47 protein-coding genes and 3 pseudogenes (1 of these 50 running past the window's edge) are annotated in these 57,671 nt (G+C 63.9%); 23 read left to right on the forward strand and 27 right to left on the reverse strand.

All coding sequences use genetic code 11. From position 1 onward, the window contains the following. Positions 1-346, reverse strand: a pseudogene (locus tag ACVWZM_RS00005) (transcriptional regulator); the annotation flags it as partial. Positions 347-567: 221 nt separating this feature from the next. Here ACVWZM_RS00005 and ACVWZM_RS00010 point away from each other — a divergent pair. The 4 genes from ACVWZM_RS00010 to ACVWZM_RS00025 all read left to right on the forward strand — a co-directional run bounded on the left by ACVWZM_RS00010 (position 568) and on the right by ACVWZM_RS00025 (position 9,889). After that, a complete protein-coding gene (locus ACVWZM_RS00010) occupies positions 568-3,222 on the forward strand; it encodes a PD-(D/E)XK nuclease family protein (RefSeq protein ID WP_456851326.1) in 2,655 nt (884 codons plus the stop codon). Beyond that, positions 3,222-6,659, forward strand: a complete 3,438-nt coding sequence (locus tag ACVWZM_RS00015) for a UvrD-helicase domain-containing protein (RefSeq protein ID WP_456856582.1) — start codon at positions 3,222-3,224, stop codon at positions 6,657-6,659. The genes ACVWZM_RS00010 and ACVWZM_RS00015 overlap by 1 nt, the downstream gene beginning before the upstream one ends. After that, on the forward strand, positions 6,652-9,339 hold the full coding sequence (locus ACVWZM_RS00020; RefSeq protein ID WP_456851328.1) for an ATP-binding domain-containing protein: 2,688 nt from the start codon (positions 6,652-6,654) through the stop codon (positions 9,337-9,339). The genes ACVWZM_RS00015 and ACVWZM_RS00020 overlap by 8 nt, the downstream gene beginning before the upstream one ends. Before the next feature lie 256 nt (positions 9,340-9,595). Continuing rightward, entirely contained in the window at positions 9,596-9,889 is a 294-nt protein-coding gene (locus ACVWZM_RS00025) for a helix-turn-helix transcriptional regulator (protein WP_456851330.1), read from the forward strand. Here ACVWZM_RS00025 and ACVWZM_RS00030 read toward each other — a convergent pair whose 3' ends face one another. The 4 genes from ACVWZM_RS00030 to ACVWZM_RS00045 are packed head-to-tail and all read right to left on the reverse strand — an operon-like array spanning position 9,890 to position 12,693. Continuing rightward, positions 9,890-11,227 (reverse strand): hypothetical protein, encoded by a 1,338-nt coding sequence (locus ACVWZM_RS00030; RefSeq protein WP_456851332.1) that lies wholly within the window; start codon positions 11,225-11,227, stop codon positions 9,890-9,892. Beyond that, positions 11,218-11,739: a hypothetical protein gene (locus ACVWZM_RS00035; protein WP_456851334.1), complete on the reverse strand. Its 522-nt coding sequence runs from the start codon at positions 11,737-11,739 to the stop codon at positions 11,218-11,220. The genes ACVWZM_RS00030 and ACVWZM_RS00035 overlap by 10 nt, the downstream gene beginning before the upstream one ends. Next, positions 11,687-12,163, reverse strand: coding sequence for a DUF7665 family protein (locus ACVWZM_RS00040; protein WP_456851336.1), 477 nt, complete (start codon positions 12,161-12,163; stop codon positions 11,687-11,689). The genes ACVWZM_RS00035 and ACVWZM_RS00040 overlap by 53 nt, the downstream gene beginning before the upstream one ends. Next, positions 12,160-12,693 carry a hypothetical protein gene (locus tag ACVWZM_RS00045; RefSeq protein ID WP_456851338.1) on the reverse strand — a complete coding sequence of 178 codons (534 nt, stop codon included), beginning with the start codon at positions 12,691-12,693 and terminating at the stop codon, positions 12,160-12,162. Before ACVWZM_RS00045 ends, ACVWZM_RS00040 begins: the two co-directional genes overlap by 4 nt. 181 nt (positions 12,694-12,874) lie before the next feature. On the opposite strand from ACVWZM_RS00045, the gene ACVWZM_RS00050 reads away from it, so the two are divergent. Genes ACVWZM_RS00050 through ACVWZM_RS00060 form a run of 3 tightly spaced genes read left to right on the forward strand, consistent with a single transcriptional unit; the run spans position 12,875 to position 15,173 of the window. Next, positions 12,875-13,234 carry a helix-turn-helix domain-containing protein gene (locus ACVWZM_RS00050; protein WP_456851340.1) on the forward strand — a complete coding sequence of 120 codons (360 nt, stop codon included), beginning with the start codon at positions 12,875-12,877 and terminating at the stop codon, positions 13,232-13,234. Beyond that, a complete protein-coding gene (locus ACVWZM_RS00055; protein ID WP_456851342.1) occupies positions 13,231-13,761 on the forward strand; it encodes an ImmA/IrrE family metallo-endopeptidase in 531 nt (176 codons plus the stop codon). The genes ACVWZM_RS00050 and ACVWZM_RS00055 overlap by 4 nt, the downstream gene beginning before the upstream one ends. Continuing rightward, positions 13,758-15,173, forward strand: a complete 1,416-nt coding sequence (locus ACVWZM_RS00060) for an exonuclease domain-containing protein (protein ID WP_456851344.1) — start codon at positions 13,758-13,760, stop codon at positions 15,171-15,173. The genes ACVWZM_RS00055 and ACVWZM_RS00060 overlap by 4 nt, the downstream gene beginning before the upstream one ends. Before the next feature lie 68 nt (positions 15,174-15,241). Here the strand turns inward: ACVWZM_RS00060 and ACVWZM_RS00065 are convergent, their stop codons facing one another. The 5 genes from ACVWZM_RS00065 to guaA form a co-directional block, all read right to left on the reverse strand. Further along, positions 15,242-16,906, reverse strand: a complete 1,665-nt coding sequence (locus ACVWZM_RS00065) for a DEAD/DEAH box helicase (RefSeq protein WP_456851346.1) — start codon at positions 16,904-16,906, stop codon at positions 15,242-15,244. Further along, a complete protein-coding gene (locus ACVWZM_RS00070) occupies positions 16,890-17,318 on the reverse strand; it encodes a hypothetical protein (protein WP_456851348.1) in 429 nt (142 codons plus the stop codon). Before ACVWZM_RS00070 ends, ACVWZM_RS00065 begins: the two co-directional genes overlap by 17 nt. Continuing rightward, entirely contained in the window at positions 17,315-17,935 is a 621-nt protein-coding gene (locus ACVWZM_RS00075; RefSeq protein WP_456851350.1) for a hypothetical protein, read from the reverse strand. The genes ACVWZM_RS00070 and ACVWZM_RS00075 overlap by 4 nt, the downstream gene beginning before the upstream one ends. A gap of 281 nt (positions 17,936-18,216) precedes the next feature. Continuing rightward, positions 18,217-19,473 (reverse strand): tyrosine-type recombinase/integrase, encoded by a 1,257-nt coding sequence (locus ACVWZM_RS00080; RefSeq protein WP_456851352.1) that lies wholly within the window; start codon positions 19,471-19,473, stop codon positions 18,217-18,219. A gap of 316 nt (positions 19,474-19,789) precedes the next feature. Continuing rightward, the gene (gene guaA / locus ACVWZM_RS00085) at positions 19,790-21,400 is read right to left on the reverse strand and encodes a glutamine-hydrolyzing GMP synthase (protein ID WP_456851354.1); all 1,611 of its coding nucleotides are present in this window, start codon (positions 21,398-21,400) and stop codon (positions 19,790-19,792) included. A 137-nt stretch (positions 21,401-21,537) separates the two neighbouring features. Between guaA and ACVWZM_RS00090 the strand changes: the two genes are divergently transcribed. Then, positions 21,538-21,909, forward strand: a complete 372-nt coding sequence (locus ACVWZM_RS00090) for a nuclear transport factor 2 family protein (RefSeq protein WP_057019785.1) — start codon at positions 21,538-21,540, stop codon at positions 21,907-21,909. A 144-nt stretch (positions 21,910-22,053) separates the two neighbouring features. Then, positions 22,054-22,386 (forward strand): DHCW motif cupin fold protein, encoded by a 333-nt coding sequence (locus ACVWZM_RS00095; protein WP_456851356.1) that lies wholly within the window; start codon positions 22,054-22,056, stop codon positions 22,384-22,386. 198 nt (positions 22,387-22,584) lie between these two features. On the opposite strand, the gene ACVWZM_RS00100 is transcribed toward ACVWZM_RS00095, so the two are convergent. Next, positions 22,585-23,034: a winged helix-turn-helix transcriptional regulator gene (locus ACVWZM_RS00100; protein WP_456851358.1), complete on the reverse strand. Its 450-nt coding sequence runs from the start codon at positions 23,032-23,034 to the stop codon at positions 22,585-22,587. 116 nt (positions 23,035-23,150) lie between these two features. Here ACVWZM_RS00100 and ACVWZM_RS00105 point away from each other — a divergent pair. Next, positions 23,151-24,423: pseudogene (locus tag ACVWZM_RS00105) on the forward strand (MFS transporter). Between the two features lie 119 nt (positions 24,424-24,542). Here ACVWZM_RS00105 and ACVWZM_RS00110 read toward each other — a convergent pair. After that, on the reverse strand, positions 24,543-25,841 hold the full coding sequence (locus ACVWZM_RS00110) for an RsmB/NOP family class I SAM-dependent RNA methyltransferase (protein ID WP_456851360.1): 1,299 nt from the start codon (positions 25,839-25,841) through the stop codon (positions 24,543-24,545). Between the two features lie 22 nt (positions 25,842-25,863). Next, positions 25,864-26,286, reverse strand: a complete 423-nt coding sequence (locus ACVWZM_RS00115) for an MAPEG family protein (protein WP_057019781.1) — start codon at positions 26,284-26,286, stop codon at positions 25,864-25,866. 382 nt (positions 26,287-26,668) lie between these two features. Between ACVWZM_RS00115 and ACVWZM_RS00120 the strand changes: the two genes are divergently transcribed. Further along, complete coding sequence (locus ACVWZM_RS00120) at positions 26,669-27,505, forward strand: metallophosphoesterase family protein (RefSeq protein ID WP_456851362.1); 837 nt, start codon at positions 26,669-26,671, stop codon at positions 27,503-27,505. 6 nt (positions 27,506-27,511) lie between these two features. Here ACVWZM_RS00120 and ACVWZM_RS00125 read toward each other — a convergent pair whose 3' ends face one another. Both ACVWZM_RS00125 and ACVWZM_RS00130 read right to left on the reverse strand, forming a co-directional pair. Further along, a complete protein-coding gene (locus tag ACVWZM_RS00125) occupies positions 27,512-27,859 on the reverse strand; it encodes a hypothetical protein (protein WP_456851364.1) in 348 nt (115 codons plus the stop codon). 53 nt (positions 27,860-27,912) lie between these two features. Then, positions 27,913-28,935 (reverse strand): NADP-dependent oxidoreductase, encoded by a 1,023-nt coding sequence (locus ACVWZM_RS00130; protein WP_456851368.1) that lies wholly within the window; start codon positions 28,933-28,935, stop codon positions 27,913-27,915. Positions 28,936-29,638: 703 nt separating this feature from the next. On the opposite strand from ACVWZM_RS00130, the gene ACVWZM_RS00135 reads away from it, so the two are divergent. The 6 genes from ACVWZM_RS00135 (at position 29,639) to ACVWZM_RS00160 (ending at position 36,798) form a co-directional block, all read left to right on the forward strand. Beyond that, positions 29,639-31,609 carry an AMP-binding protein gene (locus tag ACVWZM_RS00135; protein WP_456780834.1) on the forward strand — a complete coding sequence of 657 codons (1,971 nt, stop codon included), beginning with the start codon at positions 29,639-29,641 and terminating at the stop codon, positions 31,607-31,609. Continuing rightward, positions 31,606-32,391 carry an ABC transporter ATP-binding protein gene (locus ACVWZM_RS00140; RefSeq protein WP_456827446.1) on the forward strand — a complete coding sequence of 262 codons (786 nt, stop codon included), beginning with the start codon at positions 31,606-31,608 and terminating at the stop codon, positions 32,389-32,391. The genes ACVWZM_RS00135 and ACVWZM_RS00140 overlap by 4 nt, the downstream gene beginning before the upstream one ends. 9 nt (positions 32,392-32,400) lie before the next feature. Next, entirely contained in the window at positions 32,401-33,330 is a 930-nt protein-coding gene (locus tag ACVWZM_RS00145) for a branched-chain amino acid ABC transporter permease (protein ID WP_080667122.1), read from the forward strand. Between the two features lie 15 nt (positions 33,331-33,345). Continuing rightward, positions 33,346-34,473: a branched-chain amino acid ABC transporter permease gene (locus ACVWZM_RS00150; RefSeq protein WP_456851370.1), complete on the forward strand. Its 1,128-nt coding sequence runs from the start codon at positions 33,346-33,348 to the stop codon at positions 34,471-34,473. 82 nt (positions 34,474-34,555) lie between these two features. Next, a complete protein-coding gene (locus ACVWZM_RS00155) occupies positions 34,556-35,881 on the forward strand; it encodes an ABC transporter substrate-binding protein (RefSeq protein WP_057019777.1) in 1,326 nt (441 codons plus the stop codon). A gap of 74 nt (positions 35,882-35,955) precedes the next feature. After that, on the forward strand, positions 35,956-36,798 hold the full coding sequence (locus tag ACVWZM_RS00160) for an ABC transporter ATP-binding protein (RefSeq protein WP_456851373.1): 843 nt from the start codon (positions 35,956-35,958) through the stop codon (positions 36,796-36,798). Between the two features lie 76 nt (positions 36,799-36,874). Here ACVWZM_RS00160 and guaB read toward each other — a convergent pair whose 3' ends face one another. Both guaB and ACVWZM_RS00170 read right to left on the reverse strand, forming a co-directional pair. Next, on the reverse strand, positions 36,875-38,365 hold the full coding sequence (gene guaB, locus ACVWZM_RS00165; protein ID WP_028344677.1) for an IMP dehydrogenase: 1,491 nt from the start codon (positions 38,363-38,365) through the stop codon (positions 36,875-36,877). A gap of 183 nt (positions 38,366-38,548) precedes the next feature. After that, on the reverse strand, positions 38,549-38,800 hold the full coding sequence (locus tag ACVWZM_RS00170) for a hypothetical protein (protein ID WP_018271177.1): 252 nt from the start codon (positions 38,798-38,800) through the stop codon (positions 38,549-38,551). 139 nt (positions 38,801-38,939) lie between these two features. Between ACVWZM_RS00170 and ACVWZM_RS00175 the strand changes: the two genes are divergently transcribed. Further along, a complete protein-coding gene (locus ACVWZM_RS00175) occupies positions 38,940-40,427 on the forward strand; it encodes a DHA2 family efflux MFS transporter permease subunit (protein WP_225641306.1) in 1,488 nt (495 codons plus the stop codon). A gap of 533 nt (positions 40,428-40,960) precedes the next feature. Here the strand turns inward: ACVWZM_RS00175 and ACVWZM_RS00180 are convergent. Together ACVWZM_RS00180 and ACVWZM_RS00185 are read right to left on the reverse strand one after the other, a co-directional pair. Further along, a complete protein-coding gene (locus tag ACVWZM_RS00180) occupies positions 40,961-41,662 on the reverse strand; it encodes an RlmE family RNA methyltransferase (RefSeq protein WP_057019775.1) in 702 nt (233 codons plus the stop codon). 166 nt (positions 41,663-41,828) lie between these two features. Further along, positions 41,829-42,873 (reverse strand): annotated as a pseudogene (locus ACVWZM_RS00185) (Ppx/GppA phosphatase family protein). 217 nt (positions 42,874-43,090) lie between these two features. On the opposite strand from ACVWZM_RS00185, the gene ACVWZM_RS00190 reads away from it, so the two are divergent. Continuing rightward, positions 43,091-45,463, forward strand: a complete 2,373-nt coding sequence (locus ACVWZM_RS00190) for a xanthine dehydrogenase family protein molybdopterin-binding subunit (RefSeq protein ID WP_456851375.1) — start codon at positions 43,091-43,093, stop codon at positions 45,461-45,463. 166 nt (positions 45,464-45,629) lie between these two features. On the opposite strand, the gene ACVWZM_RS00195 is transcribed toward ACVWZM_RS00190, so the two are convergent. Beyond that, complete coding sequence (locus tag ACVWZM_RS00195) at positions 45,630-46,433, reverse strand: hypothetical protein (protein WP_456851377.1); 804 nt, start codon at positions 46,431-46,433, stop codon at positions 45,630-45,632. Between the two features lie 135 nt (positions 46,434-46,568). Between ACVWZM_RS00195 and ACVWZM_RS00200 the strand changes: the two genes are divergently transcribed. From ACVWZM_RS00200 to ACVWZM_RS00210, 3 genes are all read left to right on the forward strand, one after another. After that, positions 46,569-47,069 carry a YaiI/YqxD family protein gene (locus tag ACVWZM_RS00200; protein ID WP_229191200.1) on the forward strand — a complete coding sequence of 167 codons (501 nt, stop codon included), beginning with the start codon at positions 46,569-46,571 and terminating at the stop codon, positions 47,067-47,069. A gap of 4 nt (positions 47,070-47,073) precedes the next feature. Further along, the gene (locus tag ACVWZM_RS00205) at positions 47,074-48,891 is read left to right on the forward strand and encodes an ABC-F family ATP-binding cassette domain-containing protein (protein WP_456851379.1); all 1,818 of its coding nucleotides are present in this window, start codon (positions 47,074-47,076) and stop codon (positions 48,889-48,891) included. Between the two features lie 127 nt (positions 48,892-49,018). Then, positions 49,019-50,098, forward strand: coding sequence for a D-TA family PLP-dependent enzyme (locus ACVWZM_RS00210; RefSeq protein ID WP_076826591.1), 1,080 nt, complete (start codon positions 49,019-49,021; stop codon positions 50,096-50,098). 15 nt (positions 50,099-50,113) lie between these two features. On the opposite strand, the gene ACVWZM_RS00215 is transcribed toward ACVWZM_RS00210, so the two are convergent. Continuing rightward, entirely contained in the window at positions 50,114-51,016 is a 903-nt protein-coding gene (locus ACVWZM_RS00215) for a LysR family transcriptional regulator (protein ID WP_229191197.1), read from the reverse strand. Positions 51,017-51,109: 93 nt separating this feature from the next. On the opposite strand from ACVWZM_RS00215, the gene ACVWZM_RS00220 reads away from it, so the two are divergent. Beyond that, on the forward strand, positions 51,110-52,327 hold the full coding sequence (locus ACVWZM_RS00220) for an MFS transporter (RefSeq protein ID WP_456851381.1): 1,218 nt from the start codon (positions 51,110-51,112) through the stop codon (positions 52,325-52,327). A 98-nt stretch (positions 52,328-52,425) separates the two neighbouring features. Here ACVWZM_RS00220 and ACVWZM_RS00225 read toward each other — a convergent pair whose 3' ends face one another. The 6 genes from ACVWZM_RS00225 to mmsB all read right to left on the reverse strand — a co-directional run. Further along, positions 52,426-53,646 carry an NAD(P)/FAD-dependent oxidoreductase gene (locus ACVWZM_RS00225; protein WP_456851383.1) on the reverse strand — a complete coding sequence of 407 codons (1,221 nt, stop codon included), beginning with the start codon at positions 53,644-53,646 and terminating at the stop codon, positions 52,426-52,428. Between the two features lie 2 nt (positions 53,647-53,648). After that, complete coding sequence (locus ACVWZM_RS00230; protein WP_456851385.1) at positions 53,649-54,566, reverse strand: SDR family NAD(P)-dependent oxidoreductase; 918 nt, start codon at positions 54,564-54,566, stop codon at positions 53,649-53,651. 258 nt (positions 54,567-54,824) lie between these two features. After that, on the reverse strand, positions 54,825-54,971 hold the full coding sequence (locus tag ACVWZM_RS00235) for a hypothetical protein (RefSeq protein ID WP_229191194.1): 147 nt from the start codon (positions 54,969-54,971) through the stop codon (positions 54,825-54,827). A 192-nt stretch (positions 54,972-55,163) separates the two neighbouring features. Then, positions 55,164-55,643 (reverse strand): MaoC family dehydratase, encoded by a 480-nt coding sequence (locus tag ACVWZM_RS00240; RefSeq protein WP_016846543.1) that lies wholly within the window; start codon positions 55,641-55,643, stop codon positions 55,164-55,166. 13 nt (positions 55,644-55,656) lie between these two features. Further along, positions 55,657-57,381: an AMP-binding protein gene (locus ACVWZM_RS00245; RefSeq protein ID WP_456851387.1), complete on the reverse strand. Its 1,725-nt coding sequence runs from the start codon at positions 57,379-57,381 to the stop codon at positions 55,657-55,659. A gap of 130 nt (positions 57,382-57,511) precedes the next feature. Further along, positions 57,512-57,671, reverse strand: partial view of a 3-hydroxyisobutyrate dehydrogenase gene (mmsB, locus tag ACVWZM_RS00250; RefSeq protein WP_456827439.1) — the final stretch only. The gene runs 728 nt beyond the window's last position; only the last 160 of its 888 coding nucleotides appear in the window; its start codon lies off the right edge, out of view; the stop codon is at positions 57,512-57,514.

The raw sequence follows: 57,671 nt of genomic DNA on the forward strand, positions 1-57,671 counted from the left end.
GTGCGACATCAGCGCTGGGAAGCGCCGCAATCCATGAATCGTGCGCGGGCACAGCGCCTTCGGCGACCGAGCGAAGCTGCGCGAGATAGACGTAAGGGTCCGGCTCAAGGAAGCGCAGAACGAATTGCTCGGCGGCGACGTAACGCTTAGCGCGGGTGTCATACTCCATGTTTCCGGGCGCCCGCTCCTGATAGAGCGTCAGGTCCTTCGACGCCTGCGGAACCGATACGCCGAAGACCTCCACGAGGTCGGCGCGGTTGATCGAGCCCTCCCAGAACAGCCGGAACTCGATGAATTCGAGCCGGCGCCCCACCCCCCATTTCAACGCCGTAGCGGCCTCTGCCATTGTTTCCGCCTCGCGCAAATGAGAATAAAAAGTATATGGACACGCAACCTCAGTCCGTATAATTATTATTCCCATTAGGGGCGCGCGTCAACGGGTGAACGCTCGCGAATTGGGGGGCACGGCATGCAGGGGTGCGGCTCGAAAAGCGAATTCAGCGGACGGCGATCGCCGCCGCTGGCTCGGCGTTCCAGCAATCAGCCGCGCCTGGAAGGAGAGCGGCCTTGATCATCGTGAGTCGATCCACCATGGTCGTTCACGGCCGCCTCGCCATGCAAGAGAGCCGGCTGGCTGCGAGCCGTGACAGTCGTCACGGCCTCCATATCATGTCCTTCGAGCAGGCGGCCGTCCGGCTGGCCGGCGGCTTCGCCCGGCCCATCGACGACGAGAGCCTGCGCACGGCCATTCAGGCGGCCCTGCCCACGACACAGATGGGCGAGTTGGAGAGCATTAAGGTCCTTCCCGGCATGATCGATGCGGCGGCCGACACGCTCCACAAGGCCTGGCGCGCGGGCATCGACCTCGCTGCGCGAGCGGCCGACCATCCGCGTCTCGGCGCCATCGCACGCCTGGAGGCGGCCGTCCTCGACCAGCTTCCGTCCGGCATGATGCGCCCCCTCGACATCGTCGCCGCCGCGACCGCCCGCATTGGTCATGCGCCGGCCGTCCTCGGTCCGATGGAGATCGCCGGCCTCACCGAACTCTCACCCTGCTGGCGGCCGCTGCTCAAGGCTCTCACCGCCCATATCCCCGTGCAATGGACGGCCGGCCCGAGGAGCGTTCCCGCGTGGTTGGACGGCACGGGCGTCACGGTCGCGCGCGCACCGGCGAAAACGCCGGGGATCAGCGCCGTAAGCGCGGCGACGGCCTATCACGAGGCCATCGAGGCGATGCGCTGGGCGCGAAGCCTGCTCGCCTCGGGCGTGTCGCCCGCGCAAATCGCCATCGCGACCGCATCGCCCGCCGACTATGACGATCATTTCCTGGCCCTGCGCGCCGACGCTAATATCGACCTGCACTTCGTCCACGGCGTCCGAACCGTCACCACCCGCGAGGGCCAGGCGGCCGCGGCGCTGGCCGATATCGTGGTTCGCGGTCTGTCGCAGTCGCGGCTGCGCCGTCTGGCGGCGCTGTGCCGGGACACAGGTCCCTTCAAGACCCTGCCCGAAGGCTGGTTGCGCGTTCTGCCGACCGATGCGCCGCTCTCGACGCTGGGCGCCTGGAGCCGCCTGCTCGCGCGGTTGACGCCGGAAGACTGGCCCGACGGCACGGACCATGCTCCGGCGCTGCGCACAGCGGTCGAGATTCTGGCGAAAGGACCGGACGCCGCCAGCGAGATCGGAGAAGCTTTCCTCAAGGGCCGAGCGCTCGCAATCTGGCGAAAGGCGCTTCTCGCCGGCCCCGCTGCCTCGATCGACGCGACGCTGGAAACGCTGAAGCAGGACGACGGACTGGAGGCTTGCGTCTGCGTCGCCTGGATGCCGGCCAGCGCCCTCGCAGCGTCGCCCCGCCGCTTTGTGCGGCTCCTCGGGCTCAATTCCTCGCGCTGGCCGCGCGGGATTGCCGAGGACCGGCTGATCCCGGACCATATCATCCCGACCCCGGTGCTCGATCCGCTGCCGGTAAACCTCGCTGATCGCCGCGACTTCGAGACGATCCTCGCAACGACGGCCGACAACGTCGTTCTCTCGCGCGCCCGGCGCGACAGCGACGGGCGTCTCCTGGGACGCAGCCCCCTGCTCGCCGGACATGGCGACGAAACCTACCTCCGCCGCAACGCGACACCGGGGCATGCCTTCAGCGAGACCGACCGCCTCACGGCCCGGCCCCACGAGTTCGCGGCCGATCCGCAAGCGGTCGGCGCGCAAGGCTGCTGGCGCGACTGGCGGCAGACGGAGATCACTCCACATGACGGGCTCGTGCGGGCGGATCATCCGCTCGTTCTTGCGATCCTCAGCCGCACCCAGTCGGCCAGCTCGCTTCGCCGCCTGCTGCGCAATCCGCTCAGCTTCGTGTGGGTCTATGCGTTCGGATGGCGTGAACCGCAAAGCAGCGCCGAACCGCTCGTGCTCGACGCGCTCGGGATCGGCGATCTCGTCCACATGGTTCTGGATCGCGCCTTGCGCGACCTCGAAACCGGAGGCGGACTTGCATCCGCCGACACGGAGACCGTCGAAGCGGCAGTAGCCCGGGCCGCGCAAGCGGTTGCCGCCGATTGGGAAAGCGAGCGGCCAGTTCCGCCCGCTGTCATCTGGGGACGCACCCTCGACGACGCCCGCGTGATGGCGGGCCGCGCCCTGTCCTATGGCGATGACCTTCTGCCGGGCGCACGCTCCTATGGAGAGGTGCCCTTCGGTGGCTCGGAGCCGAAATCTGAAGCCGAAGCCCCATGGGATGCGAGCACGCCGGTTACGATCCCCGACACTGGCTTCAACATCGCTGGCTATATCGACCGGCTCGACATCTCGGGCGACGGCAAGCGCGCGCTCGTCCGCGACTACAAGACCGGCCGCCCGCCGCGGGGCGACATCCGCCTGAACGGCGGACGCGAGCTTCAGCGCTGTCTCTATGCCTTCGCGGTGAAGGCGCTCCTCGGCGACGATGTCGCCATCAGCGCCTCGCTGCTCTACCCCCGCGAGCCCATCGATCTTCAGCTCGACGATCCCGAGGCCGTGCTCGCGGAGATCACGGGCTATCTCCGTGCGGCAAGGTCGAGTCTGGCCAGCGGCGCAGCTCTGCCTGGCCCGGACACCGGCGGCGATTATGACGACCTCGCCTTCGCGCTGCCGGCCAATGCCAGCGCCACCTATTGCAAACGCAAGATGCCCGCCGCGACGGAGCGGCTGGGCGAAGTCGCTCAGGTCTGGGAGGCGGAATGATGAGCAGCGTGTCCAAGATGCTGAAGGATGACGGCGCACGCCGCGATGCGATCAGCCTTCATGACCGCTCGATCCTGGTCGAGGCTGGCGCGGGTTCGGGCAAGACCGCCGTCATGGCCGGCCGCATCGCCGCCATGCTCGCCGAAGGCGTCTCGCCGCGTTCCATCGCCGCCGTCACCTTCACCGAGCTTGCCGCGAGCGAGCTGTTATCGCGTGTCCGCGAATTCGTCGCCGACCTCTCGGCCGGCAAGATCGCGACCGAACTGCGCGTGGCGCTGCCCAATGGGCTGTCCCAGACCCATCGCGACAATCTCGCCGCCGCAAGCGCCGCGATCGACGAGATCACCTGTTCGACCATCCACGGCTTCTGCCAGCGCCTGATCAAGCCCTATCCGGCGGAGGCCGACATCGATCCCGGCGCCGGCGTCATGGATCGCAACCAGGCCGATCTCACCTTCCTCGAAATTGTGGACGGCTGGCTGCGCGAGCGCCTGTCCGGCGGCCAGGGCAGCGTCCTTGCCGAGATGGTGCTGCACAGCCCCGGGGAAACCGTGGCGCTCATCCACAAGATCGCCGAGAATCTGCGCCGCCGGCGCACGCTCGCGGCCCCGCTCGTTTCCCCGCTTAGCGGCCATCTGACGGCGTTTCGGCAGGCCACCGCGGATTTTGCGAGCTTCATGAACGGCACGGCGGCGGCCGAGCCGGAGACGGTGGCGATCGTCGAGCGGCTGGCCGAGATGGCAACCGCCTTGGCAAACGGTCCCGATCCCGCCACGCCCACGGGGCTCGTCCAGCTCCTGACCTCGCGTCCTCACCCGGACCTTTGCACCAAGGCCGGCGCCTTCGCCTCCTATCGCAAGAAGGGCAAATGGGCCGCCGCGGCAAAGCAGGCCGGCCTCTCCAAGGCCGATGGCGACCGGCTGAACGTCGCGGCCGATGCCCACTACACCGCCTGCTGCGACGCCTGGGTTTCGCTTGTTCAGGCCGCGGCCGGCCAGGCCCTTGGGGCGCTGATCGAAGAAGGGTGCCCGATCCTGCAACGCTATCGCGACCACAAGCGCGCGAGCGCCCAACTCGACTTCGACGATCTGATTTTCGCCGCGCGCGATCTGCTGCGCGACCATGACGACGTCCGCCGCGCGCTCGGCCAGCGTTTCGCCCATGTCCTCGTCGACGAGTTCCAGGACACCGATCCCCTGCAAACCGAGATCTTCTGGCGCCTGTGCGGCGAGCCGGTCGATGGTGATGACGACTGGACCGGGTTCCGCATCCGGCCGGGCGCGCTCTTCCTCGTCGGCGATCCCAAACAGGCGATCTATCGCTTCCGTGGCGCTGATGTCGGCGCCTACGTTCAGGCGCGCGACGCCTTCCGCGCCCAGGACCCCGGCAGCCTTCTGTCGATCTCCACGAATTTCCGCTCCTGCGCCTCGATCCTCACCTTCGTCAACGAGCGCTTCGAGGCGGTACTTTCGGCCGATGGGCAGCCGGGCTTCACCGCCCTCGATCCGTTCCATGACGACCGCGGCGGCCTGTCCGTGGCGGCCCTCGACATCGCCGTGGCCGATGAAAACGGCAAGGCCAGCGCCGAGCAGCAGCGCGACGCCGAGGCCGATGCCATCGCCGATCTGTGCGCACGGCTGATCGAAAGCCATCCCATCATCGACCGGCGTAGCGGAGCGGAACGCCCTTGCCAGCCGGGCGACATCGCCTTGCTGGCGCCGACCGGTGCGGAGCTGTGGCGCTATGAGGAAGCCTTGGAGCGCCGGGGCATCCCCGTGGCGACCCAGGCCGGCAAGGGGCTGTTCCGTCGCCAGGAAATACAGGACCTGATCGCGCTGACGCGCGTCCTCGCCGATCGCCGCGACACACTGGCGCTCGGCGCGCTGCTCCGCGGGCCTCAGGTCGGTCTCGCCGAAGAAGAGCTGCTGGACATCGTCTGGGGGCTTCCGCGCTCGGAGGAAGAGCCGGCTCGGATTCCGCGTCTGGATCTCAGCATCGACCCCGCTGTCATCGCGCACCCGCTCGCACGCGAGGTCATCGAGCGGCTGCAATCGCTTTCCCGGCGCGGCAACAGCACGACCCCACACGAGCTGCTCTCGCAGGCCGTGGACGTGATGCGCGTTCGCCCGATTCTCCTCGAGCGCCATCGTGGCCAGGCCGAGCGCGCGCTCGCCAATGTCGATCTCTATCTTAGCCTGTCGACTGGCTACGCCGTGCGCGGCCTGCGCGCCTTTGCCGAGGCGATGACGGCGGCGTGGTCGGACGAGGCACGCGCCGTCGAGGGCCGGCCCGACGCCCAAGAGGAAGCCGTCGCGCTCTTCACCATGCACGCGGCCAAAGGACTGGAATGGCCGATCGTCATTCCGGTCAACACCATGACCGGCGTCATGGCGCCCGAAAGCGCGGTCATCGACCGCCAGACGGAAACCTTTTATTGCCCGGTCCTGGGCGTCCCGCCCGAGGGCTACGAGGCCGCGCGCGAGGCGGAAAAAGACGAGCTGGACCGCGAACGCATCCGGCTCTGGTATGTCGCCGCCACTCGCGCACGTGAACTCCTCGTCCTGCCCCGGCTCGACACGACGCCGGCGAAATCCGCCTGGATCGGTCTCGTCGACCTGTCGCTCGCCGAGCTTCCCGCCCTGGACGTCTCCCACCTGCCTGCCGGCATCACCACCGCAGGCGCGGGAGCGGCCAACGCCCAGACGCGCGCGAGCTTCGCAGCGGAAGCCGAAACCATCGCCGCCGGGCAGACGCGGCTGACCTGGCTCGCGCCCAGCCGCGACGAGAATGCCGCCGGGACCGTACTCCAGGAAGAAGAGGCCACGATCTGGACCGGATCGGCCGACGACCAGCCTCCCGAGCTGGAAACCGCCGGCCTGGTGCAGGGCGGACGCGAACGCGGGCTGATCCTGCACAAGCTCATGGAAGAGGTGCTAACCGGCGAAACCCAAGAGGCTGAGGCGGCCATTGCCGAACGGGCTGCCATCCTCATCCGCGCCCTCGGCCGGTCTCCGGTCGCCGACCCGGCGACGGGATTGTCGGCCCAGGAGCTGGCGTCCTGTGTCGCCCGGACCTTGGCCCTGCCTGACATCGTGGCCTTGCGGCCGGGTCTTCTGGCCGAGTGTCCCGTCTATGCCGCGCAGGCGGCCGACGGCCTGGAAACCGCAACGGCCGGGATCGCGGATGCCCTGACCTTGACGGCCGAGGGCCGTCCCGCCGTCGTCGTGGACTGGAAGAGCGACGTGGCGCCGGCCCCTGAAACGCTCGATCACTATCGCGCGCAGGTTCGGGCCTATCTCGGCATGACCGACGCCGAGCGAGGGTTGATCGTGCTGATGACCTCCGGCGCCGTCATCCCCGTGCAGTCTATGGACGTGCCTGTATTTCCAATGCCATCACAAGATAGAGTTTCCGACGGGGATGGGTGCAATGGCTAGATTGGAAGACGATCAAAGACATATTGAGGCTATCGCACGGGAAAGCCTCGAAACCTTCGCGACAATTTCTGACGCTGCCAAGAGTCATCTCGCGTCCGCTGCCGGGAGCGACGTCTCTCTCCAAATCGCTGATAACAGCTGGACATCCCCTGAGCCTGACAGAAACAGACGTCGCATCGATCAAGAAAACACCGAAGGCCACCGGCTTCTTGCGCTCGAACCCGCGATCGCCCGCGTCGCAGTCGTTGATGAGGACGGAATTGCAACGGCATACTTTATTTGTCGCGCGGCGCCCGTTTCCATCACGGATAAGCGGATTAAGCTGGCAAGCTATCGTTCGCCCATGGGCAGGTTGGCCGCACTTCCGGTCGGTGCCGATCACACGGTTCGCCTCAACGGTCGCCCCGTTTCGGTTGAGGTTTTGGAATATGCGCGATTTCAGCCAAAGACGGTCGACGGGGAATGGGACTCGCGTAACTCGATTGTCCAAGGCGACACCTATGGCCCCGTCACGGTCGAGTCACTTCGACGGCTGCTCGAACGAGTTGAGCCGGATGTTGACGCGACCTTGCTGGATAGTCTTTTGGACGAGGAGAGCCAGGCAGAGAACATCCGCGAAGGGCTGCGCCGCAGCGTCATCACCAAGATGGATCTCCGCGATCAGCCCATTCTGGACCAATACCAAGACGATATCTTCCGTCTGCCGTTGAACAGCCGTCTGTTGATCCTCGGGGCGCCAGGCACTGGAAAAACGACCACGTTGATACGCCGCTTGGGCCAGAAACTCGACATAGCATTCCTCGACGAGGACGAGCAGCGGGCTGTTGGCGCGGCATCACGCGACGGTCACGCCAACCATGCTCGTGATTGGATCATGTTCACCCCGACGGAATTGCTGAAGCTCTATGTGAAAGAGGCATTCAATCGTGAAGGTATCCCAGCGCCGGATGACCGCATAAGCACTTGGGCCGACTTACGCGAAGATCTCGCGCGCAACGAGTTCTCCATCCTTCGATCTGCAGCCAACAACAGTTCATTCGTATTAAAGGATGCTGCGCGCACGCTCAAAGCCGAGGCGGAAAACGATGCGATTGGCTGGTTCGCCGACTTCGACCAATGGCAAAAGACCGCCTATTGGGACGAGATGCGAGCCTCGGCTCAGAGCTTGAGCGACCATGCTGCGCCCGATGTGGCACGCGTGGGCGCGAGACTTCTCACGGCCATGGGCGCGAATGGAACGGACGCGCCAAGCATATTCGTCGCCTTGCTGCCGATCGCTGACGACATTCGTGCGATGGTGGAGAGTCGAAAGGAGGCTACCGACGCGGCGATCCGTGGCGCACTGAATTTGCAGGTCAACAAGGATCGGCGTTTTCTTGACGCGTTCGGAAGCTTTGTTGAAGGGCTGTCCGACCTTGCCGATGATGTGGAGGAGCAGGACGCCGAGGACGAAGATGAAGCGGGTCCACCGCGCGTGGGCAGAGCTGCCGCTATGAACCACTACATGCGGGTGATGCGCTCGCTGGCCCGCGCTCGGGCTCGTAAGCGAAACGTAGTTAAGACCAGTCGAACCGGCCGCATTCTCGACTGGCTCGGCGATCGGACGCTGCCCGACGCCGATCTGCAGGCAACCGGCGAGAGCCTGCTCGTCCAGACTGCGCTGAGGTGGTTTCTGAATCCCGTACGCCGATATGTGGACGGCACCCCCCAACGCTACCGCCGGTTTCGCCGCAGCCGGCAAGCTGAAGGTGTTTGGTACCAGCTGGAAGGCTTCCCCCCTACGGACATCCATCCCCTGGAGGTCGATATTCTGCTTCTTGCAATGATACGAAGCACGGACGACTTGGTGAGGCGGGCGCGGCGCCTTAGTGACGCAGGCGACCCGGCTCAATCGATTTTGGAACGGTTGGAGAATGTGTACCGGACACAAGTGCTTGTCGATGAAGCGACCGACTTCTCACCCATCCAGCTTTCCTGCATGGCAACGCTGGCGCGACCTGGCACGCGTTCATTCTTCGCCTGCGGCGATTTCAACCAACGTGTGACAAGTTGGGGCACACGTTCGATCGAGCAAATGAGGTGGGTGCTTCCCGACATCGAGCCTCGTACCATCACTGTAGCTTATCGGCAAAGCCGCCGGCTACACGAGCTCGCTCGACAGCTGGTCAGTCTTAGCGGTGACGGCGCGGCTGAAGTCGTGCTTCCGGACTATGCAGAGAACGAAGGTGTCGCGCCGGTTCTCGCATTCAACATGAGCGATATATCGGAGACAGCGCGCTGGCTGGCTCAGCGCATTCTTGAGATTGAGGCATTTGTTCAAGCACTGCCGTCCATCGCTGTCCTTGTAAATAGTGAAGTCGATGTTCGACCTGTCGCAGCCGCGCTGGCTGACGCGCTAATCGAGCGCAATATTCGTGTGATTCCTTGCCCCGACGGCCAAGTCCGTGGTCGTGAAAGCGCTGTGCGCGTGTTCAACGTCCAACACATCAAGGGCTTGGAATTTGAGGCGGTGTTTTTTCTCGGTATTGACAAGCTCGCCGAAGAGCAGCCCGATCTGTTCGATAAGTACCTTTATGTCGGCACAACGCGTGCCGCCACCTATCTCGGCATCACATGCGAGCAATCGCTTCCAAGCCAGTTGGAACCCTTGCGAGAGAAGTTTGCGGAGATGTGGCGATAGCCGCTTGGAGATGCCGAACGGTTGAAGACCCGCGCCATGAAGTTGCGGGTAATTGGCAGTGAATGATACGCCACGTTCGGGCAGGACCATTTGGCAAACCCCGAAGGCGAACCTCGTACCATCAGATATCAACCGGATGCTCTGTCCGATTTACACGTTAGAATACGACATAGCTCTACGCCAACCAACTCGAGCTTGTTTTCCGCTTTATCTATCGCTTTTTATCGTTTCAGGCAGACAGGCGATGGACGTTCAAATGAAGCAGCAAGCCGAAACTATTGTGAAGCGAACCATCAGGCGGCATCAGCTCCGGGAATTGGTCCCTCTCGCCGACACCACGATCTATGACATGGAGCAGCGCGGCGAATTTCCCCAGCGCTTTTATCTCACGTCCCGCTGCGTGGTCTGGGATCTTTCCGAGGTCGAGGCCTGGCTGGAAGAGCGGCGCCGCGCTTCACGCGCCAAGGCCGTGAAGCGCGCGCCCATTCCCGACGTCCAGCTCCGCAAGACGCGCCCCATCAAGTCATATATGACTAGTTATACGCTTTAGTCACGGAGTGGACTTCGCCGACGGTGGCCTCCCCGCATGCCGTGCGCCGCGCGCTTCGATTTTGACCAGAGGACCTGTTCTGGGCCGCGGCTCCGAAAGCCGTCGCACCTCGTTCGTCCTGCAAGGACAGCCCGAGGCGATGGCTATGAGACGCGAGACGGCGACCGTCGCGGCGACAGCACTGACATAGGGAGCCGCAACGCTCGCACCTGCAACTTCGGCCGTACCACAACGCCCGACCTCTGCTTCGAGGCGCTGGTAGGCATCATTGTCGGGGATCTGGTCTGCCCCCTGCTCGTCCGTCTGTCCTTCAAAGTGCTTGCGGATCGGCCGAGCGCTATCGAATATCGTGACCCGATATCGATCGAAGTCGGATGCCCTGCGGCCAAGCCCAGCGTCGACAATGCAATCGAAGCCGGTATTGCCCATGATCTTCCGCGCTTCGATCTTGTCCACCCCGCAGAGTGCGACGCGAGGATCAACATCCTCAAGCCGATCACCTTCAAGCAGATGGCGATCCGTGCGCCGCACATCGAATTTCTTTGCGGTCGCCCACTCCTCTGCAATCTTGGTCTTGAGGGCTCCGTAAGCTTCATCCCGGACCAAGACCGACGTGGCCCAGTTTTCCTCGGTCACTTTGTCGCGATCCTGGAGCATGATCGAAACGTTTGCGGGATCCGCATAAGGCAGTGACGCGAGGGCCCAGAGGAAAGCCTGACCCAGGTTTCCGAGTCCGACCAACCAGATTGCGCCGGGCAGGAATATCTCCTCGAAGCGGGGCGCCTCTTCGCCCGGCGCGACCGGCCATAGATCGAGCTCCGACGAAAAGTCGATTTGGCGACCGCATCCGGCCTGAAAGGCTGCGCCGACTGCAAGCGCCCCGGCGGCGACGCCCGACAGAGGATTTTCGCCATCGTCAGAATGGGGCTCACCAGGCCGAGCGATCCCTGCGCGCCAGCCTTGCCACCAGACCGAAACCGCAGACTCCGCGACGGCATCCGGCGCCGTGCCGATCAAGATCTGCTGTGACGGTGCGTCTTCGAAGTGGCTCGCGCCAACTTCCAGAGCGGCTTCCCCAAGTCTGGCGGCGGCAAGAGGAAGAGCCGAGTTCAGCGCAAGATCAGTGGCTCCCGCCACGCGGACGCCGCCGACGAACGTTCGACTGCCGACCGACACGGCGGTGAGGACGGCGGCATGCGCCGCCGGAGACGTTGCGTCCGGACCGACTACGATCTCCAAAGTCAGAGCACGAAGGCGGGTTTGGGCCTCATCGAAAGTTATGCCTTCTCTGTCGACGAGGATCCTGGACAACCGGGCGATTTGACGGTCTAGCGCCACGGCCACCACCCGACGTGAAAAGGCGAAGGACGTTCGCGACTACGGTCGCGCCATTGGCGCGCGCCCAGATATTCGTAGACGCCGATTCCGCCGGGCATGGTTGCCCGGGCCGCGAAGTCGGGCAGGATAACGGCGATGTGGCCGATTTCCGCGATGACCGGGTTTGCCTTGTCGGACGGGCTCTGTCCAAAGCCTCGAGGATGCACATGCACGTCGGCGACAACTTCACGCCCCGTCTTGCGGCAATAGGTCCAAAGATCTCCCAGTCGTCGCCCGTCGATATAGACAATGCCGGTGTCGAGAGCATGCGGATCGATGTCGTCGTAATAAACGAACTCGTCGATGCGACGAACTTTGCCTTTGGAGCCTAACAGGAATGCTCCGCTCTCTCGTTTTCCAAAAGTGCGACGACGCAGCTCGGCGACACCCGCCCGCCAGACCGCCTTCTCGCACAGGATTTCAGGCTGAGTTCCGAAGACGCTGCGCGCGAGCGTTGCTATTAAGGATGCCATGGAGGTCCTCGAAGATGAAAATCAGATGCCGGTCCGGGCGCCATGCGAGATGCGGAAAGTTGCCCGCATTGTTGCCGTGCGGCCCGGTCTGCCTGTCCCAGGGGCGATAGACGGTATCGGATCCCCATTGCTGGAAGGTCTTTTGAACCCGCGGACCGCCCTTGGGCCGTCGCTCGACGGCCAGCGGGCCGTTGCCGGCGTGATCCCAGATGCGGACCTGCGGCGCCTGAGCAGGATAGTTCGACAGCTCGGCCCGGAAGCCGTACTCGCTGACCGTGCCATCCGGCTCGATCGCAGAAATCGCGAAGTCCAGAATCGGGAAGTTGAAGGCGATGATGCGCCAACGACCCGCGTCGCAACCGCTGAGGAAATCTTGCTCCCCAAGATCGGCAGAGACGCGCGCTAAGCAGGGATCGGCGATCATGCGCCGCTCCCGTTGGCGATGTCGCCGCGGACGAGATCAAGGGCAAGCTCGCCGTGCTTCCCGGCCAGGTGGCCGATGTGTTCGTTGCCCGGCAATTCTTCCTTTTCATCGTGGCGCGTGAGCTCGAACTCGCTCGCCATGCTCGCATCCACCCCGAACGCCTTCAGCGCCCAGGTGAGCACGTCTTCGACGGTTGCGTTCCGGCGGAACGACTGAGTCTTGTGCTTGGCTTGATAGTAGACGGTGACCGCGACCTCGCCGACGTGATGAACGTGGTGATGACGCTTGTGCGGGTAATCGACCTCGACCACGACGACCGCGGTCAGGGGCTCGGCACAATCGTCACGAATCAAGATCAGCTCCTCGACGGCACAGCCGCGCTCGGCCGAGATGATCTCCAGAATCTTCGTCACGCTACTGCCGAATTCAATCTCGACGACGCGCTCTTCCCGGTATCCGGTCTTCACCGGGATCTTGATCATCGACGGCAGAGCGGCTGCTGCATCATTTTCAACAACAATCTCAGTCATTTGACTGATCTCCATGTCTTTCTGGATCGGCGAAGCAGTGGAGACCATCCCCACCCCGACCATACCCTCAACATGGAGATCGCCCCCGGAAATGTCAATACCACACACTTATGTTCTCATTAATGTTTGCTATATACACAAACAATGTCAGCTTGACGCACACCGGCGAGATGAGCAGTTTATGAGCATGTCAGACATGGAATTTTACCGCCGCCTCGGGCGCGCGGTGGCAAAACGGCGCGATGAGCTTGGGCTGACCCAGGGTGAGATCGCGGAAAAGCTCGGGCTTTCGCGAGCGTCGCTCGCTAATCTCGAGAGCGGACGTCAGCGCATCATGGTCCACCAGTTGTTCGCGCTCGTGAACGCCCTCAAGCTCAAATCAATCCTAGATTTGGTCCCTGAGACCTGGGTGCCCGCAGAACCGCTGCCGGAAATCAAAATGACCGGTGGAGCGGCGTTAAGTCCGCAAGAGCATTCGGCGGTGGCTAGCCTCATTGCGTCGGCAATTGCTGAAGACCGGCTAAAGAAGCGCGCGCCATGACACGGCGGGCCGACAAGAAGAAGGCGCGAGACGCGGCCAGGAAGCTACTAGAACAGTACCGCGTACGGGCGACGCCCGTGCCGATCGAAAGAATCGCAAAGTCGCTTGGGGTGCGTCTCGAATATGCGCCTCTCGATGGCGAACTTTCAGGTCTCGCCTATGTTCGCGATGGCGTGCCGATCATTGGGGTGAACACCCTGCACGCTCCAGCCCGCCAACGTTTCACGCTTGCCCACGAACTGGCCCATATCCAGCTTCACCGGGTCGAGCTCGAAGGCGCGGTTCACGTCGATCGCGGATCGCTGCGCCGGGACGCGTTGGCCTCAGCCGGCACTGACCCGACCGAAATCGAGGCAAACACTTTTGCCGCCGAGTTGCTTATGCCGGCCGATTTGTTGATGGCGGCGCTTGGCGGGCATTCCGTTGATCTGGAAGACGATGAAGCCGTCGCTTCACTCGCCAAGCGCTTCAAGGTTAGCGAAGCGGCCATGCGCTATCGATTGAGTTCGCTGGGGGAATCCGGGTGAGCTTCGTGCTCTATGACGTCGAGACGACCGGATTGGCGAAGCGATTTGACCAGATCGTGCACTTCGCCGCGGTCCGTACTGACCAGGAATTGAGGATTATTGACCGACTCCAGATCCGCTGCAGGCTGATGCCCCATATCATTCCGTCGCCGGAAGCCATGCATGTGACTGGACTGCGGATTGACCAGCTCACGGATCCCGCCCTCCCCTCGCACTTGGAGATGGTGTCGACAATTCGCCGCACACTTGAATCGTGGTGCCCGGCGCTTTTCCTCGGCTTCAATTCCCTCTCCTTCGACGAGGAGTTCCTTCGTCACGCCTTTTATCAATGTTTATACGATGCCTATCTCACCAACACGCAGGGCAGCGCGCGAGCGGATGTCCTCAGCCTCTGTCGGATGACGGCTGCGTTGAGGCCTGACGTTTTCAAGCCCGCGATAGATTCCACAGGGCGCGAGATATTTAAGCTCAAGCCGCTCGCCGAGGCCAATGCCATCGCGACGCCGCTGGCTCACGAGGCGATGGCCGACGTTCTCACCATGCACTCGATTTGTGCGCTTATCCGCTCCCGCGCGCCGGAGATATGGTCCCAATTCCTGCGGTTCAGTCGAAAGTCCAGCGTCGAATCCTTCATTACCGAGGAAGACGCGTTCTTGTTCTCGGAAATGGTAGGAAACCGGCATCGTGCCCGTATTGTGATGCGCATTGGGCAACACACCAAACAAGCGATCCGGCATTATTGCCTCGATTTGAACGCTGACATCGAGCGATTGCCCGCGTTGTCCCAGGACGAACTGATTGAGCTTTGCAAAAGCGCTGATCGGCCGATCGTCACCATCCGGACCAATGCCGCGCCGACGCTGTGGGCACTCTATGACGCCACACCTGAACACCTCGCCCCGTTTGACGAGGCGGAGGTGCTTGAGCGGGTGGCTCGGCTTCGCGACGACAGAGATTTTTTGGCGCGGCTTTGCCGAGCTGCACAAGCCGCCGAGCCAGAGTATCCTGCTTCGCCACACGTCGAAGACCAGCTCTATGAGCGAGGGTTCCCGCCAACCGAAGATAAGATACTCATGACGCGGTTTCATGCCGCACCATGGGAAGAAAAAGCCGTGCTGGCCCGACAATTCAGGGACGAACGCTACCGCCGTCTCGCAATGCGGCTCCTCTACATCGAGCAGCCAGGATTGTTGAAAACCGACCTGCGACTGGCATCGGAGCGTGAGTTGCGCAACCGTCTTATGGCTGCCGCCGATGCAGGTACACGCTGGCGCTCTATCCCGAACGCGCTGCGCGAGGCTCAGATCTTGGTCGCAGAGAAGCTGGCTCCCGACGACCTCGTGAGACAACTAAATTACATCTCCTATTTGAATAGACGTGCGGACGCGTTGGCTTTGCCGCCCGCCGGATAGCTGCCGACCGAGCCTGCCGTTTCCGCTTGCAAGCCCTTAAGCGCGTCTGCACCTTCCAACATGCGCGTCTAGAGGTCGGCCGCCATCGAGCAGGTCACCCTTCGGTTTTCAGCCACAAGGGCATTTGCGACCTGATGCAGGACCGAGGCTTCCCTGTTGCCATAACAGAGAACATAAATGTCTTTTGGCGTCGATACGGTTGAGCGGATGCGCGACATCTCCTGCCACATCGTCACCGGGTCTGATTTCGGAGAATAAAACACGGCGTAGTTGGCGAACGGGAGATCGAGACCTCGTCCTCCTGTGGTCCGGGTCATGAGAAGCACACCATTTGCACTCTTGCGAAATTTGTCGATCGCCAGTTTTCGTTCGTTGTCGGTTTTCTCTCCCGATAGTTCGAACAATGGAAGACGTGCCGCCGCCAGGATCGGTTTCAACCCTTCCATCAAAGTGATCGTTCGCAAGAACACCACGCCACGCTCTTTTGCTTTTGCACGCTTGGTCACGATCGCTAGGAGCGCATCCGTCTTCCGGCCGCGCAAGAAATGAAAATGATCGTCCTCGCGGTCGTCGCGCAGACTCGGAACATCCTGCAGAAACACCACCTCATTACGAGCGTTCTTTACCTTGCAGTCGCCGAAGTCAGCGCCCAGACCTTTTGTAAGGTCTTCAAGAATGTGTTGCGGCATCATCATCAATTTAGTGATGCCACAGAACGCATGGCGCACTGGACCTGTGATGAGGACGGAGCGCATTGCACCGGCTCCCGAACGAAGCTGTACCGACCGATTCAGTGCGCCTACGCACAATTGCGGCGCGCGGCGCTCGACGTCTCTGTAGTCGATCGGACCAATCGTCTCCTCAAGACGAAGGTGAGCCTTGCCTTTTGAGACATCGACGGCGTCAAGCAGAACGACAACATTGGGAGCATGCACCTGAAACATCTGGATCGGCTTGAACGGAATGACTGGCGCATAGCTTTCTTCTGGAACCGCGATCGCTACTGGGTTGAGGAGCTTACCGATCAAAGCCGACCGACGCTGGGCCTTCGTCAAGACACGACATTTTGGCGGGTACGATGCTAGTCCGAGTGTTGCCGATTTGATGATGTATCGCGCGGTCTGCGGAAGCTGCCGTGCCAACCGCTGCCAGAGCTCTGCATATCGCGCAGCGCTCTCCCGGTCCGTCTCGTCGACGACAACGAACTGGTCGAATTCGTCGACAATGACGAGATCAAAAGACGCGATCAGATCATCGGCGACGCCGCGCGCCAAGGCTCCGGCAAGGATTCCGGGTGTTGAGACAAGAAAATCACCCCGCAGAATGGATCGCCGCAACGCACCGGGATCACCGGATTGTTCGTCTGTTAGCCGCTCCACGGTCAGGGCGGTCGCAATCCAGCGCGCGACATCGAAGTGCTGAACGACCAGCGTGCGCGACGGCACGATCAGCAATATGCGGCTGGTGGGGCGCAATTTTTTCCAGAACGCCGCCACAAGGCAAGCAATCAGAGTTTTGCCAGTTCCGGTCGGAAGCTCAATTCCGGCATTCTGGCTTTCAAGGGCGATTTCGACCGCGCGGATCGCCGCATCGACCTGGTAGCGTCGTAACGTGTACGCCCGCTCGCGCGCAACATCATTGGCGAACAACGCCTCGGCAATCGTCCAGAATGCCGGGGTCGATTTTGACGCCGTCGATCGTGAATGTTTTGTGGGTTTACGGCTTTTGCGCAAGCGTCGCCCGAATACCTTTGGCAATAAACCAGCCGTTGCAGGTCAACCAGAGCGACACTCCGATGAAGAACAGCAGAAACACCCACAGGGCGACATGGACATTCGGGTATAGTGGGTCGGAAGCCGCGGCCTCGATCATGGCGAGACCGTCGATGAGGACGAAAACGACAAATGCGAGAACCAGTCCATTGATGACGTAGGTTTGGACGTTGGCGAGCTTTTCCAGCTCGATCTTGCACTCGACGATGGCCTTCTGCTGGTTGTCGTTACCTTGCGCCTTGTTGAGCTTTACCTTTTGCGCGAGAGCGACAAGGTCACGGAGCCATTGGCTCAACTGAATATTGAAAAAGCTGCCGACAAGGCCCGCAAGCGTCAACATCAGACCAACGGTAGCCAATGGATTTGCATTCATGTGCCATCTCCGGATGCGAGTGCCTCAAGGATCGAAAGGAGCGTTTCAGCCGGCACAGCAAGCCATCGAGAATTCCCGAAACTCGGCTTTGCCTTTGGCGGTTTGGGCCGTTCGCGCTCGGCGACGAAGGCAGCCAATCGATCGTAGACGACGCGCATCTCGTCTGCTGCACCTGGTGAGAGGCTGACGTCGAATTCGGTGACATGGCCCTGGCCTTCTTTCTTGGCTTCTTCGGCACGGGCTTTGTAACGTTCAAGCTGTACTTTCAATTCCTCACGCGCCGCTTGGCGCCATTGAGACGCTCGCCGAGTGCGCAACAGGCGGGCCAGGTATCCAGAGCGCGGCAGATTGAGGCCGAAGCGCTCATAGATGCGCGTTGCGTCGGGCTGCTCGTCGACGAAGATCCCATCATAGAACCGCGAGAGCCAATATTCGGTCTGCTGACTCTGAGTCTCAAAGCGCTTGTCGCCGACGATCCATTCGAGCAGCAACGTCGTCGCGAGCGATTCAAGGTTGCTCTTGAGGTTTTTCTTGGCGGCCGGCGAAGCATCGGTGGCGAGAAGTGCTAGTGCCCGCTCCAGCAGTGCTTTGCGGGCCTCGTCCTCCGGCTTTGCCATTTCCCATTCCCCCCGGTGCAGCGCCGAGCTCCGAGCAGGAGAATCGCACTGTCACTCCTATACATAGCGCGAATACAAAAACACAACCACTAACGCCCCATCTCCGCATCGCCAGCACCACCATCGGCCAAGGACTTAGGCTCGCGATTTTCGAGTGGTGTGACGAAGTCATGACATGGTGCATCCTGCAGCGTCACCGCGGGTCTCGCGTGCCGGCACGCGCGCCAAAACCGTGAAACGTGCGCCGATACCTGACGTTCAGCTTCGTAAGACGCGCCCCATCAAACATCCTGCTCGGGTGTAAGTAGGTCCATCGTCGGCGGATATAGGGTCGGTTTGTATTTCTGTCCGGTGGTCCAAGCGTCCACCAGGTTGGACCATTCCTGCATCATATGCCGGCGCTGATGCTCGTATTCGGCCTTGTTGTAGACACCCCGCGAGGAGCGCCCGTCCTCATGCGCCAGGCACTTTTCGATCCAGTCACTGTTGAATCCCAGCTCATTCAACAGGGTTGAGCCGGTTCGCCGAAGATCGTGAACCGTAAACGGCTCCAACGGCAGCCCCTCCTTCTTGGCCCGCTCCGCCACCGCCGTCGTGATCCGATTGAACGTCGCTCGCGACATAGGGGCGTCGGCATCATAACGCGACGGAAGAACGTATCTCGAGTTACCCGCGCAGGTCTTAAGAGCGACGAAAATGTCGAGCATCTGCTGCGACAGATAGACGTTGTGGGCTTTCGAGCGCTTCATGCGCTCCTTGGGAATCGACCAGACAGCGTTCTCGAAATCGACTTCATCCCAAACCGCATCCTGAAGCTCACTCTTACGGACCATTGTCAGCAGGAAAAGCTTCATGCCCAGCCGGATTGTCGGCAAGGTGGGAACATGCTCAAGCTGACCGAACATGATCCTGATTTCCGACGGTGACAGCGACCGGTCGCGCGGAGCGAAATGGGCGATCGATGCCGGGCCAACGTCGTCGGCAGGGTTATGGACTTTCTCGCCATGCAGGATGGCGAAGCCGTAAATCTGTTTGACGATGTCACGGACATGGATTGCCACCGCCGGAGCGCCGCGCTCCTTTACCTTCGCACAAAGCGCTCGCAGATCTTCAGTCATGATCTCAGTTAGAAGCCGCTTGCGAAACTTGGGCAGGATGTCCCGCTCATAGATGGAACGCCTCATGGCCTTGGTGCTGTCGGCCATGCGGCCTTCTTGAAACCAGCGTTCGCCAAACTCGCCGAAGCTCTTGGCTTCTTTGATCTTCCGTTTTGCGCTTTGCTTCTCAATCGCAGGAGAGCGTCCCTCCTGGACCGCCTTTTTGGCCTCGATGAGCTTCTCGCGTGCTCGCGCAAGGGAAATGCCGGTCGGCCCATATCTGCCGATGATTACCGTCTCGCGACGCCCATTCAGACGGTAGTCGTAGCGGAAGGTCATTGTGCCAGACGGCATGACGAGCAGGTACATCCCGTCGCGGTCCGTCACCTTGTATTTTTTATCCTTTGATTTCAATACCTTGATGGCTGCGTCGGTCAGCACTTTTGCCTCCTGAATCACGTTAAACGAGGAGGAAAACCACCAAAAAGTCCGTCAGCCAATTCCGAGCTAAAGCATGAAAAGTTATTCTTTATTTTCAATGGCATAGGCTCAAAAAAAGTCCGTCAGCGGCTTCCTTTCCGCTGACGGTACTTTCAAGGTGTCCCTTGTGCAAGTTTCAGGAACCCGCCAAAAAGTCCGTCAATATCGAGGCTTTCCCCGCGATAGGCGGCGATAGATGACGAAGCTTTTATTATGTCATTTCAATGCGTTGTGGAGATCTCTGGCGTATTAGGGGCAGCGTTCGGATAGGCCAAAATTATTCCCACTCAATCGTCCCCGGCGGCTTGCTGGTCACGTCGTACACCACCCGGTTCACGCCTTTCACCTCGTTGATGATGCGCGTCGCGGTCTCGCCCAGGAACTTCATGTCGAACTGGTAGAAGTCGGCGGTCATGCCGTCGGTCGAGGTGACGGCGCGGAGGCCGACGACGTATTCGTAAGTTCTGCCATCGCCCATCACGCCGACGGTCTTGACCGGCAGCAGCACGGCGAAGGCCTGCCAGATCGCATCGTAGAGGCCGTGCCTGCGGATCTGGTCGATATAGACCGCGTCCGCGTTGCGCAGGATGTCGAGCTTTTCCCTGGTGATGTCGCCGGGGCAGCGGATGGCGAGGCCGGGGCCCGGGAACGGGTGGCGGCCGACGAAGACTTCGGGCAGGCCGAGCTCACGGCCGAGCACGCGCACCTCGTCCTTGAACAATTCGCGCAGCGGCTCGACCAGCTTCATGTTCATGCGAGCCGGAAGGCCGCCGACATTGTGGTGCGACTTGATGGTGACAGACGGGCCACCGGTGAACGACACGCTCTCGATCACGTCGGGATAGAGCGTGCCCTGCGCCAGAAATTCGGCGCCGCCGATCTTCTTGGCTTCCGCCTCGAACACGTCGATGAACAGACGCCCGATGGTCTTGCGCTTCACCTCGGGGTCGGTGACGCCCTCGAGCTCGCCGAGAAACTCCTTCGACGCGTCCACATGGACCAGCGGGATGTTGTAGTGGTTGCGGAACAGGTCGACGACGGTCTTGGCCTCGTCGAGCCGCAGCAGGCCGTGATCGACGAACACGCAGGTGAGCTGGTCGCCGATCGCCTCGTGGATCAAGACCGCCGCGACCGCGGAATCGACGCCGCCGGAGAGGCCGCAGATCACCTTGCCCTTGCCCACCTGGGCGCGGATCTTCTCGATCGCCTCCTCGCGGAACGCCCGCATGGTCCAGTCGCCGGTGAGCCCTGCGACCTTGCGCACGAAGTTGCGCAACAGCTTGGCGCCGTCGGGCGTGTGCACCACCTCAGGATGGAACATCAGGCCGTAATATTTGCGCGTCTCGTCCTGGATGATCGCGAACGGTGCATTCGGCGAGGTGCCGGCCACTGAGAAGCCGGGCGGCATTTTCGTGATGCGGTCGCCATGGCTCATCCACACCTGGTGCTTCTCGCCGTGGCCCCAGATGCCGTCGAACAGCCGGCTGTCGGTCTTCACCTCGACATCGGCGCGGCCGAACTCGCGGTGGTGCCCGCCCTCGACCTCGCCGCCGAGCTGGGCCGCGAGCGTCATCTGGCCGTAGCAGATGCCGAGCACGGGGACGCCCGACTCGAAGATCAGCTGCGGCGCGCGTGGCGAGCCGGTCTCGTGAACGGACTCCGGACCGCCGGAGAGGATCACCGCCTTCGGCTTCATCTCCTTGAAGGCGGCCTCCGCCTTCTGGAACGGCACGATCTCGGAATAGACGCCCATCTCGCGGACGCGGCGGGCGATCAGTTGCGTCACCTGGCTGCCGAAATCGACAATCAGAATCTTGTCATGCGCCGAGGCCACGGAGGGCGTCGACGGTGCTTGAACCGTGTCTTGGGCTGTGTGCTGGGCTGTCATGGCAAGCAGATACGCGACGGCGCCCGCCCCCGCAACCGCGCTCGGAGGGGCGCCCACATTCTTCTTTGGGCATGGACAAATCGATATAGGTCAATATTATTGACCTAATTTGGCCATAAGCCACATGGAGGAAACCAATGCCGGATTTTCACGACCCGCCCCGCCTTGCCGCGCTCGGCCGCGACTGGATCGCCGCCTGGAACGCGCGCGACCTCGAGCGTGTGCTGGCGATGTATGCCGAGGATGCCGAGATGACCTCGGACCGGATCCCGCCGCTCGGCTTCGGCGCGTCAGGCACCGTGCACGGCAAGGCGAGCTTGCGGGCCTATTGGAGCGCGGCGCTGGCGAAATTGCCCGAGCTGCATTTCGAGCTGATCGACCTCTATGTATCGCCGGACAGCGTCGTCGTGTTCTACCAGAACGAACGCGGCAAGAAGATCTGCGAGTATCTGCGGCTGGATGCCGAGGGGAAGATCCGGCAAGGCTCGGCGAACCATCTGGTGGGGTGAGGCTGCTTCTCAGCCGTCATTGCGAGCGAAGCGAAGCAATCCATTTTGTCCGCATATGCGGAACGATGGATTGCTTCGTCGCTTCGCTCCTCGCAATGACAGTAGAGGACTCCTGGGTTGAACAGAACGTCAGGAACCACGCGCATGAAAATCCCGACCCTGCCCTTCACCGTCACCGACTGGAACAAGCTCGAGCCTTCAGTGCATCCCGGCGAGACCGGACAGGCGCTGTGGCGCACGCTCAACATCGGCGAGCTGCGGGTCCGGATGGTCGAATATTCGCCCGGCTATCTCGCCGATCACTGGTGCGATCGCGGCCATGTGCTCTACGTCGTCGCGGGCGAGCTCGACACCGAGCTGCGCGACGGCCGCAGATTCACGCTGAAATCAGGCATGAGCTACCAGGTCTCCGACTTCGGCGACGCTGCGCACCGCTCGTCGACCAAGACAGGTGCGACGCTGTTTATTGTGGATTGATCACACGTCATCCGTCACCCCCGCGCAAAGGCTTCGCCTTTGTCGCTGGAGGAGCGCGTAGCGCGTCTCGAAGGGCGACGGCCCGGCTCCATCCCCGTCATTGGGAGCGTAGCGAAGCAATCCATCGCGCCGCTTGCCGAAACATGGATTGCTTCGTCGCTTCCCTCCTCGCAATGAGGGAGAGAGTCCGCCCTTCGCTCACCGCCGCCGCGCCACCTTCCTCACCTTCGTGTCCGCCCAGCCAAGCGGCTTGCCGCTCTTCGACGGCAGCACGAGTTGCCCGACCGCCTGGCCGGCCTGGTCGAGCAGCACCGAATGCGGCTCGCCGCGCGCAAAGAGATGCGCCTCGCCCCATTGCCGCAAGCTGACCACGATCGGGAACAGGTCGTGGCCCCGCCTGGTCAGCACATATTCCTGATAGGCGCTGCCGTCGGAGGCTGCGACCTGCTCGAGCACGCCGAGCTCGATCAGCGTGCGCAGCCGCGTCGTCAGCATGCCCTTGGCGATGCCGAGATTCTTCTGGAAGTCGCCGAACCGGCGCAGGCCGTCGAAAGCGTCGCGCACGATCAGCAGCGACCACCAGTCGCCGATCGCATCCAGCGCGCGCGCCACCGGGCATTCCGCTTTGGCGAATCCGGTCCGCTTCATCGCGGCCAACCTTTCTCGATCACGATTCCGAACTGGTCCTAAAATAGGACTAGACAGCGCCCGGCGCAACTGGTCTCATTATAAGACCAGATTGACCAGACTGCAGCGGAGACGTCATGACGAACCAGACCATGGCCAAGGCCGGACCGGCCGAAGCCGATCACAAGACGCACAACAGGCCCAACCACACCACGGCTCGCGCTCTGTCTCCCGCCGTCGTGCTGCTGTTCGCCGTCGCCTGCGGGCTGAGCGTCGCCAACATCTATTTCGCGCAGCCGCTGCTCGACACCATGGCGCAGGATCTCTCCATCGCGCCGGCGGTGATCGGCGGCGTCGTGACGCTGACCCAGATCGGCTATGCCTTCGGCTTGATGCTGATCGTGCCGCTCGGCGACCTCTGGGACCGCCGCAGGCTGATCGTCGGCCAGACCGTGCTGTCGGCGATCGCGCTCACCATCGTCGGCGCCGCGCCGAACGCCGCGGTACTGCTTGTCGGCATGGTGCTGGTCGGGCTGCTCGCCGTCGTGATCCAGGTGCTGGTCGCCTACGCCGCGACGCTGGCGGCGCCGGCCGACCGCGGCCGCACCATCGGCACCGTCACCAGCGGCGTGGTTTCGGGCATTCTGCTCGCACGGTTTGCCGCCGGCGCGCTGGCCGATCTCGGCGGCTGGCGCGTGGTCTACCTCACCTCGGCCGCGCTGACGCTGGTGCTGGCGGCGCTGTTGGCACGCGCGCTGCCGCGGCATGCGCCGCAGCCGATGGCCGGATCGTCCTACGCCAAGCTGTTGCGCTCGACGCTCGCGCTGTTCGTCGAGGAGCAGGTATTGCGCGAACGCGCGGTGTTCGCGCTCTTGATCTTCGCGAGCTTCAGCGTGTTCTGGAGCTCGGTCGTGCTGCCGCTCGCGGCACCCCCGCTCTCGTTGTCGCATACCACGATCGGGATGCTCGGGATCGCAGGCCTCGCCGGGCGCGCTGGCGGCACGCAATTCCGGTCAGTTCGCCGACCGCGGCTGGGGGCAGCGCACCACCGGCCTGTCGCTGCTGCTGATGCTCGCCGGCTGGGTGCCGATCGCCTGCCTCAACACCTCGCTATGGCTGGTCGTGGCCGGCGTCCTGATGATCGACTTCGCGGTGCAGGCGATCCATGTCACCAACCAGAGCCTGATCGTCGCCGCGCGCCCCGACGCGGCGAGCCGGCTGGTCGGCGGCTACATGGTGTTCTACTCGATCGGAACGGGTTTTGGCGCGATCAGTTCGACAATGGCCTATGCCGCCGCCGGCTGGTCCGGCGTCTGCGTGCTGGGGGCCGCGATCAGCGCCTGCGCGCTGCTGTACTGGGTCATCGTGGTGAGCCGGACGCCGGCGGCGGGCTGCCTACAGACGCGCTAGCGACCACCGTCATTCCGGGGCGCGCAAAAGCGCGAACCTGGAATCTCGAGGTTCCCCGGCGCGCAATTGCGCGCCTGAGGTTCGATGCTGCGCATCGCCCCGGAACGACGAAATTCAAATCACGCCTTCCTCAGCACCGAGACGAAGAACCCATCCGTGCCGGTGCGGCGTGGCGTCATCAGCAGGCCTTCCGCTGACTGCAGCGCAGCCTCGGCAAAGGCTTCGGCCTTGTCCCACAGCACCGCTGCGGTCTGCTCCGGCGGCTGCACGGAAAACTCCGGATGCCGCGCGATGAAGGCCCTGACCTGCTCGCCGTTCTCCTCCGAGAGCACCGAGCAGGTGATGTAGGCGATCCGGCCGCCGCCCTTCACCAGCGGCGCGGCGCGCTCCAGGACCTCGGCCTGATCCTTCAGCCGCACCTCGAGCGCGCCGGGGCGCATGCGCCATTTGGCGTCGGGATTGCGGCGCCAGGTCCCGGTGCCGGTGCAGGGCGCGTCGATCAGCACGAGGTCGGCGGACGCCTTGATGTCGGACAGCACCTCCTCCTCGCCGCGGGGCGTGCGCACATCGCAATTGTGCACGCCGGCGCGCGACAGCCGTTCATGGATCGGCGCAAGCTGCCGCTTGTCGCTGTCGGTCGCGATCAGCCGGCCTTTGCCCTGCATCATCGCCGCCACCGCCAGCGTCTTGCCGCCGGCGCCGGCGCAGAGGTCGATCACCTGCTCACCCGGCTTGGCCGCCGAGAACAGCGCGGCGAGCTGCGAGCCCTCGTCCTGGACCTCGATGGCGCCCTTGATGAAATCCTCCTCGGCATGGATGCCCGGATTGCGCGCGTCGGCGCCGAGCTCGATGCGCAGGCCGAGCGGCGACCACGGCGTTTCCTTCGCACTGAGATGCGACAGCCGCGGCAGCACCTTCTCGCGCTTGCCGCGCAGCGTGTTGACGCGCAGATCGAGCGGCGCGCGGCTCGCCATCGCGGTCGCTTCCGCGGCGCGGTCGTCGCCGAACACCCTTGCCAGATGCGGGTCGAGCCAGTCCGGATAATCGCCCGCGACATGCGCCGGCGCATTCTTGAGCGAGCGCGAGGCCAATGCGGCCTCCTCGGTCGCGGTCAGCGGATCCGGCGCGAACCGGCCGCCGTCGCACAGCGCCTGGATCGTGGCGATGTCCATGCCGCGTTCGAGCTTGAGCATGCCGAGCAGGCGCGACCGGGCGCTGGCGTCATCCATCAACCAGGCCGCAGAGGATTGCCGGCGCAGCACGTCCCAGATCAGGCCGGAGATCGCGGCGCGATCGCCGGAGCCGGCATAACGGTGCGCGGTGCCCCATTCCTTCAGCGCTTTCGCCGCGGGAATGCGCTGTGCGTCGATGGTGGCGATCAGCTCGATCGCGGCGGAAAGCCGGGCAGCAGGGGTCATTGATCTCTTTCGGTTGGGCGCATCAGATCAGCAGCAGCAGTCTGAGCGCGAAATACAGCCACATGGCTGCCAGCACCAGCGCGCCGGCGAACCAGACGAGCGAGCGCGGCCGCACGTCGTTGGAGGTGACGAACACGCCGGCATGGGCAAATCGTGTCACCACGAACACCCAGGACATCAACACGATGAACAGATCGGCACGGCGCAGCGGCAGCGCAATAGCGATCAGGACATAGAACAGGATCGGCAGCTCGAACTGGTTGGCGAAGCAGTTGCCGAACTTGGTGGCTTGGGCCGGCCAGTTCGGCTCGCGCAGCGCGATATCGCCGATCTTGGTCTCGCCACTCGTCAGCGCCCTCGTGCGCGTCGTCGCCATGGCGAACAACAGCGCGAAGGTGATCCCGATCTGGATGAAGACCGGTAACAGAACCATTTGAACCGACATCAAAAATCTCCCTCAGCCGCGGGCGCCCGGCCGCCCTCTTAGCCGCCGCTCGCGCCCAACACAATGAAGCGTGCGCGGTAACCCGTTGAACCGTGATCCGAGCCCGGATGACCAACTCCCAGGACCAATGACGGTTTCAGCCCCTCACGGTTGGCCCGATCAGCATCATCACCCTGATCCTCGACAGCGCGGCCCCCGGCAGCGGCGTGCCCGGCATGGTGACGGCGGGCTCGCCGGCATCGGTGCGGCAACTGGCGATCCAGCGACCGCCCCAAAAGGCGCAAAGCCAAACAACACATCAAACAGAGCATCGAACAAGACGGCGAAATCGTCATCGTTCCGACTTCGCGCCGACCTATGCTCCGGCCGAAAGGAGCGATGCATGCCCCAATTTCGCCTGACACAGATCTCCGACACCCATCTCGCGCGCCGCTTCAAGCCGCTGATCGACAACTTTCATCGCGTCAGCGAGCACATCGACGCGACGCGTCCCGATCTCGTGCTCAACTCCGGCGACGTCTCGTTCGACGGGCCGACCAGCCGCGACGACCTCGCATTCGCCAAGGAGCTGCACAACGCGCTGCCGGTCGATTGCCTCTATCTGCCGGGCAATCACGACATCGGCGACAATCCGACCGCGGTCGGCCCCACGCCTTCACAATTGCCGACCGAGGAGACGCGCGGCGCCTTCACCTCGGTGCTCGGCGAGGACCGCTGGCATTTCGACGCTGCCGGCTGGTGCTTCATCGGGTTGAATTCGCTGATCATGAACACCGGCCTCGACAGCGAGGCCGAGCAGTTCGACTGGCTCGCAGGCGCGCTCGACAGGGCCGTCGGCAGGCCGGTCGCGCTGTTCCTGCACAAGCCGCTCTATCTCGACCTGCCCTACGATGCCGAGCGCGCCGAGACCGCGATCCGCTTCGTGCCGCAACCGGCGCGCCGCCGCCTGATCGAGATGCTCGGCAAGGTCGATTGGCGTCTGGTCGGCAGCGGCCATGTGCACCAGCGTCGCGACTATACGTTCGAGCATGTCAGACACATCTGGGCGCCCTCGGCCGGCTTCGTCATCTCCGACGCGCGGCAGGAGGTGATCGGCATCAAGGAAACCGGTCTCGTCGAGTACCGCTTCCAGCCCGACAGTTTCGAGGTCCGCCACGTCAGGGCGAAGGGCCAGGTCGATGTCGACCTGGACATGCTGCTCGGCAAGCAGCCGGCCTGAGCCGCGTCAGCTCCGCGCCGCGTCGTGCAGGTCCTGCTTGATCACGGTGAGCAGCGCCTGCAGCGAGTCCCTGTCGGGCTGTGGTGCCGCCGGCGCGGGGCGTGCGCGAGCTACGTGCGGCATGAAGCGGACCGGCGTCGTATTAGGCTGCTCCTCGACGAATTTTCCATGCAGGACGTCGTCGCGGCGGCCCATGACGAACATCGTCGCCCAATAGCAGACGCCGATGAGAATGACCCCGACAACAATAGCTTCAAAAATCATGGCTACACCTGAAATATAGCCATATTGAATCAACTGCTGCGGGTCTCCGTCAAGCAAATGGGGGCCGAAAGGCCCCCAAATCCCCGCCATTGTGGCGCTTTTGATACTTTGTTGCGCGGAATGGGAGCTTCCGGGCCTTCAACTCAAGCCTTGTCCGGCCCGACCCGGACCAGCTGCTTGCCGAAATTGGCGCCCTTGAGCAGGCCCATGAAGGCCTCCGGCGCGCTGTCCAGGCCCTCGGTCACGAACTCCTTGTACTTGACCTTGCCCTCGCGCACCCACCGCGACATGTCGCGGAGGAAGTCGCCATGCATGGCGGCGAAGTCGCTGACGATGAAGCCGCGGAAGGTCAGCCGCTTGGTCAGGATGTTGCGCATCATCGCGCCGGCCCATTTCGGGGCATGCGCTTCGGTGTCGTTGTAATGCGCGATCAGGCCGCAGACCGGGATGCGCGCGAACGCGTTGAGCAGCGGAAACACCGCGTCAAACACCGCACCGCCGACATTCTCGAAATAGACGTCGATGCCCTTCGGGCAGGCTTCCTTCAGCTTGGCCGCGAGATTGGGATCGCGGTGGTCGAGGCACTCGTCGAAGCCAAGCTCGTTCTTGACGTAGGCGCACTTGTCCTTGCCACCGGCGATGCCGATCGCCCGCGCGCCCTTGATCTTGGCGATCTGGCCGACCGCCGAGCCGACCGCGCCGGACGCCGCCGCGACCACCACCGTCTCGCCCGCCTGCGGCTTGCCGATCTCGAGCAGGCCGGTATAGGCGGTCATGCCGGGCATCCCGAGTACACCGACCGCGGTCGAGATCGGCGCGATCTTCGGATCGATCTTGGCAAGGCCCTTGCCGTCGGACAGCACATGCGTCTGCCAGCCCGCGCGCGACAGTACGATATCGCCCTCGGCAAAACCGGGATTGTTGGAGGCGATCACCTCGCTCACCGTGCCGCCTTCCATCACGCCTCCGACCGGCACCGGTGCGGCATAGGACGGACCGTCGGCCATGCGGCCGCGCATATAGGGATCGAGCGACAGCCAGATGGTGCGGAGCAGCACCTCGCCCGCACCCGGTGCCGGCGGCGTGTAGTCCTCGAGCCTGAAATTGGCCGACGTGGGCTCGCCGTGCGGGCGCGAAGCCAGAACGATGCGCTTTCCTTGGGACATGATTTCCTCTTGGGATGATTGGTTCGTGGCGCACACGTAGTCATGCAATCCACCTCCCCGCAAGGGAAATGGATTTGCTGTCTTCGCGTTGCGTTGTTTGAAATGTTGTTTGAAATGACAGCCATCATGCCAGGCACATTGGCGCCAACGCGATACCGTCACGTCGCGGCGGTTCGCAGGGCCCCCTGGTGGCGGCAGTTTGTCACGGCGCGCCACCGGCAAACGAAGCGGCCATCGTCAAGTCGCCTGACCCGACCTCGCGATCCGGCACGGCGGAGCCAGGCGGTCAGGCGGCCCTCCATGGTCGCAACGAGGGCGGCCGCGCAGCAAATCGGCAACCGGTTTCCGGTCGCCCTCGAAACCTGAGTGGCGCAGGACTCCGGTCAGCTTCGCGGGACCGTCCGATGGACGTGAGGCTCTCCGAAGCATTGGGGTTACCTCTTGAGAGCCGATCAGCGTCTTCGCGCCGCAATGTCCGTCTGGTGGCGGCCGGATTCACCTTCGGCGAATTGGCAGCCGGTAGACCTATCTCTGCCGCGCGCGCCCGCGGCAAAAACGCGACCTATCAATCTGGCACTTGTCGGACTTTCGATTCGCTGTAATCTCGGACCATGCGGCACTCGCATGTCTGTTACCCAAAAATGGGGCAGGCATCACCATAACAGGAGCGAACCAACGCTTCGGTTTTTGGATCGAGACCGACATGGCCGGCGACGGATCGTATGATACGTTTCCCAAATTGCTGCTGCGAAACACGGCACAATTTGGCACGCGGCCAGCGTTCCGGCACAAGGATCTTGGCATCTGGCAGAGCTGGACCTGGGCTGAGGTTGCCGAGATCATACGTAGCTACGCTGCCGGCTTGCATCGCCTCGGCTTGCGGCCTGGCGAGACAATCGCGGTCGTCGGCTCCAATCGGCCCAAGCTTTACTGGACCATGATGGCAGCGCAGACGCTGCGCGCAATCCCCGTTCCGGTCTACTCCGATGCAGTGGCTGATGAGCTTGCTTTTGTTCTCGCTCACGCCGAGGTGACGCTGGTCGCGGCGCAGGACCAGGAGCAGGTCGACAAGGTCCTCTCGGTGTCCGACCGACTGCCGCAACTCAACAGGATTATCTACGACGAACCGCGCGGAATCGACGGCTACGACCACGGTCGACTGATCGCAATCGGCGATATCATCAATGACGGCCGCGCCGCGCTTGCAGCCGACGCAGCACTTGGCGAACGGATCGATGAATCCATTCGGGCCGGCAACGGTTCGGACATCGCGATCATCCTCTACACCTCGGGAACGACCGGCGCGCCCAAGGGCGTCATGCTGTCGGCACGAGGCTGCATCGATGCTGCAACCGACACCACGCGGTTCGACAAGTTGACCGACAAGGACGTGGTGCTGGCCTATCTGCCGCTGGCTTGGGCGGGCGATCATTACGTCAGCTATGCGCAAGGCCTGGTGGCCGGATTCTGCATGGCGTGCCCCGAGAGCAGCAACACAATCGAGCAGGATCGGCATGAGATAGGACCAACCTTCTACCTGGCCCCGCCACGCGGTTACGAGGCCATGCTGACGCGGCTGATGGTCCGGATGGAGGACGCGGCGCCGATCAAGCGGCGATTGTTCAGCTACTTTCTGGACGTCGCGCGGCGGTATGGCGAGCAAGTCTTGACGGGACGTCCGGTGCCGCTGTCAGGCCGATTGCTCTATGCGCTCGGACGCTGGCTGGTCTACGAACCTCTCAAGAACGTTCTTGGCCTGTCTCAGGTGCGCGTCGCATACACTGGAGGCGAAGCTATCGGTCCGGATCTGTTCGCGTTCTACCGCGCGATCGGACTGAACCTGAAACAGCTCTACGGCCAGACCGAGGCGTTCCTCTATGTAACGTGTCAGCCCGATGGCGAGATCTATCCGGATACGGTTGGTCCGCCGGCGCCCAACGTCGACATCCGCATCGCGGACTCGGGCGAAGTGCAGTTTCGCTCGCCCGGCATGTTCCTCGGATATTTCAAGGATCAGGCAAAGACCGCGGAAGCGACGACGTCCGACGGATATGTCAGGACCGGCGATGCGGGCTTTTTCGACGAGAAAACCGGGCATCTGAAGATCATCGATCGTGCGAAGGACGTCGGTCGATTGGCTGACGGCACGATGTTTGCTCCCAAGTACCTTGAGAACAAGCTGAAGTTCTATCCCAATATCAAGGAAGCGATCACGTTCGGTGACTCCAGAGAGTTCGTATGCGCCATGCTCAACATCGACCCGGTCGCGGTCGCGAATTGGGCGGAACGCAACAACGTCGCCTACGGGTCCTATCAGGAGCTTGCCGGGCATCCGCTGGTCTACGACATGGTCGCCAGAGACGTTGCCGCGGTGAACCGCTCCCTGGCAGGGGAAACGGTGCTTGCGGGCGCCCAGATTCGCCGCTTCCTCATTCTGCACAAGGAGCTCGACGCGGATGACGGCGAGCTGACCCGCACGCAGAAAGTGCGCCGCCGCTTCATTGCCGAACGCTATGCGTCGTTGGTCACGGCACTCTACAACGGAGCGCATGACGCCGACATTTCCACGGAAGTGACGTTTGAGGATGGCCGGAAGGGCACGATCGCTGCACGAGTCGAGATTCGCGACATGCAAATCATCGGTCCGGCAGAATCGCTGGGAAGAGCGGCATGAGAGCCCCAAACACCAACGAAATCCTGCTGCAGGTCGAGGGCGTGGCACTGGCCTTCGGCGGCGTCAAGGCGCTGCGGGACGTCTCGTTCAACGTCAAAAGAGGCGAAATTCGCGCCATCATCGGCCCCAATGGCGCCGGCAAAACCTCAATGCTGAACGTCGTCAACGGGTTCTATCACCCCAACCATGGCGCCATCACCTTCAAGGGAAGCACCCGGTCCAAAATGCAGCCGTTCGAGGCGGCGCGCGGCGGCATCGCGCGCACCTTTCAGAATGTCGCCCTGTTCAAGGGCATGAGCGCGCTCGACAACATCATGGCAGGCCGCACCTTGAAGGTGCGCCGGGGGCTGTTGTGGCAGCTGCTGCGTTATGGCCCTGCCCTCGCAGAGGAGATCGAGCATCGGCGCAAGGTCGAGGAGATCATCGACTTCCTGGAGATCGAGACAATCCGCAAGGTACCCGTCGGGCGTCTGCCATACGGCTTGCAGAAGCGTGTCGAACTCGGTCGCGCCCTGGCGATGGAGCCCGACCTTCTGCTCCTGGACGAGCCGATGGCAGGCATGAACCTCGAGGAGAAGGAAGACATGTCGCGGTTCATCATTGATGTGAACAACCATTACGGCACGACCATCGCCCTGATCGAGCACGACATGGCCGTGGTCATGGATCTGTCGGATCGCGTAGCGGTGCTTGATCACGGCGTGAAGATCGCCGACGGCACGCCTGATGAAGTGAAGAGAAGTCAAGCCGTCATCGACGCATATCTTGGCGTCGCGCATTGAGGTGCGTCCATGATCGCACTGGGTCAGTTTCTCGAGGTCCTGATCGGCGGATTGATGTCCGGCGTGCTCTATTCGCTGGTCGCGCTCGGCTTCGTGCTGATCTTCAAGGCATCCGGCGTATTCAACTATGCGCAGGGAGCAATGGTGTTGCTCGCGGGATTGGCGCTGGTTCGCGCCCTCGACCTCCTGGTCGCCAACGGCCTTCCGCTTTGGGTCGCGGTCATCCTCGCTATCGGCTTTGCCGCCGTGATTATGGCAGCAACCGCCTGGCTCATCGAGCGGTTCGTGATCGGACCTCTGGTCAATCAGGATGGCTTGACGCTGTTCATGTCGACGATCGGCGTGACATTCGTCATCGAGGGCGCCGCGGAGATGATCTTCGGATCGGACGTCTACCCGTTGCGGCTGTTCCCGACCGACGCCTGGTTCTTGTTCGAAGGCCTGTTCCCGGGCGGGATTCTGGTCAACAAGCTGGACGTCTGGGGCGCATTGATCGCGGGCGTCCTGGTCGCCGGCCTCGCGGTCTTCTTTCAGCGCACCAAGACCGGTCGCGCGCTCAGAGCCGTGGCCGACGACCATTTGGCCGCGCACTCGATCGGGATTCCAATCAGCTGGATTTGGTTCGTGGTCTGGCTCGTTGCCGGCCTCGTTGCGCTCGTCGCGGCGACCGTGTGGGGAACCAAGCTTGGCGTGCAGTTCTCCATCACGTTTCTCGCGCTGAAGGCTTTGCCGGTCCTGATCATCGGCGGCCTCACCTCCATTCCCGGGGCCATCGTCGGCGGGCTCATTGTCGGGGCCGGCGAGAAGCTCGCAGAGGTATATCTCGGTCCATCCATCGGCGGCGGCATCGAATATTGGTTTGCCTACGTGCTGGCGTTGGCGGTGCTGCTCTTGCGGCCGCAGGGCCTGTTCGGCGAACGCATCATCGAACGTGTCTGAGGCAGGGAGGTCGTTGTGCTCTATCGCGAAGCTGGCCAGTTCAAGGCGACCTATGCGGAGGATATGGCGATCTTCCCGATCCGGCAGGATCGTATCGCCCTCGCCGTCTTGCTCGCGATTGCTTTCATTGGCGTGCCGCTGTTGGCCACCTTCCGGATCTGGCCGTTCGGCACCGACTATCTGTTGTGGGCCATCCTGCTGCCCTTCCTCATCCTGGCGCTCGCCGCCATCGGGACAAACATTCTCGTCGGCTATTGCGGCCAGATATCGCTCGGCAGCGGCGCGTTCATGGCCATCGGCGCCTATTCCGCCTACAAGCTGGCGACCGGCGTTCATATCCCGCTTGCCTGGCTTGGCTTCGCGATCGCGATCCCACCGTTGCCCGTGCTGGCATCCATTCTGCTTGGCGGGCTCATGGCGGCGGGTGCCGGAATCCTGTTCGGCATTCCCAGTCTCCGGATCAAAGGTCTCTACCTGGCGGTCGCAACGCTCGCCGCGCAGTTCTTCTTCGATTGGGCGTTCCTGCGGATTCCGTGGTTCACCAACTACGCCCCGTCGGGATCAGTGAATGCGCCGGAACTGGATTTCTTCGGCATGGTCGTACGCACGCCGGTCGAGCGTTACCTGCTTTGCCTGACCTTCGCGACTGTCATGGCGGTGTTGGCGAAAAATCTCGTGCGCGGCAATCTCGGCAGGCAGTGGATGGCGATCCGCGACATGGATATCGCCGCCGAGTTGATCGGCATCAGGCCGCTTTATGCAAAACTGACGGCTTTCGCGGTCTCTTCGTTCATCATCGGGGTGGCGGGTGCGCTCTGGGCGTTCGTCTACCTCGGTTCATGGGAGCCGCTCGCGTTCTCGATCGACCGCTCGCTTGAGCTTCTGTTCATGGTCATCATCGGCGGGCTCGGCTCGATCATGGGTTCGTTCATCGGAGCAGCGTTCATCCTCATCGTGCCGATCATGCTGAATGTGATTCCGACCAAGCTCGGCCTGCCACTGTCGACGCAAACGATCACTCACCTCCAGTTCATCATCTTCGGATCCTTGATCTGCTATCTGCTCATCAAGGAACCCCATGGCTTCGCCCGGCTGATCTCGATCGGCAAGGAGAAGCTCAGGCTTTGGCCGTTTCCCTATTGAGGCAGTGATCGTGCCTTGATCGCAATCGGGTGACGGCCGCCGACAACGGAGAGGAAGGAAGTACCGCAAGGAGGATATCAATATGGCAAGTATTGCACGCAGGTTACTGATACTCGCGATCGCCTTGGCCGGCGCGGCGCTTAGCGCACCGGCCGCAGCGCAAAACGAACAGTTCATCCCAATTCTGTCCTACCGGACCGGACCGTACGCTGTGAACGGCGCGCCCTACGCAAACGGCGTGGTAGACTATTACAACCTGATCAATGAACGTGACGGCGGCATCAACGGCGTCAGGATTCTGATCGAGGAATGCGAGACGGGCTACGCGACCGACAAGGGAGTGGAGTGTTACGAGCGTCTCAAGAGCAAAGGACCAACCGGCGCGGCCTTCATCAATCCGCTGTCGACCGGGATCACCTTCGCACTCACCGAAAAGACCGCGGCTGACAAGATCCCGATCATTACGATGGGGTATGGCCGTGCCGATTCCAAGAACGGCGCGGTGTTCGCATATAATTTTCCATTGCTCGGCACGTATTGGTCCGCGGCCGACATCGCGATCCAGCACGTCGCCAAGGAACTCGGCGGCTTCGACAAGCTGAAAGGCAGGAAGATTTCGCTGCTGTACCATGACAGCCCCTACGGCAAAGAGCCAATTCCGATGCTGCAGGTGCTGGCGCAGAAGTACGGCTTTGAGTTCACGCCGATTCCCGTCACGCATCCCGGCGTCGAGCAGAAGTCGCAATGGCTGGCGATCCGCCAGCACCGGCCGGACTATGTCCTGGTCTGGGGCTGGGGCGTCATGAACAGCACGGCAATCAAGGAAGCGGCCGCCGTCGCCTATCCGCGTGACAAGATGATCGGTGTTTGGTGGTCAGGCGCAGAGCCGGATGTGACGCCGGCGGGCGATCAGGCCAGCGGTTACAAATCGTTGATGCTTCAGCATGGCGCAGGAAAATTCCCCGCGCACGCCGACATAGAGAAATACGTCTACGCCAAGGGAAAGGGTTCGACAGAACCTGGCAAGATCGGCGAAGTCCTCTACAACCGCGGCATCACGAATGCCATGCTCGGCGTAGAGGCGATCCGCAAGGCGCAAGAAAAATTCGGCAAGCAACCGCTGACGGGCGAGCAGGTCCGTTGGGGGCTTGAGAACCTGATACTCACCGATGCACGAATCAAGGAGCTCGGTTTTGAGGGAATGTTGAAGCCGGTCAGCATTTCCTGCTCCGACCACGAAGGCGCGCGCTACGGGCGCGTCCAGCAATGGGATGGCAAGGGTTGGAAAGTGATCTCCGACTGGTACACGGCTGACGAATCGCTCATCGAACCGCTCGTCGCCGACGTGTCCGCGAAGTATGCCGCGGAGAAGAAGATCAAGCCGCGCGACTGCGCGAAAGAAACCTGACCCGTGCGAGTGATCCGGGAGGCAGGATTGCCTGCTCCCGGATCGCAGCCCCTGCTCGGTTTGGAGGTCCGCGCATGTCAATCGCCAAGGTCGTCACCGCTGCGACGGAAGCGGCAGCGCTGATTTTATCGGTCAACAATATCGAGGTTGTCTACGATCACGTCATTCTCGTGTTGAAGGGCGTCTCGCTGGAGGTCCCGCGAGGCGGCATTGTTGCGCTTCTCGGCGCCAACGGCGCCGGCAAGACGACGACGCTGAAGGCGGTCTCCAATCTGCTGCACGCAGAGCGCGGCGAGGTCACCAAGGGCTCGATCCTGTTCAACGGCGTCGAGGTGAAGTCCCTGACGCCAAACGAGGTGGTGCGACGCGGCTGCATCCAGGTGATGGAGGGGCGGCGCGCCTTCCCTCATCTGACGGTCGAGGAGAACATCCTGACCGGCGCCTTTACACGGACGGACGGCAAGCTCGCGATCGCGCAGGACCTTGAACGTGTCTACGCTTATTTCCCCCGCCTCAAAGAGCGACGCAGTTCCACCGCCGGCTATACGTCGGGCGGCGAACAGCAGATGTGCGTGATTGGCCGCGCGCTGATGTCACGCCCGAAGATGATCCTGCTCGACGAACCATCGATGGGCCTCGCGCCGCAGATCGTCGAAGAGATCTTCGAGATCGTGAAGGATCTCAACGCCAGGGAAGGTGTGTCGTTTCTTCTCGCCGAGCAGAACACCAATATGGCGCTCAGATATGCAAGCCACGGCTACATCCTCGAAAACGGCCGCGTGGTGATGGACGGCGAAGCGCACGCGCTCGCCGCAAACGAGGACGTCAAGGAGTTCTATCTTGGCGTCGCCGGAGAGAAGCGAAAATCATACCGCGATGTGAAGCACTACAAGCGACGCAAGCGCTGGCTCGCCTAGCACATGATGGCATCCCGGAAATCCCGAGACTCCGGGTTCGGTCTTTCGGACCGCCCCGGAATGACGGTGCTGGGGCTTACACCCCGCCCGGATAGTTCGGGGCTTCGCGCGTGATGGTCACGTCGTGGACGTGGCTCTCGCGCAGGCCGGCGCCGGTGATGCGGACGAATTCGGCCTTGTCGTGGAAATCCTTGATGTCCTTGGCGCCGACATAGCCCATCGCCGCTCTGAGGCCGCCAGCGAGCTGGTGCATCACATTGCCGACCGGGCCCTTGTAGGGCACCTGGCCCTCGATGCCTTCGGGGACGAGCTTCAGCGTGTCCTTGATGTCCTGCTGGAAGTAGCGGTCGGCCGAGCCGCGCGCCATCGCGCCGACCGAGCCCATGCCGCGATAGGCCTTGTAGGAGCGGCCCTGCCACAGGAAGACTTCGCCCGGCGTCTCGTCGGTGCCGGCGAGCAGCGAGCCGACCATGGCGATGTCGGCACCGGCGGCGAGCGCCTTGGCGAGGTCGCCGGAATATTTGATGCCGCCGTCGGCGATCACGGGCACGTCGGCCTTCTTCGCCGCCGCGACCGCATCCATGATCGCGGTGAGCTGCGGCACGCCGACGCCGGCGACGATGCGCGTGGTGCAGATCGAGCCCGGGCCGATGCCGACCTTGATGCAGTCGGCGCCGGCATCGATCAGCGCCTGCGCGCCGCCCTCGGTCGCGACGTTGCCGGCCACCACCTGCACCGCGTTGGAGAGCCGCTTGATGCGGTTGACGGCATTGAGCACGTGGCGCGAATGGCCGTGCGCGGTGTCGACCACGACGACGTCGACGCCGGCATCGATCAGCCGCTCGGTGCGTTCATAGCCGGTCTCGCCGACCGTGGTGGCAGCGGCGACGCGCAGGCGGCCGTGCTCGTCCTTGCAGGCGAGCGGATGGGCGACCGCCTTCTCGATGTCCTTGACGGTGATCAGGCCGACGCAGCGATACTGGTCGTCGACGACGAGCAGCTTCTCGATGCGATGCTTGTGCAGCATCCGCTTCGCCTCGTCCTGGCCGACGCCCTCGCGCACCGTGACGAGGTTCTCGTGCGTCATCAGCTCCGAGACCTTCTGCCGGGGATCGCTGGCGAAACGCACGTCGCGGTTGGTCAGGATGCCGACCAGCTTGCCCGGCACGTTCTTGGCGGCACCGGTGACGACCGGAATGCCCGAGATGCCGTTCTCCTTCATCAGGGTCAGCGCATCGGCCAGCGTGGCGTCGGGGCCGATGGTCAGCGGATTGACCACCATGCCGGACTCAAACTTCTTGACCTGCCGCACCTGCGCGGCCTGCCCTTCCGGATCGAAGTTGCGGTGGATGACGCCGAGACCGCCGGCCTGCGCCATCGCGATCGCCATGCGCGCCTCGGTGACGGTGTCCATCGCGGACGCCATGATCGGAATGTTGAGCGAGATCGCGCGGGTGACGCGCGAGCGAATATCGACTTCCGAGGGAAGCACGTCGGACAAACCGGGCTTCAGCAGCACATCGTCGAACGTGAAGGCTTCGCGGATAGCCGGAAATCCCGTGGCCATTGCCAACTCCTTTATCTGCGGCCCAGCCGCGATGGTCTTACGGATGAACGCCGCCTGCGGCGACGCTCGCTGCGTCACCGTCGAATCGGCGCCCATCGGTGGGGTTGACGCTGGTCGATAGCATGGCGGCATGACGAATCAAAGTGTTTGCCAGCCATGCACAGGCCTTTTTAGGGGGCCGGTTCAGGGCGCCCGGTAACCCGGCGGCGGCCCATGGCGGCGGATCGCCTCGACCATTTCGCGATGGCGCCGGTCCTCGCGCTTCATGTGGACCGCGATCACGGCATGGGCCGACGGCACCAGCAGCAACACGTGGAAAAACAGCCCGAAAACCGCGCAAAACACGATCAGGACCAGATTAAAGATGGCCGAAAACGGCTGTCCGTTCAGGAGCAGTCCGATCGGCGGCAGGAGAGCGGCAAGGACGTAGATCACGGCGAACCTTTGGACACGGGCGGATGCATACCAGCGTCACGCAGGATTTAGGGCGTTTGGCCGGTTCCGCAATAGCGTGGCCGAGGGCAGGATGATATGGCCCGCTCGCCCGCCTTTTCAGCACAGCTGTCCTGTTTTGATGAACAAGCAACGCCTGATCCCGCTCATCGTGGCCACCGCCCTGTTCATGGAGAACATGGACTCCACGGTGATCGCGACCTCGCTGCCGGCGATCGCCGCCGATATCGGCACCAGCCCGCTGACGCTGAAACTGGCGATCACCTCCTACCTGCTGTCGCTCGCGGTGTTCATCCCGGCGAGCGGCTGGACCGCGGACCGCTTCGGCGCCCGCATCGTGTTTGCCGGCGCCGTCGGCGTGTTCATGCTGGGCTCGATCGGCTGCGCACTGTCGTCCTCGGTGACCGATTTCGTGTTCGCCCGCATCCTGCAGGGCCTCGGCGGGGCGATGATGACCCCGGTCGGTAGGCTGGTGCTGCTGCGCTCGGTCGACAAGAGTGCGCTGGTCAACGCGATGGCCTGGGTGACGGTCCCGGCGCTGATCGGCCCGGTGATCGGACCGCCGCTCGGCGGCTTCATCACCACCTATTTCTCCTGGCACTGGATCTTCCTGATCAACATCCCGATCGGGCTGCTCGGCATCTTTCTGGCGCTGAAATACATCGACCCGATCAAGAGCGAGGATCCCGAGCGCTTCGACCTGATAGGACTGGTGCTGGCTGGCATTGGCCTCGCCGGCATCGCCTTCGGACTGTCGGTGGCCGGGCTCAATCTGCTGCCGTGGCCGATCGTCGCCGCGCTGGTCGGGGTCGGCACGGTCTCGATGACGCTTTACGTCATCCACGCGCGGCGGACCGGTTCGCCGGTGCTCGATTTCGGCTTGCTGCGGCTGCCGACCATGCGCGCGTCGATCGTCGGCGGCTTCATGTTCCGGCTCGGCATCGGCGCGCTGCCGTTCCTGCTGCCGCTGTTGATGCAGGTCGGCTTCGGCCTGTCGCCGTTCCAGTCCGGTCTCGTCACCTTTGCGTCGGCGGTCGGCGCCATGGGCATGAAGACGCTGGCGGCGCGCATCATCCGCGCCTTCGGCTTCCGCAACATGATGACCGTCAACGCGGTGGTCAGTTCGGCTTTCCTGGCCGCCTGCGCCCTGTTCACGATCTCGACGCCGCTGATGCTGATCTTCACCATCCTGGTGGTCGGCGGCTTCTTCCGCTCGCTGCAGTTCACCGCGATCAACACGGTGGCCTATGCCGAGGTCGAGGCGCCGCAGATGAGCCGGGCCACCACTCTCGTCAGCGTCAACCAGCAGCTCGCGGTGTCCGCGGGCGTCGCGGTCGGCGCGTTCTCGGTTGAAACCACGCTGGCGCTGCACCACCAGACCGAGCTCTCCGCCGACGTGTTCGCGCCGGCCTTCATCGTGGTCTCGCTGATCTCGGCGGCCTCGGCCTGGTTCTTCTGGCAGATGCCGGCTGAGGCCGGCAACGAGATCGCCGGCCGCAAGGCGATCGACATATCGAGCCGCAAGGGCGCCGAGAAGCGCGCCGCGACGGAAGCCGTCAAGGTCGCCACCGAGGACACCCAGAACGCACGCGATCAGCGGCTCGGCTAGTCGATCGAACGAGCCGTCTCCGAAGCACGGACACCGCGAGTCGCCGTCAGGGTCACGACCAGACCATCAGGGGTGGCCGGTCATTCCGCCTGGCTGTTTTCGATCCGGACGTTCGATTAGTTCGTATGTAGGAACGTGGGTCGCTTCCAGCCACGATTCCAGCGCAGCTCCGCAGACCGTGCAGATCGCATCACCCGTATGCGGCACCAAGAACTTCTCTTCGGTGCGTCTGTACTCGGCGCCGCAATTGCATTGAACAATGGTCGCCATGTGGGAAATATGCGCTTGCGTCGGCCGATTTTCTAGTCCGGCGCGAAACGGCCCCGGTGCGCGAAACCTGACGCTGCATCAAGGCCGCCAACCCGTGGGGGGTTTTCTCCCGGTGGGCTTGGGGGGCATTGGCCGGGAGCAAAGGAGTCGACTCCGGCCCCAACCGTTCGCACCTAAATGTTGTTGCTGCGCCGCTTCGTCATTGCGAGCGGAGCGAAGCAATCCAGCCGTCCGCATACGCAGAACGCTGGATTGCGTCGGCGCTACGCCCCGCGCGATGACGGCTGCGGCTGTCCGCGAAATCCCGTCGCCAGCACATAGCGCTCCGACGAATCCTGCCGGCTGGCGGCCGGCTTGACGTGGCGGACGGTCGCGAAATCGCGCTTCAGCTGCGCCACCAACTCGGCGTCGGCGCCGCTCTGGAACACCTTTGCCAGGAACGTGCCGCCGGGATTGAGCACCTCGCCGGCGAAATGCGCGGCGGTCTCGACCAGGCCGATGATGCGCAGCTGATCGGTCTTGCGATGGCCGGTGGTGTTGGCGGCCATGTCGGACATCACGATGTCGGCGCGGCCGCCCATCATCGCGATCAGTTTTTCCGGCGCGTCGTGGTCGAGGAAGTCGAGCTGCGCGAAGGTGACGCCGGGAATCTCGCCCATCTCCAGCAGATCGATCGCGACCACCTTGCCCTTGCCGTCGACAGCACCGGTCCGCTTGGCCGCAATCTGGCTCCAGCCGCCGGGCGCCGCGCCGAGATCGACCACGGTCATGCCCGGCTTGAGCAGACGGTATTTGTCGTCGATCTCGAGCAGCTTGAAAGCTGCGCGGGAGCGGTAGCCCATCGCCTTGGCCTTGGCGACATAGGGATCGTTCAGCTGGCGTTCGAGCCAGAGTTTTGACGACAGCTTGCGCTTGCCGCCGCTCTTGACCGTGACGTGCAGCCGCCCGGTGGTGTCTTTCGCCATACTGCTTCTCTACTCCCTCGCCCCGCTCTTGCGGGGAGAGGGTTGGGGTGAGGGGCTGGTTCCGCAATGAAGGTGAGAGATGCGCTCGTGGAAAGTCCCCCTGACCCGGATTGCATTGACATGCAATCCGGCCTCTCGCCGCAAGCGGGGCGAGGCAAGAGAAGCTCTAGCACGCCCGCAGCGCGCCGTCCTCGCGCATCATCTCGACCAGCATGCCCTCGCGCAGGCCGCGATCAGCGACGCGGAGCCGCGGCATCGGGAACGCGTTGCGGATCGCATCGAGGATCGCGCAGCCGGCGAGCACCAAATCGGCGCGCTCGACGCTGATGCAGTTGTTGTTGACGCGCGCCTCATAGCTCATGCCGAGCAGCTTCTGGATCGTCGCGGTGACGTCGCAATCGTTCATCCAGATGCCGTCGATGCGGCGGCGGTCGTAGCGCGACAGATTGAGGAACACGCCGGCGAGCGTGGTCACGGTGCCGGAGGTGCCGAGCATGTGCATGTCGCGCAGATCCTTGCCGTGCTCGGCCGCGAACGGCGCGACGTGCCGCGCGACCTCATCGATCATTCGCGCATACAGATCCCTGGTGACGTTCTTGCCGCCGAAATGTTCGGCCAGCGTGACGACGCCGAGCGGGATCGACATCCACGCCTTGATGCGTGGCGCCGCGTCGGGCGCGTTGGGGTCGCGCTCGATCCGCACCAGCTCGGTCGAGCCGCCGCCAATATCGAACAGGATGGCGCCCCGCCCCTTCGGATCGAGCAGCGGCGAGCAGCCGATCACCGCGAGCGTCGCCTCGGTCTCACGATCGATCACCTCGAGCTTGATGCCGGTCTCCGGCCGCCACCCGCGCGCGGAAGCTCTCGGCGTTGCCGGCGGCGCGGCAGGCCTCGGTGGCGATCAGGCGGAGCCGGCGCGCCTTGCGATAGCGAATCTTGTCGCTGCAGATGGCCAGTGCGGCAATCGCCCGCTCAATCGCGGCCTCGCTGATCGAGCCCGTGGCGGCGATGCCCTCGCCGAGCCTGATGATCCGCGAGAATGAATCGACCACGCGGAACCCGTCGCCGGTGGGACAGGCGATCAACAGCCGGCAATTGTTGGTGCCAAGGTCCAGCGCGGCGTAGACGTCACTTTCCGCCGCCGCCGCAACCAACCCTGGCGGGGCTTCGCTGGCCGGGGGGCCGTCGCAAAGCCGCACATGGTCGTTCATCAAAACTGTCTTTCCGCGGGACCCCAGGGGATCCGTAGGATCCTTTAGGCCCGCCGAATAATTATCGTTCACGGAAACTTTAGCAGCGTCAAAGCCCTACGCAAACTCCGTTCACATTGGGTCCATGCCCAATCGGGCGTTGTCGTTAAGGGGGGTGTGCGTTATCTCCTCAGCGCCCCCAAACTCCAGCAAATCCGGGCATTTCAGGTCATTTTCGATGCAAGATCACACGCCGCCTGCCTCCCTCGAAAACGCTATCGCACTGCAAAAATACGGCGTCGGACAGCCTGTTCGACGAAAGGAGGACGACACCCTGGTGCGCGGCAAGGGCAAATACACCGACGATTTCTCGCTGCCCGGCCAGGCCTATTGCTGGATGGTTCGCTCCTCGCATGCCCATGGAATCATCAAGGGGGTCGATACGGCGGCCGCCAAGGCGATGCCCGGCGTGCTCGGGGTCTGGACCGGCGCCGACCTTGCGGCCGCCGGCTACAACCCCTTCACCTGCGGCCTGCCGCTGAAGAACCGCGACGGCTCGCCGCTCAAGCAGACCAACCGCCCCGCGCTGGTGACCGACAAGGTGCGCTTCGTCGGCGATCCCGTCGCCTTCGTGGTGGCGGAGACCGCGGCGCAGGCGCGCGATGCCGCCGAGGCCGTCGAGGTCGATATCGAGCCGCTGCCCGCGGTGACCGACGCAGCTGAAGCCGCCAGGCCCGGCGCGCCGCAGCTCTACGACGACATCCCCGATAACGTCGCGCTCGACTATCACTATGGCGACGCCGCCAAGATCGAGGCGGCGTTCGCCGGCGCGGCGCACATCACCAAGCTCGACATCGTCAACACCCGCGTCGCCGTGGTCTCGATGGAGCCGCGCGTCGCCCTCGCGCATTACGACAAGAAAACCGAACGCTTCACGCTGCAGGTGCCGACCCAGGGCGTCTCCGGCAACAAGGCGATCCTAGCGCGCCTGCTCAACGTGCCCGCCGACAAGGTCCGCATCCTCACTGGCAATGTCGGCGGCTCGTTCGGGATGAAGAATCTCAACTATCCCGAATACACCTGCATCGCGCATGCGGCGCGTGAGCTCGGCCGCCCGGTGAAGTGGCTGGATGAGCGTTCGACCAGCTTCCTCTCCGACAGCCAGGGCCGTGCGCAGCTGATCCACGCCGAGCTCGCGCTCGATGCCGACGGCAAGTTCCTCGCGGTGCGGCTGTCCGGCTACGGCAATCTCGGCGCCTATATCACCGGCGTCGCTCCGGGCCCCCTGTCGCTCAACACCGGCAAGAACCTCGCCAGCGTCTATCGCACGCCGCTGCTCGGCGTCGACATCAAGACGGTCCTGACCAACACCACGCTGATGGGCGCCTATCGCGGCGCCGGCCGGCCCGAGGCCAATTACTACATGGAGCGGCTGATCGATGCGGCCGCCGACGAGATGGGCATCAACCGCTTCACGCTGCGCAAGCGCAACTTCATCAAGCCGTCGCAGCTGCCGTTCCCGGCGGCGTCCGGCGTCACCTATGACAGCGGCGATTTCGCCGGTGTGTTCCAGAAGGCGCTGGAGATCTCCGACTATGAGAACTTCGCCAAGCGCAAGAAGGAGAGCAAGAAGAGCGGCAAGCTGCGCGGTATCGCCGTCGGCTCCTATCTCGAGGTCACCGCGCCGCCGAGCGGCGAGCTCGGCAAGATCAGCTTCGAGCCCGATGGCTCGGTGAAGCTCACCACCGGCACGCTGGATTACGGCCAGGGCCACGCCACGCCGTTCGCGCAGGTGCTGTCCGACCAGCTCGGCGTCCCCTTCGAGAAGATCACGCTCGAACAGGGCGACAGCGATCTCGTCCGCTTCGGCAACGGCACCGGTGGCTCGCGCTCGATCACCGCGACTGGACAGGCGATCGTCGAGGCTTCCGCGCTCGTCGTCGAGAAGGGCAAGAAGGCCGCCGCGCACATGCTGGAGGCCTCCGAGGCCGACATCGAATTCGGCGCCGGCCGCTTCACCATCGCCGGCACCGACCGCTCGATCGGCATCACGGAGCTCGCCGAGCGGATGCGCGCCGGCAAGATGCCGGAAGGCACGCCGGAGACGCTCGACGTCGATCACGCCACCAAGGAGACGGCGTCGACCTTCCCGAACGGCTGCCACGTCGCCGAGGTCGAGATCGATCCGGACACCGGCGTGACGCGGATCGTGCGCTACTCCGCGGTCAACGATTTCGGCGTCGTGGTCAATCCGATGATCGTCGCGGGCCAGCTGCACGGCGGCGTCGCGCAGGGCATCGGCCAGGCGCTGATGGAGGAAATCAGCTACGACGCATCAGGCCAGCCGATCACCGGCTCGTTCATGGACTACGCGCTGCCGCGCGCCGGCGACGTGCCGTCGATGCTGGTCGGCGATCATCCCTCGCCGGCGAAATCCAACCCGCTCGGCACCAAGGGCTGCGGCGAGGCCGGCTGCGCCGGCAGCCTCGTCTGCATCGTCAACGCCGTGGTCGACGCGCTGTCAGAGTACGGCATCAAGCATATCAACATGCCGCTGACGCCGGAACGCGTCTGGCGCGCGATCCAGGACGCCAAGGCGAGCGTGGCATAAGGGCTCTCCTGCTCCCTCGCCCCGCTCTTGCGGGGAGAGGGCTGGGGTGAGGGCTCCATCCGGCGAGCAAGGTCGTTGTAACTGGAATTGTGCCTTGCCCCTCACCCGGATCGCATCTGCGATGCGATCCGACCTCTCCCCGTGAAGAACGGGGAGAGGTGGAAAGTTACGCCGCGGCCTGCTCGCGCGGCTGGGTGATCGCGATGTGCCAGCAATGCGCGAGCGGCACACCGTTGCCGAGCACCAGCGCGTCGAGCTCGACGAAGCGGTGGCCCTTCTTGTCGTAATTGCCCGTCACCTTGGCGCGCGCGGTCAGCTCGTCGCCGACCTTGCCCGCCGACAGCAGCTGCATGCGGGTGCCGACATGGATCCAGGGCCCGAGGATCGCATTGTCGACCAGGACCTTGTTCATCACCCGCGGCAGCAGGCCGGGATGGCCGAGACCTTCGCGCAGGTAGATCGGGTCGGTCTCCCTGATATCGGCGAGATACTCCTTCGCGGCATCGCCCGACCAGTCGCGCGGGATGGTGCCGAGCCACTTGCCCTCTTCATAGGACGAGGCGCTGACCGGCTTGCGCTCGGCGACCGCGGCGACCTGCTTGTAGTCATCGAGCACGAATTTCGGCGCGGATGCCGGCAGCGACGCGGTGCCGGTGGCGCAGAGCTCGCCGCGGCTGTGGAGCTCGATCGTGAGCCCATTGCCGGTCTCCTGTCCGGTCAATTCCGCGATCTCGCCGTCATAGACCGGCTTGACGAAGCGCGCCTCGATCAGGCCGCGCGCGAGGAAATCGCGGCCCCATTTCTCGACCGGCAGGTGCATCATGTAGGCCATCACGTCGACGCCGGGCACCAGCCCGCCGGAAAAGCCGAACTTTCGCGCCACCGTGTCGTCGTGGATCTTGTTCTCCGACAGTTTCGAGGTGTTGTACGCCGAGACGCAGTAGGTCAGCGAAGCCGTCTTCGAATCCATGGGGTTTCCCCTTATTTCCGTTGTTTTTCTCAGGCAATCGTAGTCGAACCGGTCAGCCTGACAAGCCTCTCGTTTTGCTCGCAATTTTCCGCCCGATGGAGTACACGCTGGCGGCGCCTACCAACCTTGGAATCGATGACTGAAACCCCTGCTCCCACCCGCATCTATGTCGACGCCGACGCCTGCCCGGTGAAGGACGAGATCTATCGCGTCGCGATCCGGCTCGGCGTGCCCGTCAGCGTGGTCGCGGGCAATTTCATCCGCGTGCCGCAGGATCCGCTGATCGAGCGCATTGCCGCCGGTTCCGGCATGGATGCCGCCGACGACTGGATCGCGGAACGCGCGCATGAAGGCGACGTGGTGGTCACGGCGGACATTCCGCTGGCGAGCCGCTGCGTCAAGGCCGGCGCCGATGTGATCGCGCCGAACGGCAAGCCGTTCACCGAACAGTCGATCGGCATGACGCTCGCGGTGCGCAATCTGATGACCGATCTGCGCTCGTCGGGCGAGATCACCGGCGGGCCGAAATCATATTCGCCGCGCGACCGCTCGACCTTCCTGTCGACGCTCGACCAGACCATCCGCCGTATCCAGCGCCGTCGCGCCGAGCAGGCGCAGGCGAGCCAGCCGGGTTAGCGCGATGGCTCCGCCTCCTCTGATCCAGCTCAAGGACATCAGCCTGACCTTCGGCGGCACGCCGCTGCTGACGGGCGTCGAGCTGTCGGTCTCCGCCGGCGAGCGCGTCTGCCTGATCGGCCGCAACGGTTCCGGCAAGTCGACCCTGCTGCGGATCGCGGCCGGCCTGGTCGAGCCTGACGCCGGCAGCCGCTTCGTGCAGCCCGGCGCCACCATCCGCTATCTGCCGCAGGAGCCGGATTTCGGCGAGCACAAGACGACGCTCGCCTATGTCGAGGCCGGCCTCGGGCCCGGCGACGACCATTACCAGGCACGCTATCTGCTTGAGCAGCTCGGCCTCAGCGGCGAGGAAGATCCCGCGCTTGTCTCCGGCGGCGAGGCGCGCCGCGCGGCGCTGGCGCGCGTGCTGGCGCCCTCGCCCGATATCCTGCTGCTCGACGAGCCGACCAACCATCTCGACCTGCCGACCATCGAATGGCTCGAGGCCGAACTGGAAAGCCGGCGCTGCGCGCTGGTGCTGATCAGCCACGACCGCCGCTTCCTCACCAATCTGTCGCGCACCACGGCCTGGCTCGACCGCGGCCAGATCCGGCAGATCGAGCGCGGCTTCGGCGCCTTCGAGGCGTGGCGCGACGAGGTGCTGGCCGAGGAAGAGCGCGAGCAGCACAAGCTCGACCGCAAGATCGTCAACGAGGAGCACTGGCTGCGCTACGGCGTCTCCGGCCGCCGCAAGCGCAACGTCAAGCGGCTCGGCAATCTGCATGCGCTGCGCGACCAGCGCCGCAACTATCGCGGCGCCACCGGCAATGCCACGCTCGCCGCCGCCGAAGCCGAGAAGTCCGGCCGCCTGGTGATCGAGGCCAAGAACATCGCGAAGGCGTTCGGCGAGCGCAAGATCGTCGACGGCTTCTCGACCCGGATCCAGCGCGGCGACCGGCTCGGTATCGTCGGCCCGAACGGCGCCGGCAAGACCACATTGGTGCATCTGTTGATCGGCAACGATCCGCCCGACTCCGGTTCGGTGCGACTCGGGGCCAATATCGAGATGGCAACCCTCGACCAGCACCGCGAGAGCCTCGACCCGAAGCTGACGCTGGCTGAAGCCTTGACCGGCGGCCGCGGCGACCACGTCATGGTCGGCGACAAGTCGAAGCACGTCATCGGCTACATGAAGGATTTCCTGTTCGCGCAGGAGCAGCGCGGCACGCCGCTGGAAGCGCTCTCCGGCGGCGAGCGCGGCCGCCTGATGCTGGCGCGCGCGCTGGCCAAACCGTCGAACCTCTTGATCCTGGACGAGCCGACCAACGACCTCGATCTCGAAACCCTCGACGTGCTCGAGGACATGCTCGGCGATTACGAAGGCACGGTGATCCTGATCAGCCACGACCGCGACTTCCTCGACCGCGTCGTGACGTCGGTGATCGTGCCCGAGGGCCAGGGCCGCTGGATCGAATATGCCGGCGGCTATTCCGACATGCTGACGCAGCGCGGCGCCGACGTGAAGCGCGAGACGGTGAAGGCGGATACCGCGACCGAAGAGAAGAAGGAAGCCAGGGCGGCAGCGCCCGAGGCAGCACCGCGGCGCCGGCTGAGCTTCAACGAGAAACACGCGCTGGAAACCTTGCCGAAGACCATCGACAAGCTGCACAACGAGATCGCCAAGCAGCAGAAGCTGCTCGACGATCCCGATCTCTATACGAAGGATCGCAAGAAATTCGACGCCGCCTCGGCCGCGATCGCAAAGGCGCAGCAAGAGCTCGCTGCCGCCGAGGACCGCTGGCTCGAGTTAGAGGTGCTGCGCGAAGAGATCGAGCAGGCATGAACACAATGATTCTTGCCGTCATTGCGAGGAGCGGAGCGACGAAGCAATCCATGCATCTGCAAACGCGGACAGATGGATTGCTTCGCTCCGCTCGCAATGACGGAAACTCTGCAATGGAGCCACCCCGATGACGACGCCCCTCGCCGCCAAGATCGCCAAGGAATACGGCACGCCCTGCGCCGTGATCGACATGGACCGGGTCGAGCGCAACATCGCACGCATCCAGAAGGCCTGCGACGAGGCCGGCGTCGCCAACCGTCCGCACATCAAGACGCACAAGAACCCGATGCTGGCGCAGCTGCAGATCAAGGCCGGCGCCAAAGGCATCACCTGCCAGAAGCTCGGCGAGGCCGAGATCATGGCGGACGCCGGCATCGACAACATCCTGATCAGCTACAATCTGCTCGGCGACGAGAAGATGGCGCGGCTCGGCGCGCTGCAAGCAAAGGCCAACGTCACCGTCGCAGCCGACAATTCCGTCGTCGTCGGCGACCTGCCGAAGGCCGCCGCCGCCTCCGGCCGCCCGCTCTCGGTCGTGGTCGAATGCGACACCGGCCGCAAGCGCGCCGGCGTCGAGACCCCGGCCGAGGCGATCGCGCTGGCGCGCGAGATCGCAGCCTCCAAGGGCCTCAGCTTCGCGGGCTTCATGCTGTATCCGACCGAGACCGGCTGGGCCGATGCGCAGAAATTCTATGACGAGGCGCTAGCCGGCGTGCGCGCCCATGGCCTCGACGCGACCATCGTCTCCACCGGCGGCACGCCGAACCTGAAGAATCTCGGCAAACTGAAGGGCGGCACCGAGCATCGCTTCGGTACCTACATCTACAACGACCGCATGCAGGTCGCGGCCGGCGTCGCGACCTGGGACGATTGCGCGCTGCATATTTATTCCACCGTCGTCAGCCGCGCCGGCCCCGAGCGCGGCATCCTCGATGCCGGCTCCAAGACGCTAACCTCGGACACCGGCGGCCTCGAAGGCCACGGCCTGATCCTCGAACATCCGGAGGCCAGGATCGCGCGCTTCGCCGAGGAGCACGGCTTCCTCGATCTGTCTCGTAGCAACACCCGGCCCAATGTCGGCGACGTGGTGCGGATCGTGCCCAATCACGTCTGCGTCGTCGTCAATATGATGGACGAGGTCGTGATGGTGCGCGGTGACGAGATCATCGGTGCGTTGCCGGTGACGGCGCGGGGGAAATTGCGCTAGCCGCATCCAGCGCATTTACCCGTGCATCAGCGCCTGCAGCTCGCGGTCCAGCGCCGCGCGAAACACCTCGATCGGCCGCGCCAGGCGGCCGGCCGGCGGGCGATGCACGATCCAGGCGCGGACTGCGGGATTGAAATCCGCGATCTTCACGGCCTTGAGCCGGCTACGGATCGGGCTTCGTTTCAGCGCCACCGGCGTCACGAGGCCGATGCCGAGCCCGCGCGCCACCAGCGACAGCCGCAGCTCGCTGTCGAGCGCCTCGACCGCGATGTTGAACGGCAGATGCGCCGCATCGAATTGACGCTTCAGCGTCTGGCGAAAGCCGCAGCCGTCCTGGTTGATCACCCATCCGGTCCGCGACAGCCATTCGAGATCGACCGACTTCGGCGTCTTCATGTCGCGCGCGACGACGAACACCACCGGCTGCGCGCCGAGATCGTCGGCCACGAGATCGTCGGGCGGCGCGGTGCCGTCAGGCAAACAGATTGCAGCGGCATCGAGCTCGTTGCGGCTGACCCGCTCCATGTGGTTGGGCGACCAGCCGGAGACGACGCGCACCGCCAGCGCCGGAAATTCGCCGCGCACCGCATCGAGCGGTCCGGTCAGCCCGGCCTCCGACAAAAACGGCGTCAGGCCGAGCCTGAACTCGCCGCGCACCACGCCGTCATTGGCGACGCCTGACTTGAGGTCGTCGAGCATGCGCAGCAGCCGGCGGCCCTGCTCATAGGCTTCGATTCCCGCCGCCGTCGGCTTCAGCGGCTTCGATAGCCGGTCGAGCAGCTGCGCGCCGAGCATCTCCTCGAGATTTTGGATCCGCCGCGTCACGCCGGGCTGGGTCAGGTTCAGCCGCGCCGAGGCCGCGACGATCGATCCGGTCTCGACCACGGCGACGAACGCCACGAGGTCATGGGTGTTCATAATAATCTCGCATATTCTTCATCATCTTATTTGAATTGTAGCATATTATCCCGATCCCCTAAAGGGGGCCTCGCCACTCCATCGCGAGGTCCCATGACCATCTCCGAAGCCACCAAACTCTCCCCGGCGCGCACCGTCGCCGTGCGTCCGCTGATCTGGATCGGCGCCATCACGACCGGCACCGTCGTCACCAATCTCTTTGCGCCGCAGATCCTCGTCGGTCTGATGGGCCGCTCGCTCGGCATGACCGCGCTAGAGGCCGGCCTGATCTCGACGTTGACCCTGCTCGGCTACGCGCTCGGGCTGCTGCTGCTGGTGCCGCTGGTCGACCTCGTCGAGAACAAGCGGCTGATCCTGCGCACGCTGGCCTGCGCTATCGTCGCGGCGATCGGCACCGCGATGGCGCCGACGCCGCTGATCCTGCTGGCCGCCACCTTCATCCTCGGCGCGTCGTGCGCCGCGATCCAGATGGTGGTGCCGCTGGTTGCGTCGATGGTGCCGCCGGAGCGCCGGGGACAGGCGATCGGCGATGTCATGAGCGGCCTGATGATCGGCATCCTGCTGTCGCGGCCGATGGCGAGTCTGATCGCGGACAGCTGGAACTGGCGCGGCTACTATGTCACCTCGGCCGTGCTGATGACGGTGCTCGCCGCAGCACTGGCGCGCACCCTGCCGACGCTGCAGCCGGCGGCGAAGGTCAGCTACGGCGCGCTGGTGCGTTCGTTCCCGACACTGCTGCGCGAGGAGCCGGTGCTGCGCGTCCGGTCCTGGACCGCGGCGCTGGTGATGGCCTCGTTCACCGCGTTCTGGGCCGCCGTGGCGCTGCGCCTGCCGGACGCGCCGTTCAAGCTCGACGCCAGGGGCATCGCACTGTTCGCACTGATCGGCGTTGCTGGCGCCGTCGCGACGCCGCTGGCCGGCCGCTGGGGCGACCGTGGCCTGGCACGGCCGATGCTGATCGGCTCGCACCTGCTGATATCCGCATCGCTCGCGCTGTGCGCTTGGGCCGGCGTACTGGAGTCGCGGATTGCAGCACTCGTCGCGCTGAGCCTCGGCACCATCCTGCTCGATCTCGGCATCACCACCGACCAGACGCTCGGCCGCCGCGCCGTCAACCTGCTGCGCGCCGAGGCGCGCGGCCGGATCAACGGCCTGTTCGTGGCGCTGTTCTTCATCGGCGGCGCGGTGGGCGCGGCAGCGGCGTCCGCGGCGTGGAGCTTTGGTGGTTGGACCGCGGTGTGTGCGGTGGCTGCGGCGTTCGGTGTGCTTGGATTCATCACCGACCTCGCCACGAAGACCGGCTCGGAATGAGCCTATCCCGTAGGATGGGTAGAGCGCAGCGAAACCCATCATGCTTCCGCTGGGAAAAAAGTTGATGGGTTTCGCTTCGCTCTACCCATCCTACAGAGCTACGATTTCTGCACGAGCCATCGTAACACGCCCTTCCCAGCGGCGACGCCCGTTGCAAACGACGCCTGCAACAGATAGCCGCCGGTCGGCGCCTCCCAATCGAGCATCTCGCCGGCCGCGAAAACGCCGGGCAGCCGCCGCAGCATGAAATGCGCGTCGAGTTCGTCGAACCTGATGCCGCCAGCGCTCGAGATCGCGCGTGCGATCGGTGCCACGCCGGTGATCCGGATCGGCACCGCATTGATCAGTTCGGCCAATTCGGCCGGCGGCAGCGCGGCCAGCGAACGGCCGACGGCGACGGCCGCCTCCTGCAACAGCCCGATGCCGACCGGCGAGAGCTGCGCGGCCTTGCGCAGGAAATTGGAAAGGGATTGCTTGCCCTTCGGCGCCGACAGACGCGCGACCAGTTCGTGGCGCGCGGCATCGGGCCGCAACGCCACCGTCAGTGTCGCCGTTCCCTTCGCGAGCACCGCCTCGCGCAATTCCGCCGACAGCGCATAGATGGCGCCGCCCTCGATGCCGGCGCGGGTGACGATCGCTTCGCCGCGCTCCGTATGCGGACCAATCGTGAGCGCGACGCCCTTGAGCGGCTGGCCCTCGAACCGGTCGCGGAAGATATTCGACCAGGCAACCGTGAAGCCGGAATTGGCTGGCTTGATCGGCGCCATGGCAACGCCCTTTGCGGCGAGGATCTCCGCCCAAGCGCCGTCCGAGCCGAGTCGCGGCCAGCTCGCGCCGCCGAGTGCCAGCACGGTTGCATCGGCATTGACCACGCGCGGACCGCCTGAAGTCTCAAACAGCAGTCCCCCTCGCGCGTCCCATCCGGTCCAGCGATGCCGGAATGCGAATGCAACGCCCGCGGCATCGAGCCGCCGCAGCCAGGCGCGCAAGAGAGGCGATGCCTTGAACGCCTCGGGGAACACGCGGCCGCTGCTGCCGACGAAGGTCGGCTGCCCCAGCGCCTCGCTCCAGACGCGCAGTGCTTCAGGCGGAAAAGCCTCGACCGCAGCCTTCAGATGCGGCATCGCCTCGCGATAGCGCGCAAGGAAATCCGGCAGCGGTTCGGAGTGGGTGAGATTGAGCCCACCACGGCCGGCCATCAGGAATTTGCGGCCAGCCGACGGCATCGCGTCGTAGACAGTGACTTGTGCGCCACCTTGCGCGAGCACCTCCGCCGCCATCAGGCCGGCAGGTCCGGCTCCGATGACGGCGACGCTCATGCTCAGAGCTTGATCCCGGCCCGCGCGGCGGCCTGGGCGACATACTTCTGTGTCTGCTCGAACGCGCCCTGCAGCGCCTTCGCGGTCGACATGTCGCTGATCGCGTTGAAGTGCGCGGCGACGCCGTCCGGCGTCCATTCGGACTGCGGCAGGTTGACGCCTTCGGTCTCCAGCACGCGGATCACGGCAAACGAGCCGGCGCCGGCGCCCATGATGGTGCGGGTCGGTGCGTCCTCCGAGAGCAGGAATTCGACCGCGGGCGTGATCGCTTCCGGCTTCATCAGCGCCAGCGCCTGCGGCGGCAGCAGTTCCTCGGTCATGCGGGTCGCAGCGGTCGGCGAGATGGTGTTGACCTTGATGTTGTTCTTGCGGCCCTCTTCGGCGAGCACGTTCATCAGGCCGATCATGCCGGCCTTCGCCGCGCCGTAATTGGCCTGGCCGAAATTGCCGAACAGGCCGGACGACGACGTCGTCAGCACGATGCGGCCGTAATTGCGCTCGCGCATGCCGGCCCACACCGCCTTGCAGCAGAAGAAGGTGCCGGTGAGATGCACGTCGAGCACCTTGGCCCAGTCGGCGACCTCGAGCTTGGTGAACGACTTGTCGCGCAGGATGCCGGCATTGGCGCACAGGAGATCGACGCTGCCCCACTCCTTGGTGGCGCGCTCGACCATCGCGGTGACCTGCTCGAAGTTCGAGACGTCGGCGCCGTCGGCCATCGCGGTGCCGCCGGCTTTCCGGATCTCCTCGACCACGGTCTCGGCCGGCGACAGCGACCCACCGGTGCCGTCGCGCGCGCCGCCGAAATCGTTGACCACCACCTTGGCGCCGCGGCTGGCGAGCCCCAGCGCATGCGCCCGTCCGAGACCATTGCCCGCGCCGGTGACGATAGCGACGCGTCCGTCAAACCTGATTGCCATGCCGTAAATTCCTGTTCTTCCCTTCTCCCCTTGTGGGAGAAGGTGGCGCGCGCCAGCGCGCCGGATGAGGGGTCTGTCTCCGCGAGCTCAAGCGAGAGTCTTTGCGTGGAGACAGACCCCTCACCCGGCTTCGCGTGCCGCGAAGCCACCCTCTCCCACAGGGGAGAGGGTGGAGACGCTCGCGATTGGCAGCTTTTGAGCAGCGATGGATGGCCGGGTCAAGCCCGGCCGAGACTGGCCAGGCGGCCACCGGGCGCGCTAGACCGAAGGGGTCATCGACCCGCAGGGTTTCAGGCTTTTGAGCACATGCCCGCTCCAGCACTCGTGATGCTCTTGAGCGTAGCTAATCGCACCGATCACAATCAAAGCGACTACGACAATTCCGGCGACGATGTTTTGCACCATGGCTGCCACTCCCGGGACCGCACCGCCTAAAGCGGCCATCATGGACACCGGGGAACACAGCCGTCAATGCGCTACATGGGCCAGAGCAGCGCACCGCCTGAAAAACAGATTGAGGTGGCTCGCTGCACCTCCCCGCTTGCGGGAGAGGTGCACAACCCTTCGCGGTTGCAACACAACCGTGTCTTGTGATCCTCAGCTGAAATAGATCAGGCCGAGCCAGTCGGCGACCAGCGCGGGCTTTTCCTCGCCCTCGATCTCGACCGTGACGTTGGTGCGCGACAACAACTCCTTCGGCTTGCGCAGCGTGGCTTCGGCCAGCACGAAGCGGCCGCGGACGCGTTTTCCGGAGCGCACCGGCGAGATGAAGCGCAGCTTGTCGAAGCCGTAATTGACGCCCATCGCGGTGCCCTCGAGCACCGGCATCACCTCGTAGGACATGATCGACATCAGCGACATCGTCAGGAAGCCATGCGCGATCGTGGTGCCGAAGGCGGTCTCCTTCCTGGCGCGCTCGGGATCGACATGGATGAACTGGTGATCCTCGATCACGTCGGCATAGGTGTCGATGCGGCCCTGATCGAGCAGGTGCCACGAGGACACGCCGATCTCCTTGCCGACCATGCCCTGGTAGGTTTCCAGCGACACCGGCGGCTTCTTCCAGACTTCGTTCATTGGCTAACCTCTGCTAACCGGAGGTCCGCACCTTCTGCAGCTCCGGAAATTCTTCCTCGCGGAACTCGATCCCGCGCAACGCATCGCTTCTGACATCGTCGTGTTCGAGCCGGCGCAACTGCACGCGACGGATTTTTCCAGAAATCGTCTTCGGCAGTTCGGTGACCAGCTCGATCTTGCGAATGCGTTTAAACGGTGCGAGCCGCGTGTGCAAATGTTTGAAGATCGACAGCGCGGTCTCCGGCGTTCGTTCGACGCCTGATACCAGCAGCACATAGGCCTTCGGGACCGCCAGCCGGATCGGGTCCGGGCTCGGCACCACGGCGGCTTCGGCCACCGCGTCATGCTCCAGCAGCACGCTCTCCAGCTCGAACGGCGAGATCCGGTAGTCGGAGGATTTGAACACGTCGTCGGTGCGGCCAACGAAGGTCAGATAACCCTCGTCATCGGTGAACACGACGTCGCCGCTGCGATAGATCTCGCCGTCGGTGCCGATCAGCTTGCCGTCGTCGCCCTGATAGCCCTGCATCAGGCCCGCCGGCCGGTCTGCGCCGAGCAGCAAGGTCACCTCGCCTTCCTTCGCGGCGTGGCCGTCATTGTCGGTGAGCTGCACGCGATAGCCCGGTAGCGGCCGGCCCATTGAGCCGACCTTGACCTTCTGTCCCGGCGAGTTGCCGGCCAGCGCGGTGGTTTCGGTCTGGCCGTAGCCGTCGCGGATGGTCAGCCCCCAGGCAGATTTGACCTGGTCGATGATCTCCGGATTGAGCGGCTCGCCGGCGCCGCACACCTCGCGCAGCGAGACCTTGAAGCTCGCAAGGTCCTCCTGGATGAACATCCGCCACACCGTCGGCGGCGCGCACAGCGTGGTGACGCCGCAGCGGCCGATGATCGAGAGCAGTCCTTTCGCCTCGAAGCGTGGCTGGTTCGCGATAAAGATCGTTGCGCCGGCGTTCCACGGCGCGAAGAAGCAGCTCCAGGCATGCTTGGCCCAGCCGGGCGAGGAAATGTTGAGATGGATGTCGCCGGGCTGCAGGCCGATCCAGTACATGGTCGAGAGATGGCCGACCGGATAGCTGCGCTGGCTGTGCCGCACCAGCTTCGGCTTTGCCGTGGTGCCCGAGGTGAAATAGAGCAGCATCGGATCGTCGGCCTTGGTCGGGCCATCGGGCGTGAACGCCTCGGGCGCCTTCGCCGCATCCTCGAACGGCAGCCAGCCGTCCTGCGGCTGCGTCGCGCCGACCACGATACGGGCGAGCTTGTCGCTGCCGAGGCCGACGAACTTCGCGACCTGATCCTGCGTGGCGACCACCGCCCTCGCCTTGCCGCGGTCGAGCCGGTCGCGCAATTCATCCGCGGTCAAGAGCGTGGTGGCGGGGATCACGACGACGCCGAGCTTCATCGCCGCCAGCATGGTCTCCCACAGCGGCACGACATTGCCGAGCAACAGCAACAGATGATCGCCGCGCTTCAGCCCCTGCGCGCGCAGGAAATTTGCAACCTGGTTTGAGCGGCGCGACAGCTCGGCGAAGGACAGCTTGGTCTCGTTGCCGCTGGCGGCATCGACGATCCACAGCGCCGGCCGGTTGCGGCTGTCAAGATTTCGCGCCAGTTCGGCATCGAACCAATCGAGCGCCCAGTTGAACGGCACCGGATCGGGCCAGCGAAATCCCTTCACCGCGGCGTCGTAGTCGGTGCGGTGCTTGAGCAGAAAGGCGCGAGCGTCATGAAATGTGGTCATCCGGCTTCACCACGTATTCTGACGTCATCCTGAGGAGCCGCGCGAAGCACGGCGTCTCGAAGGATGGCTACAGGCAACGTTTTCGCATCCTTCGAGGCTCGCTCCGCTCGCACCTCAGGATGACGGCGATTTACTTCGGGGCAAGGGCCCTAACGTGCTGGATAATTCCGGAAAAGTCGACCCCGCCGTGGCCCGACGCGTCGAAGGTCTTATAGATCTCCTGCGCGTGCTTGCCGAGCGGCGTGACCGCGCCGGCGGCATTGGCGGCGTCCTGCGCCAGGGTCAGGTCC

The sequence above is a fragment of the Bradyrhizobium sp. USDA 4501 genome, from assembly GCF_054062115.1.

Excerpts from the sequence above, each read along its gene's own strand:
- ACVWZM_RS00015 (WP_456856582.1), top strand. The coding sequence starts at position 3,222 with ATGAGCAGCGTGTCCAAGATGCTGAAGGATGACGGCGCACGCCGCGAT.
- ACVWZM_RS00020 (WP_456851328.1), top strand. The coding sequence starts at position 6,652 with ATGGCTAGATTGGAAGACGATCAAAGACATATTGAGGCTATCGCACGG.
- ACVWZM_RS00025 (WP_456851330.1), top strand. The coding sequence starts at position 9,596 with ATGAAGCAGCAAGCCGAAACTATTGTGAAGCGAACCATCAGGCGGCAT.
- ACVWZM_RS00035 (WP_456851334.1), bottom strand. The coding sequence starts at position 11,739 with ATGGCATCCTTAATAGCAACGCTCGCGCGCAGCGTCTTCGGAACTCAG.
- ACVWZM_RS00040 (WP_456851336.1), bottom strand. The coding sequence starts at position 12,163 with ATGATCGCCGATCCCTGCTTAGCGCGCGTCTCTGCCGATCTTGGGGAG.
- ACVWZM_RS00045 (WP_456851338.1), bottom strand. The coding sequence starts at position 12,693 with ATGACTGAGATTGTTGTTGAAAATGATGCAGCAGCCGCTCTGCCGTCG.
- ACVWZM_RS00050 (WP_456851340.1), top strand. The coding sequence starts at position 12,875 with ATGAGCATGTCAGACATGGAATTTTACCGCCGCCTCGGGCGCGCGGTG.
- ACVWZM_RS00055 (WP_456851342.1), top strand. The coding sequence starts at position 13,231 with ATGACACGGCGGGCCGACAAGAAGAAGGCGCGAGACGCGGCCAGGAAG.
- ACVWZM_RS00070 (WP_456851348.1), bottom strand. The coding sequence starts at position 17,318 with ATGAATGCAAATCCATTGGCTACCGTTGGTCTGATGTTGACGCTTGCG.
- ACVWZM_RS00075 (WP_456851350.1), bottom strand. The coding sequence starts at position 17,935 with ATGGCAAAGCCGGAGGACGAGGCCCGCAAAGCACTGCTGGAGCGGGCA.
- guaA (WP_456851354.1), bottom strand. The coding sequence starts at position 21,400 with ATGACAGCCCAGCACACAGCCCAAGACACGGTTCAAGCACCGTCGACG.
- ACVWZM_RS00090 (WP_057019785.1), top strand. The coding sequence starts at position 21,538 with ATGCCGGATTTTCACGACCCGCCCCGCCTTGCCGCGCTCGGCCGCGAC.
- ACVWZM_RS00095 (WP_456851356.1), top strand. The coding sequence starts at position 22,054 with ATGAAAATCCCGACCCTGCCCTTCACCGTCACCGACTGGAACAAGCTC.
- ACVWZM_RS00100 (WP_456851358.1), bottom strand. The coding sequence starts at position 23,034 with ATGAAGCGGACCGGATTCGCCAAAGCGGAATGCCCGGTGGCGCGCGCG.
- ACVWZM_RS00110 (WP_456851360.1), bottom strand. The coding sequence starts at position 25,841 with ATGACCCCTGCTGCCCGGCTTTCCGCCGCGATCGAGCTGATCGCCACC.
- ACVWZM_RS00115 (WP_057019781.1), bottom strand. The coding sequence starts at position 26,286 with ATGTCGGTTCAAATGGTTCTGTTACCGGTCTTCATCCAGATCGGGATC.
- ACVWZM_RS00120 (WP_456851362.1), top strand. The coding sequence starts at position 26,669 with ATGCCCCAATTTCGCCTGACACAGATCTCCGACACCCATCTCGCGCGC.
- ACVWZM_RS00125 (WP_456851364.1), bottom strand. The coding sequence starts at position 27,859 with ATGGCGGGGATTTGGGGGCCTTTCGGCCCCCATTTGCTTGACGGAGAC.
- ACVWZM_RS00130 (WP_456851368.1), bottom strand. The coding sequence starts at position 28,935 with ATGTCCCAAGGAAAGCGCATCGTTCTGGCTTCGCGCCCGCACGGCGAG.
- ACVWZM_RS00135 (WP_456780834.1), top strand. The coding sequence starts at position 29,639 with ATGGCCGGCGACGGATCGTATGATACGTTTCCCAAATTGCTGCTGCGA.
- ACVWZM_RS00140 (WP_456827446.1), top strand. The coding sequence starts at position 31,606 with ATGAGAGCCCCAAACACCAACGAAATCCTGCTGCAGGTCGAGGGCGTG.
- ACVWZM_RS00145 (WP_080667122.1), top strand. The coding sequence starts at position 32,401 with ATGATCGCACTGGGTCAGTTTCTCGAGGTCCTGATCGGCGGATTGATG.
- ACVWZM_RS00155 (WP_057019777.1), top strand. The coding sequence starts at position 34,556 with ATGGCAAGTATTGCACGCAGGTTACTGATACTCGCGATCGCCTTGGCC.
- ACVWZM_RS00160 (WP_456851373.1), top strand. The coding sequence starts at position 35,956 with ATGTCAATCGCCAAGGTCGTCACCGCTGCGACGGAAGCGGCAGCGCTG.
- guaB (WP_028344677.1), bottom strand. The coding sequence starts at position 38,365 with ATGGCCACGGGATTTCCGGCTATCCGCGAAGCCTTCACGTTCGACGAT.
- ACVWZM_RS00175 (WP_225641306.1), top strand. The coding sequence starts at position 38,940 with ATGAACAAGCAACGCCTGATCCCGCTCATCGTGGCCACCGCCCTGTTC.
- ACVWZM_RS00180 (WP_057019775.1), bottom strand. The coding sequence starts at position 41,662 with ATGGCGAAAGACACCACCGGGCGGCTGCACGTCACGGTCAAGAGCGGC.
- ACVWZM_RS00190 (WP_456851375.1), top strand. The coding sequence starts at position 43,091 with ATGCAAGATCACACGCCGCCTGCCTCCCTCGAAAACGCTATCGCACTG.
- ACVWZM_RS00195 (WP_456851377.1), bottom strand. The coding sequence starts at position 46,433 with ATGGATTCGAAGACGGCTTCGCTGACCTACTGCGTCTCGGCGTACAAC.
- ACVWZM_RS00200 (WP_229191200.1), top strand. The coding sequence starts at position 46,569 with ATGACTGAAACCCCTGCTCCCACCCGCATCTATGTCGACGCCGACGCC.
- ACVWZM_RS00205 (WP_456851379.1), top strand. The coding sequence starts at position 47,074 with ATGGCTCCGCCTCCTCTGATCCAGCTCAAGGACATCAGCCTGACCTTC.
- ACVWZM_RS00210 (WP_076826591.1), top strand. The coding sequence starts at position 49,019 with ATGACGACGCCCCTCGCCGCCAAGATCGCCAAGGAATACGGCACGCCC.
- ACVWZM_RS00215 (WP_229191197.1), bottom strand. The coding sequence starts at position 51,016 with ATGAACACCCATGACCTCGTGGCGTTCGTCGCCGTGGTCGAGACCGGA.
- ACVWZM_RS00220 (WP_456851381.1), top strand. The coding sequence starts at position 51,110 with ATGACCATCTCCGAAGCCACCAAACTCTCCCCGGCGCGCACCGTCGCC.
- ACVWZM_RS00225 (WP_456851383.1), bottom strand. The coding sequence starts at position 53,646 with ATGAGCGTCGCCGTCATCGGAGCCGGACCTGCCGGCCTGATGGCGGCG.
- ACVWZM_RS00230 (WP_456851385.1), bottom strand. The coding sequence starts at position 54,566 with ATGGCAATCAGGTTTGACGGACGCGTCGCTATCGTCACCGGCGCGGGC.
- ACVWZM_RS00235 (WP_229191194.1), bottom strand. The coding sequence starts at position 54,971 with ATGGTGCAAAACATCGTCGCCGGAATTGTCGTAGTCGCTTTGATTGTG.
- ACVWZM_RS00240 (WP_016846543.1), bottom strand. The coding sequence starts at position 55,643 with ATGAACGAAGTCTGGAAGAAGCCGCCGGTGTCGCTGGAAACCTACCAG.
- ACVWZM_RS00245 (WP_456851387.1), bottom strand. The coding sequence starts at position 57,381 with ATGACCACATTTCATGACGCTCGCGCCTTTCTGCTCAAGCACCGCACC.